This window comes from Porphyromonas sp. HMSC077F02 (assembly GCF_001815465.1).
In the GTDB taxonomy this organism is placed as follows: domain Bacteria; phylum Bacteroidota; class Bacteroidia; order Bacteroidales; family Porphyromonadaceae; genus Porphyromonas_A; species Porphyromonas_A somerae.
The window spans coordinates 1-41,089 of the sequence record NZ_KV820630.1; the positions used below are offsets into that span (position 1 = coordinate 1).

At 46.4% G+C, this 41,089-nt stretch carries 49 protein-coding genes, 4 tRNA genes and 1 riboswitch; of the genes, 2 read left to right on the plus strand and 51 right to left on the minus strand.

Annotated features, from left to right (window positions below):
- Positions 1–165: 165 nt before the first annotated feature.
- The 33 genes from rplQ to rpsL all read right to left on the minus strand — a co-directional run bounded on the left by rplQ (position 166) and on the right by rpsL (position 19,617).
- Positions 166–669: a 50S ribosomal protein L17 gene (gene rplQ, locus HMPREF3027_RS00700; protein ID WP_018028993.1), complete on the minus strand. Its 504-nt coding sequence runs from the start codon at positions 667–669 to the stop codon at positions 166–168.
- Between the two features lie 9 nt (positions 670–678).
- Positions 679–1,677, minus strand: a complete 999-nt coding sequence (locus tag HMPREF3027_RS00705; protein ID WP_018028992.1) for a DNA-directed RNA polymerase subunit alpha — start codon at positions 1,675–1,677, stop codon at positions 679–681.
- A gap of 38 nt (positions 1,678–1,715) precedes the next feature.
- Positions 1,716–2,315 (minus strand): 30S ribosomal protein S4, encoded by a 600-nt coding sequence (gene rpsD / locus HMPREF3027_RS00710; RefSeq protein WP_018028991.1) that lies wholly within the window; start codon positions 2,313–2,315, stop codon positions 1,716–1,718.
- Between the two features lie 176 nt (positions 2,316–2,491).
- On the minus strand, positions 2,492–2,878 hold the full coding sequence (rpsK, locus tag HMPREF3027_RS00715; protein WP_018028990.1) for a 30S ribosomal protein S11: 387 nt from the start codon (positions 2,876–2,878) through the stop codon (positions 2,492–2,494).
- 15 nt (positions 2,879–2,893) lie between these two features.
- Positions 2,894–3,274, minus strand: a complete 381-nt coding sequence (gene rpsM / locus HMPREF3027_RS00720; RefSeq protein ID WP_018028989.1) for a 30S ribosomal protein S13 — start codon at positions 3,272–3,274, stop codon at positions 2,894–2,896.
- 104 nt (positions 3,275–3,378) lie between these two features.
- On the minus strand, positions 3,379–3,495 hold the full coding sequence (gene rpmJ / locus HMPREF3027_RS00725; protein ID WP_018028988.1) for a 50S ribosomal protein L36: 117 nt from the start codon (positions 3,493–3,495) through the stop codon (positions 3,379–3,381).
- Between the two features lie 102 nt (positions 3,496–3,597).
- Positions 3,598–3,816 (minus strand): translation initiation factor IF-1, encoded by a 219-nt coding sequence (gene infA, locus HMPREF3027_RS00730; RefSeq protein ID WP_018028987.1) that lies wholly within the window; start codon positions 3,814–3,816, stop codon positions 3,598–3,600.
- Positions 3,817–3,867: 51 nt separating this feature from the next.
- Positions 3,868–4,668 (minus strand): type I methionyl aminopeptidase, encoded by an 801-nt coding sequence (gene map, locus HMPREF3027_RS00735; protein WP_018028986.1) that lies wholly within the window; start codon positions 4,666–4,668, stop codon positions 3,868–3,870.
- 29 nt (positions 4,669–4,697) lie between these two features.
- On the minus strand, positions 4,698–6,023 hold the full coding sequence (gene secY, locus HMPREF3027_RS00740) for a preprotein translocase subunit SecY (protein ID WP_018028985.1): 1,326 nt from the start codon (positions 6,021–6,023) through the stop codon (positions 4,698–4,700).
- A gap of 18 nt (positions 6,024–6,041) precedes the next feature.
- The gene (gene rplO, locus HMPREF3027_RS00745) at positions 6,042–6,485 is read right to left on the minus strand and encodes a 50S ribosomal protein L15 (protein WP_018028984.1); all 444 of its coding nucleotides are present in this window, start codon (positions 6,483–6,485) and stop codon (positions 6,042–6,044) included.
- A gap of 61 nt (positions 6,486–6,546) precedes the next feature.
- A complete protein-coding gene (gene rpmD, locus HMPREF3027_RS00750) occupies positions 6,547–6,726 on the minus strand; it encodes a 50S ribosomal protein L30 (protein WP_018028983.1) in 180 nt (59 codons plus the stop codon).
- Positions 6,727–6,748: 22 nt separating this feature from the next.
- Positions 6,749–7,255, minus strand: coding sequence for a 30S ribosomal protein S5 (gene rpsE, locus HMPREF3027_RS00755; protein ID WP_018028982.1), 507 nt, complete (start codon positions 7,253–7,255; stop codon positions 6,749–6,751).
- A 24-nt stretch (positions 7,256–7,279) separates the two neighbouring features.
- The gene (rplR, locus tag HMPREF3027_RS00760) at positions 7,280–7,624 is read right to left on the minus strand and encodes a 50S ribosomal protein L18 (RefSeq protein ID WP_021903028.1); all 345 of its coding nucleotides are present in this window, start codon (positions 7,622–7,624) and stop codon (positions 7,280–7,282) included.
- 25 nt (positions 7,625–7,649) lie between these two features.
- Entirely contained in the window at positions 7,650–8,204 is a 555-nt protein-coding gene (gene rplF / locus HMPREF3027_RS00765; RefSeq protein ID WP_018028980.1) for a 50S ribosomal protein L6, read from the minus strand.
- 24 nt (positions 8,205–8,228) lie between these two features.
- Positions 8,229–8,624, minus strand: coding sequence for a 30S ribosomal protein S8 (gene rpsH / locus HMPREF3027_RS00770; protein ID WP_021903027.1), 396 nt, complete (start codon positions 8,622–8,624; stop codon positions 8,229–8,231).
- A 455-nt stretch (positions 8,625–9,079) separates the two neighbouring features.
- Positions 9,080–9,349, minus strand: a complete 270-nt coding sequence (gene rpsN / locus HMPREF3027_RS00775; protein ID WP_021903026.1) for a 30S ribosomal protein S14 — start codon at positions 9,347–9,349, stop codon at positions 9,080–9,082.
- 18 nt (positions 9,350–9,367) lie between these two features.
- The gene (gene rplE / locus HMPREF3027_RS00780) at positions 9,368–9,919 is read right to left on the minus strand and encodes a 50S ribosomal protein L5 (RefSeq protein ID WP_021903025.1); all 552 of its coding nucleotides are present in this window, start codon (positions 9,917–9,919) and stop codon (positions 9,368–9,370) included.
- Positions 9,920–9,943: 24 nt separating this feature from the next.
- Positions 9,944–10,264 carry a 50S ribosomal protein L24 gene (gene rplX / locus HMPREF3027_RS00785; protein ID WP_018028976.1) on the minus strand — a complete coding sequence of 107 codons (321 nt, stop codon included), beginning with the start codon at positions 10,262–10,264 and terminating at the stop codon, positions 9,944–9,946.
- A gap of 17 nt (positions 10,265–10,281) precedes the next feature.
- Entirely contained in the window at positions 10,282–10,647 is a 366-nt protein-coding gene (rplN, locus tag HMPREF3027_RS00790) for a 50S ribosomal protein L14 (protein WP_018028975.1), read from the minus strand.
- A gap of 30 nt (positions 10,648–10,677) precedes the next feature.
- Positions 10,678–10,935, minus strand: a complete 258-nt coding sequence (rpsQ, locus tag HMPREF3027_RS00795; RefSeq protein WP_018358870.1) for a 30S ribosomal protein S17 — start codon at positions 10,933–10,935, stop codon at positions 10,678–10,680.
- Positions 10,936–10,950: 15 nt separating this feature from the next.
- Positions 10,951–11,160, minus strand: coding sequence for a 50S ribosomal protein L29 (gene rpmC, locus HMPREF3027_RS00800; protein WP_018028973.1), 210 nt, complete (start codon positions 11,158–11,160; stop codon positions 10,951–10,953).
- Positions 11,161–11,188: 28 nt separating this feature from the next.
- Positions 11,189–11,608, minus strand: a complete 420-nt coding sequence (gene rplP, locus HMPREF3027_RS00805) for a 50S ribosomal protein L16 (protein WP_018028972.1) — start codon at positions 11,606–11,608, stop codon at positions 11,189–11,191.
- A gap of 47 nt (positions 11,609–11,655) precedes the next feature.
- The gene (gene rpsC / locus HMPREF3027_RS00810) at positions 11,656–12,402 is read right to left on the minus strand and encodes a 30S ribosomal protein S3 (RefSeq protein WP_018028971.1); all 747 of its coding nucleotides are present in this window, start codon (positions 12,400–12,402) and stop codon (positions 11,656–11,658) included.
- A gap of 26 nt (positions 12,403–12,428) precedes the next feature.
- Complete coding sequence (gene rplV / locus HMPREF3027_RS00815; RefSeq protein WP_018028970.1) at positions 12,429–12,836, minus strand: 50S ribosomal protein L22; 408 nt, start codon at positions 12,834–12,836, stop codon at positions 12,429–12,431.
- Between the two features lie 41 nt (positions 12,837–12,877).
- Complete coding sequence (gene rpsS, locus HMPREF3027_RS00820; protein ID WP_018028969.1) at positions 12,878–13,144, minus strand: 30S ribosomal protein S19; 267 nt, start codon at positions 13,142–13,144, stop codon at positions 12,878–12,880.
- A 45-nt stretch (positions 13,145–13,189) separates the two neighbouring features.
- On the minus strand, positions 13,190–14,023 hold the full coding sequence (gene rplB / locus HMPREF3027_RS00825) for a 50S ribosomal protein L2 (protein ID WP_018028968.1): 834 nt from the start codon (positions 14,021–14,023) through the stop codon (positions 13,190–13,192).
- A 6-nt stretch (positions 14,024–14,029) separates the two neighbouring features.
- Positions 14,030–14,326 (minus strand): 50S ribosomal protein L23, encoded by a 297-nt coding sequence (gene rplW / locus HMPREF3027_RS00830; protein ID WP_018028967.1) that lies wholly within the window; start codon positions 14,324–14,326, stop codon positions 14,030–14,032.
- Between the two features lie 30 nt (positions 14,327–14,356).
- A complete protein-coding gene (gene rplD / locus HMPREF3027_RS00835) occupies positions 14,357–14,989 on the minus strand; it encodes a 50S ribosomal protein L4 (RefSeq protein ID WP_018028966.1) in 633 nt (210 codons plus the stop codon).
- 5 nt (positions 14,990–14,994) lie between these two features.
- A complete protein-coding gene (rplC, locus tag HMPREF3027_RS00840) occupies positions 14,995–15,612 on the minus strand; it encodes a 50S ribosomal protein L3 (protein WP_021903024.1) in 618 nt (205 codons plus the stop codon).
- Positions 15,613–15,681: 69 nt separating this feature from the next.
- Positions 15,682–15,993 (minus strand): 30S ribosomal protein S10, encoded by a 312-nt coding sequence (rpsJ, locus tag HMPREF3027_RS00845; RefSeq protein WP_018028964.1) that lies wholly within the window; start codon positions 15,991–15,993, stop codon positions 15,682–15,684.
- A 29-nt stretch (positions 15,994–16,022) separates the two neighbouring features.
- Complete coding sequence (gene fusA, locus HMPREF3027_RS00850; RefSeq protein ID WP_070706371.1) at positions 16,023–18,146, minus strand: elongation factor G; 2,124 nt, start codon at positions 18,144–18,146, stop codon at positions 16,023–16,025.
- 24 nt (positions 18,147–18,170) lie between these two features.
- Positions 18,171–18,647 (minus strand): 30S ribosomal protein S7, encoded by a 477-nt coding sequence (gene rpsG, locus HMPREF3027_RS00855; RefSeq protein ID WP_018028962.1) that lies wholly within the window; start codon positions 18,645–18,647, stop codon positions 18,171–18,173.
- A gap of 595 nt (positions 18,648–19,242) precedes the next feature.
- The gene (rpsL, locus tag HMPREF3027_RS00860; RefSeq protein ID WP_018028961.1) at positions 19,243–19,617 is read right to left on the minus strand and encodes a 30S ribosomal protein S12; all 375 of its coding nucleotides are present in this window, start codon (positions 19,615–19,617) and stop codon (positions 19,243–19,245) included.
- 708 nt (positions 19,618–20,325) lie between these two features.
- Here rpsL and HMPREF3027_RS09560 point away from each other — a divergent pair.
- Together HMPREF3027_RS09560 and ribB are read left to right on the plus strand one after the other, a co-directional pair.
- Positions 20,326–20,493 carry a hypothetical protein gene (locus tag HMPREF3027_RS09560; protein WP_021902506.1) on the plus strand — a complete coding sequence of 56 codons (168 nt, stop codon included), beginning with the start codon at positions 20,326–20,328 and terminating at the stop codon, positions 20,491–20,493.
- 665 nt (positions 20,494–21,158) lie between these two features.
- Positions 21,159–21,278, plus strand: a riboswitch (FMN riboswitch).
- A 105-nt stretch (positions 21,279–21,383) separates the two neighbouring features.
- A complete protein-coding gene (gene ribB / locus HMPREF3027_RS00870) occupies positions 21,384–22,025 on the plus strand; it encodes a 3,4-dihydroxy-2-butanone-4-phosphate synthase (RefSeq protein ID WP_070706373.1) in 642 nt (213 codons plus the stop codon).
- A 176-nt stretch (positions 22,026–22,201) separates the two neighbouring features.
- Here ribB and rpoC read toward each other — a convergent pair whose 3' ends face one another.
- The 18 genes from rpoC to lptB form a co-directional block, all read right to left on the minus strand.
- Complete coding sequence (gene rpoC / locus HMPREF3027_RS00875; protein ID WP_018028401.1) at positions 22,202–26,491, minus strand: DNA-directed RNA polymerase subunit beta'; 4,290 nt, start codon at positions 26,489–26,491, stop codon at positions 22,202–22,204.
- 29 nt (positions 26,492–26,520) lie between these two features.
- Positions 26,521–30,333 (minus strand): DNA-directed RNA polymerase subunit beta, encoded by a 3,813-nt coding sequence (gene rpoB, locus HMPREF3027_RS00880; RefSeq protein WP_070706374.1) that lies wholly within the window; start codon positions 30,331–30,333, stop codon positions 26,521–26,523.
- A 118-nt stretch (positions 30,334–30,451) separates the two neighbouring features.
- On the minus strand, positions 30,452–30,826 hold the full coding sequence (gene rplL / locus HMPREF3027_RS00885) for a 50S ribosomal protein L7/L12 (protein WP_018028403.1): 375 nt from the start codon (positions 30,824–30,826) through the stop codon (positions 30,452–30,454).
- A 101-nt stretch (positions 30,827–30,927) separates the two neighbouring features.
- Positions 30,928–31,473 (minus strand): 50S ribosomal protein L10, encoded by a 546-nt coding sequence (rplJ, locus tag HMPREF3027_RS00890; RefSeq protein WP_018028404.1) that lies wholly within the window; start codon positions 31,471–31,473, stop codon positions 30,928–30,930.
- A 27-nt stretch (positions 31,474–31,500) separates the two neighbouring features.
- A complete protein-coding gene (gene rplA, locus HMPREF3027_RS00895; RefSeq protein ID WP_070706375.1) occupies positions 31,501–32,202 on the minus strand; it encodes a 50S ribosomal protein L1 in 702 nt (233 codons plus the stop codon).
- A 20-nt stretch (positions 32,203–32,222) separates the two neighbouring features.
- Positions 32,223–32,669: a 50S ribosomal protein L11 gene (gene rplK, locus HMPREF3027_RS00900; RefSeq protein ID WP_018028406.1), complete on the minus strand. Its 447-nt coding sequence runs from the start codon at positions 32,667–32,669 to the stop codon at positions 32,223–32,225.
- A gap of 139 nt (positions 32,670–32,808) precedes the next feature.
- A complete protein-coding gene (locus tag HMPREF3027_RS00905; protein WP_021902510.1) occupies positions 32,809–33,360 on the minus strand; it encodes a transcription termination/antitermination protein NusG in 552 nt (183 codons plus the stop codon).
- Positions 33,361–33,430: 70 nt separating this feature from the next.
- The gene (secE, locus tag HMPREF3027_RS00910) at positions 33,431–33,652 is read right to left on the minus strand and encodes a preprotein translocase subunit SecE (protein WP_018028408.1); all 222 of its coding nucleotides are present in this window, start codon (positions 33,650–33,652) and stop codon (positions 33,431–33,433) included.
- A 30-nt stretch (positions 33,653–33,682) separates the two neighbouring features.
- Positions 33,683–33,755 (minus strand) — tRNA-Trp (locus HMPREF3027_RS00915).
- A gap of 85 nt (positions 33,756–33,840) precedes the next feature.
- Positions 33,841–35,028: an elongation factor Tu gene (tuf, locus tag HMPREF3027_RS00920; protein WP_021902511.1), complete on the minus strand. Its 1,188-nt coding sequence runs from the start codon at positions 35,026–35,028 to the stop codon at positions 33,841–33,843.
- 195 nt (positions 35,029–35,223) lie between these two features.
- Positions 35,224–35,295 (minus strand) — tRNA-Thr (locus HMPREF3027_RS00925).
- Between the two features lie 9 nt (positions 35,296–35,304).
- Positions 35,305–35,377: transfer RNA gene (locus HMPREF3027_RS00930), tRNA-Gly, on the minus strand.
- A gap of 28 nt (positions 35,378–35,405) precedes the next feature.
- Positions 35,406–35,488 (minus strand) — tRNA-Tyr (locus tag HMPREF3027_RS00935).
- Positions 35,489–35,658: 170 nt separating this feature from the next.
- On the minus strand, positions 35,659–36,873 hold the full coding sequence (locus tag HMPREF3027_RS00940; RefSeq protein WP_070706376.1) for a phospholipase D-like domain-containing protein: 1,215 nt from the start codon (positions 36,871–36,873) through the stop codon (positions 35,659–35,661).
- Positions 36,789–37,895 (minus strand): DNA cytosine methyltransferase, encoded by a 1,107-nt coding sequence (locus HMPREF3027_RS00945; protein WP_246830498.1) that lies wholly within the window; start codon positions 37,893–37,895, stop codon positions 36,789–36,791. Before HMPREF3027_RS00945 ends, HMPREF3027_RS00940 begins: the two co-directional genes overlap by 85 nt.
- 124 nt (positions 37,896–38,019) lie before the next feature.
- Complete coding sequence (locus HMPREF3027_RS00950) at positions 38,020–39,450, minus strand: MFS transporter (protein WP_070706377.1); 1,431 nt, start codon at positions 39,448–39,450, stop codon at positions 38,020–38,022.
- A gap of 91 nt (positions 39,451–39,541) precedes the next feature.
- Entirely contained in the window at positions 39,542–40,168 is a 627-nt protein-coding gene (gene recR / locus HMPREF3027_RS00955; protein WP_070706378.1) for a recombination mediator RecR, read from the minus strand.
- Positions 40,155–40,925, minus strand: coding sequence for an LPS export ABC transporter ATP-binding protein (lptB, locus tag HMPREF3027_RS00960; RefSeq protein ID WP_018028412.1), 771 nt, complete (start codon positions 40,923–40,925; stop codon positions 40,155–40,157). Before lptB ends, recR begins: the two co-directional genes overlap by 14 nt.
- Between the last annotated feature and the right edge of the window lie 164 nt (positions 40,926–41,089).

Genomic DNA, 41,089 nt, shown 5'->3' on the forward strand with positions numbered 1-41,089 from the left:
TTGGGGCTTACACACTTTTTTGGGACAGTATCGACTTGTCCGACCCGTCCGACTTGTCCGACTTGTCCGATAAGTCACCCCATCCGACAAGGCAAAAAAAGAGAGAGGTGAGTGTCGGTGGACACTTACCTCTCTCCTGTGAGTTACACTTAGCTTGTTGCTTGATTACTCTGCAGCCTCGCTCTTACTCTCTTCTGACTCCTGTGCTTGGGTCTCTGGAGCATCGGCACTCTTCTTGCGGCTACGACGGGTACGACGGGTCTTACCTGCAGTTGAAGACTTCTTATCCTGCTTAACGCGGTCTTCATTGAAGTCAACGAACTCGATCAAACACATCATAGCATCATCTCCCTGACGACGACCAATCTTGAGGATACGAAGGTAACCTCCTGGGCGATCGCCAACCTTCTCGCTGATAGGGCCAAATAGCTCTACTACGGAATTGCGATTCTGCAGCTTTTGGAATACTATACGACGTGCGTGCACACTCTCGCCATTCTTTATCGCGGTGGTGATGAGTGGCTCTGCATACACCTTGAGTGCCTTAGCTTTGGCTAGGGTCGTGATGATTCTCTTGTGCTCAATAAGGGAGTTAGCCATATTGGAGAGCATCGCCTGACGGTGAGAAGCTGTACGACCGAGCGGATTGAATTTCTTATTATGTCTCATTATATAATTTTACTCGTTGTCTAGTTTGTACTTCGAAAGGTCCATTCCAAAGGTGAGCCCAAGGTTATCGAGCAATTCATCTACCTCGTTGAGAGACTTCTTACCGAAGTTTCTGAACTTGAGGAGCTCGCTACGACTGTACTTGACGAGGTCACCAAGGGTGAGCACGCCTGCAGCACGTAGGCAATTGAATGCTCTCACTGATAGCTCTACATCCTCTAGCCTATTCTTGAGAAGCTGACGAGTCATTAGGGTATTCTCGTCAAAGTCTTCCTCCTCTTGCTCAGACTCAAGGTCTACTGAGAAATACTCATCGCTGAATAGCTCTAGGTGCTGAATCAGCAGATGAGCAGCATTCTTCAGTGCCTCTTTTGGATGAATGGAGCCATCGGTATCAATCTCAATCAAAAGCTTATCGTAATCGGTCTTCTGACCCACACGTGTATTCTCTACAGCAATCTTTACGTTGAGAATAGGTGTATAGATAGCATCAATAGCAATCTGTAATGGGTCGTCGAAGCTCTCTGCAATATCCGAAGCTGGGATCCAGCCACGACCTTGATCAATGGTCAATTGGATACTGAAGGAAGCTGACTTATCTAACCGACAAATAAGCTGATCCTTATTGAGGACCTCAAAGCTCTTAAGTCCCTCTGAAATCTCTTTCCCTGTAAAGGTATCGCTGCTCTTACCATTGACTTTGATAACAGCAGTCTCGCCAACTTCTCCTGGGGTCACCTGCTTGAGGCGAATCTTCTTGAGGTTCAGGATGATGTTGGTGACGTCCTCTATGACACCTGGTATGGTTGCAAACTCATGCTCTACCCCATCAATCTTGATGCTATTGATGGCAAAGCCCTCAGGGCTGGAGAGCAAAATACGTCGAAGAGCATTACCTATAGTCATGCCATAGCCTGGCTCAAGTGGCTTAAACTCGAACTTGCCATGTGTAGCAGTACCCTCGAGCATAAGCACGTTTTCTGGTTTTTGGAATGCGATTAAAGCCATATCTCTTCTCTAATATTAAAGGTGAAAATGGGACATCATTACTTGGAGTAGAGCTCGACGATGAGCTGCTCCTTGATGGTCTCAGGGATATCAGCACGCTCTGGAATGTGGAGGAAGCGACCAGTCATAGAAGCTCCATCCCACTCGAGCCATGGGTACTGATTGTGTGCAAGTACCTGAACTGCTTCAGATACAATAGCTAGCGACTTGGAGCGCTCGCGGATGCCAATAGTCTGACCCTCAGAAACAGTATATGAAGGGATATCAACTACCTGACCATCTACTACGATGTGTCCATGATTAACAAGCTGACGAGCAGCGTTGCGCGAACGAGCTAGACCTAGACGGAAAACGACATTGTCGAGACGACGCTCTAGAAGCTGAATCAACACCTCACCACGCACACCAGGCATACGAGAAGCACGCTCGTAGAGGTTGCGGAACTGGCGCTCTAGTACGCCATAGGTGTATTTAGCCTTCTGTTTTTCGCGCAGCTGCAACCCATACTCTGAAGTCTTGCTACGGCGAGAATTGCCGTGCTGACCAGCTGGGTAAGTTTTCTTCGATTTGGCATTGCCAAAGATTGGCTCTCCAAACTTGCGATTAATCCTGGCTTTTGGACCTGTATATCTTGCCATTATAAATAGTAATAAAAATAATTAGTAACCATGAAACTAGCTCTGCACAGCTGCGTCGGAAGGTGCAGAAGTGCAACCAATCCATTAGTATGAATGCAGAGAAGCCTCATTCTAATATATAATCTCTCTTGCGTACGACAAAGTGTCGTTGAAACAAGGGAAGTGAAGCAAGCCAATTAAGGCTTACGACGCTTTGGAGGGCGACATCCATTGTGTGGAAGTGGCGTCACATCTACAATCTCCATCACCTCAATACCTGCTCCGTGGATAGTGCGGATAGCACTCTCACGGCCATTACCTGGACCCTTTACATATACGGTCACTTTCCTCAAACCGGCATCATAGGCCACCTTAGCACAGTCTTCTGCTGCCATCTGTGCTGCGTAGGGAGTGTTCTTCTTCGAACTACGGAACCCCATCTTTCCAGCACTAGATTGGGAGATTGCTTGCCCTTGGTTATTGGTAAGGGTAATGATAATGTTATTGAAGGAAGAGTGGATATGTGCCTGTCCAATAGGATCCACCTGTACTTTTCTCTTCTTAGTAGCAGTTTTCTTAGCCATGTTTTCTTCCTAGTCTTACTTAGTAGCTTTCTTCTTATTCGCAACGGTCTTTCTACGTCCTTTGCGAGTACGAGCGTTGTTTTTAGTTGACTGTCCACGTAAGGGCAGACCAATACGGTGACGGATACCACGATAGCAGCCGACATCCATAAGGCGCTTGATATTAAGCTGTGTCTCACTACGGAGATCACCCTCTACCTTATAATTATTCGAGATGATCTCACGAATAGCGGCAGCTTGGTCGTCTGTCCAGTCTTGCACTTTAATGTTTGGGTCTACTCCTGCTTTATCAAGAATAGTAGCAGCAGCACTTCTCCCGATACCATAAATATAGGTAAGGGCGATAGCTCCACGCTTATTCTGGGGCAGGTCGACACCAACAATTCTTATTGCCATATAATACTATAGTTGTTAGTTAAGTGTAACTCTCTTAGTCAATTGACCCGATAAAGATCACACGCCTACACTATCCATCTACACCCTCGAAGGGGTGAGGGGGATTAGTTTTGACGCTGCTTCATCTTGGGGTTCTTCTTGTTAATGATATAAAGACGACCCTTGCGACGGACAATCTTATCATCGGGGGTACGCTTCTTCAAAGATGTTCTAACCTTCATAATCTCTATTTCTTTTGATACCCACTAGTGGCTCACATGCCTCGCACGGGTAGTGTTGTGTGTATAAACTTGAAATAATATGGTCTTCAACCTTGCACAGTTTTACTTGTAGCGGTAAGAGATACGCCCTTTGGATAGATCGTAAGGCGACATTTCTACCTTTACACGGTCTCCAGGAAGAATACGAATATAGTGCATCCGCATCTTACCAGATATATGAGCGGTAATCTGGTGGCCATTGTCGAGCTCCACCTTAAACATAGCGTTGGACAATGCCTCTAGAATTACTCCATCTTGCTCTATTGCTGGTTGTTTAGCCATAAATAAATACCTTTCTTTTAGTGATTAATCAATATCAATATCTTACAGTGCTTAGAATGGAAGGCCACCAAGAGCTTCTTTGATAAATTCGAAGCTACTCATAATCTTGGCCTTGCCATCTACAATAGCGATGCAATGCTCAAAGTGAGCAGAGGGTTTACGGTCCTTGGTGCGGGTAGTCCAACCATCGTCATAAATGACTACGTTTTTACTCCCTAGATTGATCATCGGCTCTATGCAAATGCAAAGCCCTTCTTCAATCTTAGCTCCTGTACCACGCCGGCCATAATTAGGGACATTAGGAGCCTCGTGCATTGAGTGACCAATGCCATGACCAGTGAACTCCCTAACTACAGAGTAGCCACGCTTCTCGCAGTAGGTCTGGACTGCATTGCCGATATCACCGATACGCTTTCCCACTACAGCGGCTTCGATGCCTACATAGAGAGAATCATGGGTAGTACGCAAAAGGCCCTTGACCTCGTCTGAGACTTCTCCTACGGGAAAGGTGAAAGCACTATCCCCTACAAATCCATCTAAGATTGTACCACAATCCACACTGATGATATCCCCCTCTTTGAGCACCGCTGTCTCGGAGGGAATACCATGTACCACATATTCATTGATAGAGGTACAGAGAGAAGCAGGGAAACCAGAATATCCTAAGAAAGCTGGTTTCGCACCATGGTCGCAGATAAATTCGTAAGCTATCTTATCCAACTCCTTAGTGGTCACCCCTGGCTTAATATGCTTTGCTAGCTCGCCATGTGTCATACCTACCAATTGATTGGCACGATAGAGTTTTTCGATCTCCTCTGCTGTCTTTAGGTAAATCTTTCTTCTCTCAAACATATCAGTCCTTATCGCAATTGTTTAAGATATTAATACAGATTTCCCGAGCGACCCTTGATACGTCCTGTCTCAAGTAGTCCATCATAGTGATGCTGTAGTAGGTGACTCTCCACTTGCTGGAGCGTATCCAATACCACACCTACAAGAATGATCAGTGAGGTACCGCCAAAGAATGAACTAAACTGCGCTGAGACGCCAAAGAGACGTGCAAAAGCAGGCAGGATAGCCACAATAGCTAGGAACAACGCGCCTGGAAGAGTAATCTTACTCATCACACTATCCAAGAACTCCTTGGTTGGTTTACCTGGTTTCACACCTGGAATAAATCCATTGGAGCGCTTCAACTCATCAGCCATCTGTGATGGATTGATGGTAACCGCAGTGTAGAAATAGGTAAAGAGGATGATCAGAATAGCGAAAGTGAAATTGTACCAGAAGCTCTGACCCGTAGCAAAGCCTTGCCAAAAAGTAGACTTAGAGGTCATTGCTGGGAACAACGTCACAGGGATAAACATGATAGCCTGAGCAAAGATGATCGGCATCACATTCGCAGCATTCACTTTGAGAGGGATATACTGGCGTGCTCCACCATACATACGGTTACCTACCGTACGCTTGGCATACTGTACTGGCACACGGCGAGTACCCTGAACGAGCATAATCGCACCTGCAATCACCACTAGTAGGATTAAGATCTCGAGGAGGAATAGGAAGATACCACCTGGATTATTAAACCTTAGCACGAACTCCTGAGTAATTGCCATTGGGAAACGAGCTAAAATACCTACAAGGATGATAAAAGAAACTCCATTACCAATACCCTTATCAGTAATACGCTCACCTAGCCAAAGTGCAAACATAGAGCCGGCTGCCATGAAGATGGTGCTTGAAAAGCTAAACCAGAAGCCAGTAGGCATTGAACTACCTGCAGCCATCAGCTGGTGGTTGAGGTTGATCAGATAAACTGGACCCTGAACCAATAGAATGGCGATGGTGAGATAGCGTGTCCACTGATTGATCTTACGGCGACCACTTTCACCTTCTCTCTGCATTTTTTGGATACTAGGCACTACGATAGCCATCAGCTGCATCACAATGGAAGCAGAGATATATGGCATAATACCAAGTGCCATCACCGAAGCGTTACTGAAGGCACCACCTGAAAACATATCAAGAAGTGCCATCACACCACCTCGGGTCTGATCCTTGAGTGCTACTAGGCCAGATGGATCAATCCCTGGCAATACGATATGGGTACCTAGACGATAGATGATAATCAGCCACACCGTAGTGATAATACGCTGTTTGAGATCTTCTATCTTCCAGATATTCCGGAGTGTCTGAACAAATTTCATCGGTACTCTTCTCTATATTTACAGTAACACCAGTTCTGCACCTGCCTTCTCCATTGCCTCTTTGGCACTCTTGGAGGCAGCGTGAACTGTCACTTTCACCTTAGTGGTAAGCTCGCCCATACCGAGTAGCTTAACCTTGTCGTCTTTGTGCACAAGACCTGCAGCTACTAGCTCTGCTTGTCCGATCTCAGTAATACCCTTCTGGGCAAGTACCTCGATAGCACCAAGATTGACAGGAGTATACTCTACTCTATTGGGATTGCGGAATCCAAACTTTGGCAAACGACGCTGAAGTGGCATCTGACCACCCTCAAAGCCAAACTTTGCCTTGTAGCCTGAGCGGCTCTTTGCTCCCTTGTGACCTCTTGTAGAAGTGCCACCCATGCCGCTACCGGGACCGCGACCAATCCTTCTGCGACTTTTTGTAGCCCCATTTGCGGGCTTCAAATTTGATAGGTTCATATCTAATATATATCTTTAATTAGTTGGGTGCTTCTCCCTAAAAGGAGAATCACGCACTAGATTAATCCTTAATTTCCTCAACTAGGTGGTGTACCTTCTTGATATTTCCGAGTACAGCCTCATTTCTAGGAAGCTCAACCACCCTATTAAGTTTCTTAAGTCCAAGAGCATCAAGAGCTGCCTTTTGATCCTTTGGACAACGAATGCGACTTCGCACTTGCTTAATCTTTATAGTCTCCATATTACTATATGTGTACTCTTACTTATCCCTTAAATACTTTCTCTACCGAGATACCACGTATCTTAGCCACCTCGAGTGGATCACGCATCTCACTTAGTGCTTCAATGGTAGCCTTAACAAGGTTATGAGGGTTACTCGACCCCTTGCTCTTTGCTAGCACATCGGTCACTCCAACGCTCTCCAATACGGCACGCATTGCACCACCAGCTACTACTCCAGTACCCTCTGATGCAGGCTTTAGCATCACACGTGCACCGCCAAACTTAGCTGACTGCTCGTGAGGTATAGTCCCTTTGTGTACAGGCACCTTGATAAGGTTTTTCTTGGCGGCCTCTGTAGCCTTCTGAATAGCCACACTCACTTCGCCTGCCTTACCTAGGCCATAGCCGATAATTCCATTTTCATCACCTACCACTACCATAGCAGCAAGTGTAAAGGTACGACCACCCTTTGTCACCTTGGTCACACGGTTAATCGCCACCAATCTCTCCTTTAGTTCGAGACCACTTACAGAGTTAATTCTCTTCATATCTTTACTGTACTTATGGTTGTGTTAGAACTTCAATCCTGCTTTCCTAGCACCCTCTGCCAGCTCCTTGACACGTCCGTGGTAGAGGTAGCCATTACGATCAAAAACGACCGTCTCGATACCTGCTTCTACAGCCTTCTTACCCAAAGCCTCGCCCACCTTCTCGGCCAGCTCCTTCTTTGGTAGCTTATCCTCTAGCATCTTAGAGTCGAATGCTACGAGAGTCTTTCCCTCCACATCGTCAATTACCTGTGCATAGATCTGCTTATTACTTCTAAATACAGTCAGCCTAGGTCTCTCAGCAGTACCGTGTAGGTTTTTACGCACACGTGCCTTGATCTTTAATCTTCTTTCCTTCTTAGTTATCATAGATTACGAATATCCAAAAGTGTGATTACTTAGCTGCTGCAGTCTTACCAGACTTCCTACGGATGTACTCACCGACAAACTTGATACCCTTACCCTTATATGGCTCTGGCTTACGGAATGTACGGATCTTAGCACAAACTTGACCAAGCAGTTGCTTATCGGCCGAAGAAAGTGTTACGAGTGGAGCCTTATTACGCTCCATCTTGGTCTCCACCTTGATCTCTGGTGGCAGTAGCAGGAAGATAGGGTGAGAGTAGCCTACTGATAGCTCAAGTAGCTGTCCCTCATTAGAAGCTCTAAATCCTACACCAATCAACTCAAGTGTCTTAGTATATCCCTCGGATACACCCACCACCATGTTGTGTACTAGCGAGCGATAAAGTCCGTGCAACGCACTCTCCTCCTTAGTACCATTGGTAGTTGAGAAGTGTAGCACATTCTCCTCTTCCTTGATTTTGATACGTGGATCAACTTTCTGAGAAAGCTCTCCCTTAGGGCCCTTTACTACCACTACATTATCCTTAATAGTGACAGTGACACCGTTAGGGATAGAAATGGGCAAATTTCCAATTCTTGACATAACTTTGTTCCTTTCCTATTAAGATTAATAAATATAGCAGAGCACTTCACCACCGATCTTACGGTCTGCAGCCTCCTTATTGGTCATCACACCTTGGCTAGTAGATAGGATAGCGATACCAAGCCCATTAAGGACTCTAGGCATATCCTGATAGCCTACATAACGACGAAGTCCTGGACGCGATACACGCTCCAGTTTCTTGATTGCATTTTTCTTAGATACTACATCGTACTTAAGAGCAATCTTGATAGTTCCTTGAGGGCCACTCTCATCAAACATGTAATTGAGAATATACCCCTTCTCAAAAAGGATCTTTGTCATCTCCTTTTTGATGTTACTCGCTGGGATTTCCACCACTCTATGCTTTGCCATAATAGCATTGCGCAAGCGAGTTAAATAGTCAGATATTGGATCTGTCATAAAAATAAGTTGTTGAAATTAATCTGAAAATAGAGTGAACCAACACAGCTACCTCAGACAATATTTACATACACTTTTTCACTCTCTTGTGGTATTGCTGTACGTCATAAACTTTTAAGCACCACCACATACCATCAAATTGATGCGAAATAACGCATCAGCTCTGCTCAATCAGAACCGATAGCGATACATCTCTCAACTCTTTGATAGGCACAAAGGTACAAATATCTAGCGATATCTCCAAATAACACTCAATCGCCAGCTCTTCACCCGCTCGTTACGGGAAGATGGCAATCAGTATTAGTGTTGCTAAAATAAGTAGAAGACCCTGCACTGTGATGTTCAAAAATAACTACGCCCGAGTACTTATCAAGACTCAGCGTAGTTATTTTGCACAGCACTTACCCTCCAACACTTGGCAGGTAATCTATGGGTCTCTCTATACTCATTGATAGTTACCAGCTGGCCTTCTTCACCCCTGGGATAAGCCCCTTTGATGCCATCTCGCGAAACTGAATTCTTGAGATTCCAAAAAGTCTCATATATCCCTTTGGTCTACCAGTGATATTGCAGCGGTTGTGAAGTCGCACAGGGCTAGCATTTTTAGGTAGCTTCTGGAGACCTTCGTAGTCGCCCTCAGCCTTTAGCTTAGCACGCTTCTCAGCATACTTCTCCACTAGCTTAGCTCTTTTGCGCTCACGCGCCTTCATTGATTCTTTTGCCATATTGCTCTCTATCCTTCCTTAGTTTTCTTTCTTCTTGAAAGGGATTCCAAACTCCTTTAGGAGTGCAAATCCCTCCTCGTCCGTCTTGGCAGAAGTGACAAAGGTGATATTCATACCCATAATCTTGGTAACACTATCAAGATTAATCTCAGGGAAAATAATTTGCTCTGTCACACCTAGGGTATAGTTACCTCTACCATCTAGGCGGCTCTCTACACCCTTGAAGTCACGAATACGAGGTAGTGCGATACGGATCAGCCTCTCCAGGAACTCATACATCTTCTCTCTCCTCAGCGTTACCATCACACCGATAGGCATACCCTTACGGAGCTTAAAATTAGAGATATCCTTTTTGGAGTAGGTCACTACTGGTTTTTGACCAGTGATCAAGGCTAGCTCACCTTGAGCTATCTCGATCAGCTTCTTATCGCCCGTTGCAGCACCTAGACCTTGATTTACCACGATTTTGGTAAGGGAAGGCACCTGCATCACACTACTGTAGCCAAATTGCTTCATCAGCAGTGGCACAATACGCTCATTATAGTCCTTTTTCAAATTATCTGTAGCCATCTCTCTTTCAGCTATTAGCATTTATTACTTCAGTAGCTCACCAGACTTTTTGGCATAGCGCTCAAGCTTACCATCGTCATTTCTACGACGTCCCACACGAGTAGGAGCCCCAGTCTTAGGATCTACGGGGTTGAGGTTGGAGATATGAATAGATGCCTCTTTGTGCACCATACCACCTTGAGGGTGCTGAGCACTTGGCTTAGTCCTCTTAGTGATCATATTTCGTCCCTCTACGATAGCTCGGTTCTTCTTGGTATCCACCTTCAAAACTCGGCCAGTCTTACCCTTGTCATCACCCGCATTAATAAATACGGTATCGCCCTTCTTTATATGAAATTTTGCCATTGTCTTTCCTTTCTATATTAAAGCACCTCAGGTGCAAGTGAGACAACCTTCATATTCACGGCACGTATCTCACGTGCTACAGGACCAAAGATACGGGTAGCACGGATATCACCAGCAGCATTTAGGAGTACACACGCATTCTCATCGAAACGGATGTACGATCCATCTGGACGTCGGATCTCCTTTTTGGTCCTTACGATCAATGCCTTCGATACTGCCCCCTTCTTCACATCACTACCAGGGATTGCACTCTTTACAGACACCACGATCACATCACCGATCGAAGCATATCTGCGACGAGTACCACCTAGCACGCGAATACAGAGCACCTCTTTAGCACCGCTATTATCAGCTACAGCTAGTCTAGACTCTTGTTGTATCATAATAGATTACTCTACAAATCTGCAATATTATTACTTCGCTCTCTCTACGATCTGGATCACTCTCCAGCGCTTGGTACGGCTTAGTGGTCGAGTCTCCATAATCCTAACGGTGTCCCCTTCGTTGCACTCGTTATTCTCGTCGTGTGCGTGGAATTTCTTGGTCTTATTCACAAACTTTCCGTAGATAGGGTGTTTCTCCTTCCACTTCACAGCTACTGTGACAGACTTATCCATCTTATTACTAGAGACGACGCCTTGTCTTACCTTCCTTAAACTTCTCTTTTCCATCTCTTAGAGCGACTCTTAATCGTTAATACTTCCTTGCTCAACGCTCTTCTCGTTGAGGACGGTACGGAGACGTGCTACCAACTTTCGCTGGTCATTGAGCGATGAAGGCTTATCGAGAGGGGTTACTCTATGCTGGAGCTGCATCCTCTGATACCTTACAGTCTCTGTCTCGATTCTCTCTTTTAGCTCCTGTACCGTGAGGTCTCTTAGTTCATTACTCTTCATACCTAATTACTTATATACAGTACAGAAATTAAAATTCATAGTCACGGCGAACCACAAACTTTGTGGTCACTGGGAGCTTTTGAGCAGCGAGGCGAAGTGCCTCTTTTGCTACCTCATAGCTCACACCCTCTACCTCAAATAGCATACGTCCAGGAGTTACAGGAGCTACGAAGCCCTCAGGGTTACCTTTACCCTTACCCATACGCACCTCTGCTGGCTTAGCAGTGATAGGCTTATCAGGGAAAATACGTACCCACACCTGACCTTGACGTTGCATATATCTAGTCACAGCGATACGTGCCGCCTCTATTTGGCGACCAGTAATCCAGCAAGTCTGTAGCGACTTGATGCCGAAAGAGCCAAACGCAAGCTGATTACCACGCTGGGCATCACCCTTCATACGACCCTTTTGCTGCCTTCTGAACTTGGTCTTTTTTGGTTGTAACATATCTTATGTCTTATCTTCAATTTTATACTTCCTTAGCGTGCAGTAGCTTAGCGCTCATTACGTCCGCCACGATTGCCTCTACGGCGACCACCACGGCCACCACGACCACCATCGCGACGTGGGCGATTGTCACGCTGCTGTGTGAAGTCAGGAGCAAGGTCACGCTTACCGTATACCTCACCGTGGCAGATCCACACTTTTACACCGATGGCACCCACCTTGGTACGTGCCTCCTCAAGAGCATAGTCGATATCTGCACGGAGTGTGTGGAGTGGAGTACGTCCCTCCTTAAACATCTCGCTACGTGCCATCTCAGCTCCATTGAGCCTACCGCTTAGCTGAATCTTAATTCCCTCAGCACCTGAGCGCATAGCATTACCAATGGCCTGCTTTACTGCTCTACGATAGTTCATACGGCCTTCTAGCTGGCGTGCGATATTCTCAGCCACGATCTTGGCGTCTACGTCAGGCCTACGGATCTCAAAAATATTGATCTGCACCTCCTTGTCAGTAAAGCGCTTGAGCTCCTCACGTAGCTTATCCACCTCAGAGCCACCACGGCCGATGATATGGCCTGGGCGTGCTGAGCAGATAGTGATTGTGACTAGTTTGAGTGTACGCTCAATGACTACCCTAGATACACTTGCACGAGAGAGGCGAGCCTCGATATAGGTGCGAAGCTTATAATCCTCTAGGAGAGTGTCGGCGAGATCACTTTTCTTGCCGAACCAATTAGAGTCCCAGCCCCTAATGATTCCTAAGCGATTGCTTATTGGATTTGTCTTTTGTCCCATCTACAAATTATTTGCTTAGAATGTGCTTAAATCTCTTCCGCATTGGGAAGTGTATCTACATAAATCGTCAAGTGGTTGCTTCTCTTACGGATTCTACAACCTCTACCTTGAGCTCTTGGACGGAGGCGCTTTAGCGTCATGCTCTCATCCACATAAATCTTGGAGATATATAGTTCTCCTTCGTCTGCCTGACGGCCATTCTTTTGTTCCCAATTAGAGATGGCGCTACGTAGTAGCTTCTCCATTGGTGTAGCCGCCTGCTTGCTTGAAAATCTAAGTACGCCAAGAGCTTTATTCACCTCCATACCACGTACCATATCCGCTACCAAACGCATCTTACGTGGAGAGGAAGGGATATTGACAAGCCTAGCAAAGTACTGAGTACTGCGTGCCTCTTTGCGTTGCTCAGCGGCTAGCTTCTTCCTTTTACCCATATTAGTTACTATCTAATTTTATTTAATGTCCCGTGGTGGGGTTACTTTCTATTACCACTGTGTCCACGGAAGGTACGAGTAGGTGCAAATTCACCTAGCTTGTGTCCTACCATATTCTCAGTTATAAACACTGGGATAAACTTATTCCCATTGTGTACAGCTATTGTATGCCCTACGAAGTCGGGTGAAATCATTGATGCACGGCTCCATGTCTTGATGACACTTTTCTTGCCACTCTCATTCATCTCAAGTACTCGCTTCTCTAGCTTAAGCTCGATGTAGGGTCCTTTTTTTAGTGAACGACTCATATCTTTATTAGTACATTAAGTTGGTTCAATACTTACCTAAAGCGATTACTTACGCTTCTTCTTACGACCCTCAATGATATACTTAGAGGAGTGCTTCTTAGGTGCACGAGTCTTCAGACCCTTAGCATACAGACCAGTACGGCTACGTGGGTGACCACCCGACGCACGACCTTCACCACCACCCATTGGGTGATCTACTGGGTTCATCGCTACACCACGAACGCGTGGACGGCGACCCATCCAGCGAGTACGTCCAGCCTTACCACTTCTCTCTAGGGCGTGGTCAGAGTTGCCCACACTACCTACAGTAGCTTTACAAGCTGCGAGGATACGGCGTACCTCACCACTAGGCATCTTGATCACCACATAGGTCCCCTCACGAGAGGTGAGCTGAGCAAATGAGCCTGCACTACGCACCATCTTAGCACCTTGGCCAGGACGAAGCTCAATATTGTGGATCACAGTACCTACAGGGATCTTGCCTAGAGGAAGGGCATTACCCACCTCTGGAGCTGCATCCTCTCCGGACAGTACAGTCCTTCCTACCTCTAGCCCATCAGGAGCTAGGATATAAGCCTTCTCACCATCAGCGTAGTAAAGAAGTGCGATACGAGCTGATCTATTTGGATCGTACTCGATAGCTTTTACTGTCGCAGGAATACCATCTTTCCTTCTCTTGAAATCGATGATACGGTACTGCTTCTTGTGACCGCCACCGATATAGCGCATCGTCATCTTACCGGTATTGTTACGCCCACCGGTTTTTTTCTTCGATGCGATTAGAGACTTCTCCGGTGTACTTTTAGTGACTTTATCAAATGCACCGATAATCTTATGTCTTTGCCCAGGCGTAGTGGGCTTTAATTTACGTATTCCCATTTCTTATCAAATGTTACTAAAGAAGTCTATCACTTGACCCTCTTTAAGTGTTACGATTGCCTTTTTGAACGCAGGCTTTTTCCCTACGATAAGACCACCCTTGGTATATCGCTGCATGCGCTTTCCATCATAGTTGATGGTGTTGACGCTTACCACGTCTACGTCGTACATCTTCTCTACAGCCTCCTTGATAGCGGTCTTATTTGCATTACGAGCCACTTTGAAGCCATAGCGATTGGGCATCTGTTCGGTGATGTCCGTCAACTTTTCAGTAATAATAGGTTGTAATAAAATACCTCTCATACTATTTATTTATCTCTCTAAAGTGTCCCGTTACTTCTTTGCTAGTAGGTCAGTCAGCATGGTGAGTGCACTCTCAGTCAATACGAGTTGCTTAGCATCAAGTAGATTGTAAGTGCTCACGTCCTCTGCTTGCATCACATTTACAGTAGGGATATTACGTGCTGATAGTAGGAGGGTATTATCGATCCCACCTAGTAGCACTAGGCTCTTTTGTCCATCAATCTTGAGTGCTTTAAGTACCGATGCAAATTGCTTGGTCTTAGGAGCATCAAAAGAGAAATCCTCTACCACTGTAATCTCATTGGCACTTGCCTTGCGGCTTAGTGCAGAGATACGAGCCAGTTGCTTTACCTTTTTATTTACCTTTTGTTCATAGTCACGTGGACGTGGGCCAAATACTGTACCACCGCCTCTTAGTAGAGGGCTCTTAATACTACCTCTACGTGCTCCACCTGTACCTTTTTGGCGGAAGAGCTTGCGGGTACTGAAGGCCACTTCAGCACGCTCCTTAGTCTTGTGAGTACCTTGTCTCTTATTAGCTAAGTAGCGCTTCACGTCTAGATAAATGACATGATCATTAGGCTCAACTCCAAATACAGAAGCATCTAGAGTTACCTTACGTCCGGTCTCCTGACCGTTGATGTTCAATACATTTAATTCCATATCGCTTAGATATTTACTAATAAGATGGTACCTTTTGCTCCTGGCACACTACCCTTTACCACAAGGGCATTTTGCTCTGGGAGCACTTTAATCACACGTAGGTTCTCAATGGTCACACGGCGGTTACCATCTTGACCTGCCATCCTCATACCCTTCACTACCTTAGAGGGTGTAGCACACGCTCCGATAGATCCAGGTGCTCTGAGCCTATTCTTTTGACCGTGGGTTGTCTGGCCCACACCGCCAAAGTTGTGGCGCTTAACAACACCCTGAAATCCTTTACCCTTAGAGGTACCGATAACATCGACATAAGCGACGTCATTGAAGATTTCGGCATTGATTACATCACCCAACTTGTACTCCTTGTCAAAATTATTGAACTCGGCCAAGTGTCTCTTGGGGGTTACTCCAGCCTTAGCGAAGTGGCCTTGCTCAGCCTTATTGGTGTGCTTCTCCTTTTTATCCTCGAAGCCCAATTGGATTGCCTCATAGCCATCCACCTCACTAGTCTTTACCTGAGTTACCACACAAGGACCTACTTCGATAACAGTGCATGGGATATTCTTCCCCTCGGCACTGAATACGGATGTCATTCCGACTTTTTTTCCTATTAATCCTGGCATTTCAGTCTCAACTTATTGGTTTGGTTTACAATATAACTTTTATCTCTTGTAAGACAGACCTCTCTATAATTAGATATCTGTCTTGATCTCAATCTCCACACCACTTGGGAGTACCAAGCGAGCCAAAGCATCTACTGTATTGGTACCTGCATTGACAATGTCGATGAGGCGCTTGTAGGTAGAAAGCTGGAATTGCTCACGGCTCTTCTTATTCACGAAAGTAGAGCGGTTTACGGTGAAGATACGCTTACGAGTAGGCAATGGAATAGGTCCACGCACAGTCACTCCCGTAGGCTCTACTGCCTTGACAATCTGCTCGGCCGACTTATCAACCAATGTATGGTCGTAAGACTTAATCTTGATTCTAATGACTTGATTCATATGCTTGCAATGATTCTCTTTATTATCTATTACTTAAGGAGCTCTACGTGTCCATCTACCTCCTCTAGTACGGCCTTGGCATTAGAGGTCGACATCTCCTCAAAGTGGCTAAAGGTCATAGTACTTGTCGCACGACCACTCGTAATGGTACGGAGGGCAGTCACATAGCCAAACATCTCAGCAAGTGGGGTCTTGGCCTTTACGATACGGGCACCATTGCGGTGAGTCTCCATACCCTCTACCTGACCACGACGCTTATTGAGGTCACCAATCACATCACCCATGCTCTCCTCAGGGGTTACCACCTCTACCTTCATAATAGGCTCGAGAAGCACTGGATGTGCCTTGGCGCAACCATTCTTAAAGGCTTGGATAGCACACACCTCAAACGAAAGCTGGTCAGAGTCCACTGGGTGGAAAGAGCCGTCAAGCAAGGTCACCTTTAGTCCATCCATAGGATAGCCTGCAAGCACACCATTCTTCATAGCACGCTCAAAACCCTTCTGCACGCTTGGAATATACTCACGTGGAATATTACCACCCTTCACCTCGTCGATAAACTGTAGGTCACCCTCAAAGTCCTTATCCTTAGGCTCTAGGCGTACGATGATATCGGCGAACTTACCGCGACCACCAGTCTGGCGCTTGTACACCTCACGAAGCTCAACAGCCTCAGAGATCGCCTCCTTGTAGCTAACTTGTGGACGGCCTTGATTACACTCTACCTTGAACTCACGCTTCAGACGGTCGATAATAATCTCAAGGTGTAGCTCACCCATACCGCTAATCACGGTTTGGCCAGTCTCCTCATTAGTCTTCACGGTAAAGGTTGGATCCTCCTCAGCCAGCTTAGCCAGCCCGATTCCGAGCTTATCCATATCCTTCTGAGTCTTAGGCTCCACTGCGATACCAATCACTGGATCTGGGAAGTCCATACTCTCAAGTGTAATAGGGTGCTCCTCATCACAAAGGGTATCACCTGTGCGGATATCCTTAAAGCCGACACCGGCTCCGATATCACCCACATTAATAAGCTCCATAGGATTTTGCTTATTTGAGTGCATCTGGAATAGTCGGCTGATACGCTCCTTCTTCTCGCTACGGCTATTATATACGTAGCTACCTGCCTCTAGCTTACCAGAGTAAACACGGAAGAAGCAGAGACGACCTACATAAGGGTCGGTAGCGATCTTAAAGGCAAGCGCACAAAGTGGCTCATCCTCATCTACCTGACGCACAATCACCTTCTCAGGATCACGTGGGTCGGTACCCTCTATTGTAGGAGTATCTAGTGGGCTAGGAAGGTAAGCGCACACACAGTCAAGCAATGGCTGTACACCCTTATTCTTAAATGAAGTACCACAGATCACTGGATTGATCTCCATAGAAATGGTACCCTTACGGATTGCCGCACGAATCTCATCCTCAGTGATAGTGGATGGATCGTCAAAGTACTTCTCCATAAGTGCCTCATCTACCTCAGCAAGGCTCTCCAGCATCTTCTCACGCCACTCCTCGGCATCTGCCTTTACATCCTCAGGGATTTCCATGGTATCATAGTGTGACCCCATTTCCTCATCGTGCCATACAAGAGCCTTCATCGTTACGAGATCCACAACTCCCTTGAAAGTCTCCTCAGCACCGATTGGCACCTGAATTGGCACAGCATGTGCACCAAGCATATCTTTGAGCTGACGTACTACCTCATAGAAGTTAGCACCGCTACGGTCCATCTTATTGACATAAGCGATTCTAGGCACCTTGTACTTATCTGCCTGACGCCATACGGTCTCACTCTGTGGCTGTACACCACTCACTGCACAGAAAGCAGCTACAGTACCATCGAGTACACGTAGTGAGCGCTCCACCTCCACGGTAAAGTCCACGTGTCCGGGAGTGTCAATAAGGTTGATCTTATATTTTTCGTTATGATAGTTCCAGAAAGCAGTGGTTGCAGCACTGGTAATAGTAATACCACGCTCCTGCTCCTGTGCCATCCAGTCCATAGTTGCTGCACCGTCGTGTACCTCACCGATCTTGTGAGTAAGACCAGTATAGAATAGGATACGCTCCGATGTAGTAGTTTTACCGGCATCAATATGCGCCATGATACCGATATTTCTTGTACGCTCTAAATGTGTCTTATTAGCCATCTCTTGTTGTTTCCTTTCTATTCTTTAGAATCTAAAGTGAGCAAATGCACGGTTAGCCTCAGCCATACGGTGCATATCCTCCTTACGCTTAAAGGCACCACCCTGCTGGTTGTAAGCGTCCATGATCTCAGCGGATAGCTTATCAGCCATCGTCTTACCGCCACGCTTGCGAGCGAATAGGATCATATTTTTCATTGAGATAGACTCCTTGCGCTCAGGTCTGATCTCAGTAGGCACCTGGAAGTTGGCACCACCAATTCTACGAGTCTTCACCTCCACCTGTGGAGTGATGTTCTCGAGAGCGGTCTTCCAGATCTCTAGAGGAGTCTTCTCCTCATTAGCCATTTTATTCTTTACGATCTCTAGTGCACCGTAAAAGATCTCAAAGGATAGATTCTTCTTACCATCATACATCATGTGGTTGACGAATCTAGTCACAGCGACATCATTGTACACTGGATCTGGCAATAGTTGCCTCTTCTTTGGCTTCGCTTTTCTCATATTATGCTACAAAAAAAGTATCATTGTCTTGCAGTCCTTACCGTAGTACCAGCCACAGCCATTCCTCTGCTTACTTACTAGTACCGCCTTTGTAAGGCGCCAAGACCAAATCAGTATTTGTTTTGATTGCACTTACGGTCTTCACCGTAAGCTTGAAAATAGACAACCCACACTTCGTTATCTTTCCCCCTTAGTCTTTATCTTAAGACCACTTCTAGGGAGCATCCACCTCACTTGTGAGCTCTCCTCTCTTACGCATCTTCTCCTTTGCCTAGCTAGTCTTCCGACCCACTCCGCCTAGCCATCTTGGCTTGTCTTACCTACACTGTATATAATGTGTAAGCTCAACCTTGGCGACACCCAACCAAAATATTGATCATTGGGCTAGCTCCGGATACTATAGTGACACCCTGCTACACTTAGGTAGCCCTGGCTCTCAGCAGAGATTCCACCGTTTCAGACCGATGGACACCTCGTCACCATCTCATAAAGTCAATGTCTTTTTGTATTCCCTCTTCTTCTCATTTGGCGGTAACACCACTGTGCTACTACGAGGGCTCTCTTTGCACCCAGCTAAAACTAGCTATCGCTTGAATTACTTCTTAGGGCGCTTTACACCATACTTACTACGGCGTTGTGTACGACCATTCACCCCTGCTGTATCTAGTGCACCACGCACGATGTGATAACGCACACCTGGAAGGTCTTTCACACGACCACCACGCACTAGTACGATAGAGTGCTCCTGAAGGTTATGACCCTCACCTGGGATGTAGGAGTTCACCTCCTTACCATTGGTGAGACGCACACGAGCCACCTTACGCATAGCTGAATTAGGCTTCTTAGGCGTAGTAGTGTACACACGTACACACACGCCCCGACGCTGTGGACAGCTATCCAAAGCTGGGCTCTTCCCTTTCTCCTCAATTGTCGCACGTCCCTTACGGACCAATTGTTGAATCGTTGGCATCTTATCCTATCTTATTAAACAAATTATCTACCTCTATAGCAGACTCTCACCCACTATGAGCGAGGTATACCATATCGGTGGGCAAAGGTACGATAAAATTTGATAACTACCAAGTAAATAGCCGATTAAATCTATCCACAGATTGAATTACTAGTGCAATTTACTGATTATTTTCCAATCAATTACCATTCGTCTCCTTCGGGTCGGGCATCTCATCTAGGATAAATATGTACCTCTTAGCAACACCAAAAAACTTCTATGCTAGTAGGGTGAAAGTGGAGATGCAACTAAGCAATCGGCGAGATGCAACTAACCATTTGCCGAGTTGCATCTCGCCGATTGCTTAGTTGCATCTCGGTTAAGGCATTTATATAGCATTGTATTTCAGAAGGTTGCGAAGGGCACTTTTTCAACCCTCTATTAACCAAGTTTTCGGCTCACTTCCAAGAAGGGGATTGAAAATCTTTGTACCTTTGAGATTGACACAAGAGGAGAGGTGTAATTCCTTACTGGTGGTATAGTCCACAACTCCCCGAGTGGGACTGATATGGCGAAATTCCATAACCGACGGTGATAGTCCGGATCGTATTCGAATCAAGATGCCACTGACCTATTTGAGGCTTAGGCTCTATAGTATTGGCCCATCTGCTTTTGTGTACCATAGATCCTCGCAAATTTACAATCTAATATAGTAACACAAAAAAAGAAATGGAACAACCCAACACAATTTCTCCAGCAATTGAGGCACGCATCCATGCGGTTGTAAAAGCTCATAATTGGAGCCTTTGCAGAGGAAAAAAATCAAATAGCAAGGCGATTTTCCAAGCTAGACAAGACGAAAATCAGCAAAAAGTCAATCTAAAACGTCTAAACTAAAATGTGCAACAGTCGCAAAAATTATTTCATACTAATTAAGGTTGTTATAACCTTGATTCTAACATATTCTGCATTTATGATACTGTTCATGTCGATTTTTGACTTACTCTCTATGTCGACATCTGTGAGTTTAATAACCTTCATTATCGAACAGATTATTCCTAATATTTCAGCTGTAATTGCACTTATTTTTCTTGTTAGGTATCTTTGGATTACAGATAAGAACTCTAATCTTTCTGAAAAAAATTCTATTGAAAGGAACAATCACTAATGATGACCACAGACATAAAGACAGCACAGTCGGAGAGCGCAAGCTAATATGGAACGAGGAAAACCGACTGCTGGCAGAGGAGGACAACGTTTTCGTCTCTAGAGACTGTTGCACGAAGGCGATCAAAACCCACGACCTCTTGTGGGTCGGACAACCCTATCTCTAGGTCTGACCCCTCAGCCGGGGTCAAGGGGGTGGTGAATATGCTCTTGCACACAGGTCGTTCGGGGCTAACGCCCCTCCGACCTGTGCCTATTTAAGAGGGACCTCTGCCGAGGTTCTTACTCCATTATCCTCAACAACTTGTATATGATCATTCGCACAACAGTAATGCGTGATCACTGATTTTCGGCTTACGTCCAAACAGGATATTGAAAATCTTTGTACCTTTGAGATTGATTCAAGAGGAGAGGTGTAATTCCTTACCGGTGGTATAGTCCACAACTCCCTAGCGGGACTGATATGGTGAAATTCCATAACCGACGGTGATAGTCCGGATGGTATTCGAATCAAGATGCCGCTGACCTATTTGAGGCTTCGGCTCTACAGTGTTGGCCCATCTGCTTTTGTGTACCATAGATCCTCGTCAATTTATAATCTAATAGTAACACAAAAAGAAATGGAACAAACCAACACAATTTCTCCAGCAATTGAGGCACGCATCCAAGCGGCCGTAAAAGCTCTTAGGGATGGCCGGGGCATCCTCCTCGTAGATGATGAAAATAGGGAGAATGAGGGCGACATCATCTTTTCCACTGAGCGGCTTACGCCACAAAGCATTGCACTGATGATCCGCGAGTGCAGCGGTATCATCTGCCTATGCCTAAAGCCTAAGAAGTGCCAAGAGCTCAACCTGCCTCAGATGGTACAGCACAACACATGCGTCAATAACACCGCTTTCACCATCTCAATAGAGGCGAAGGAGGGGGTGACGACAGGGGTATCGGCAAAAGACCGCTACGTGACGATCACAACGGCAGCTCGAAAAGGGGCAAAGCCTGAAGACTTGGTACACCCAGGGCATGTATTCCCACTTCGTGCAAGGGAGGGTGGCGTACTAGAGCGCCGAGGACACACGGAGGGGAGTATAGATATCGTCTCTATCGCCGGCCTAGGCGAGACAGCGGTGCTCTGTGAACTAACTAATGAGGATGGTACTATGGCACGCCTACCAGAGATCAAGAAGTTTGGCGCAGCGCACAATATGCCGGTACTCACAATCGAAGATATCGTAGCCTACCGCCAGCACCACCAACGCTAAACCAAACGTTTCGTACCAAGTGGAGAATGCTGCACAAAGGATGAGATGCAACAGTCTCAAGGTAGTCTGAGGCTACTTTGGCACGTCGGTCCAGATGTCTATCTGGCGTTATAGCTGAAAAAATACCCTGCGATAGCATAAGCCATCACAGAGTATTCTATCTATTTATTATTGGATTAGTCTGGGATCACAACTCCTGACTTAGGACCTTTGGTGGTCTCGAGTAGGCGCTGGGATTCGATATCGGCTTTGGAAGCTACCACGATCTTCTCGTACTCACGCAACCCAGTACCTGCAGGGATCAGGTGACCGCAGATTACGTTCTCCTTTAGAGCCTCAAGCTTATCAATCTTACCCTCAATAGCAGCGTTATTCAACACCTTAGGTGTCTCCTGGAAGGAGGCGGCAGACATAAAGCTCTTGGTCTGAAGAGCAGCACGAGTAATACCCTGAAGTACCTGCTTAGTAGTTGCAGGAAGGGCATCGCGTACCTCCATCACCTTCTTATCGTTACGGCGTAGCAAGCTATTCTCCTCACGTAAGTGACGAGCGGTGATGATCTGACCTTCGAAGTAGGTGGTAGACTCACCTGGATCGGTGATCACCTTCTTACCCCAAAGACGATTATTCTCGTCCTGAACGTCGATCTTATCCACCAACTGCTGCTCGAGAAACTTGGTATCTCCAGCATCAATGATCTCTACCTTACGCATCATCTGACGTACAATCACCTCAAAGTGCTTGTCGTTGATCGACACACCTTGCTTACGGTAGACGTCTTGTACTCCATTCACGATGTAGTTTTGCACCGCATTTGGTCCTAATATCTCTAGGATATCGGTTGGAGAAACAGCTCCATCTGATAGTGGTTCGCCAGCACGTACGAAGTCATTCTCCTGCACCAGCAATTGGCGGGTCTGACTCACTAGATACTTGCGCTCCTCGCCAGTACTACTCGTCACTATCACTTCGCGATTACCACGACGCACCTTTCCAAGTGTGATCTCACCATCGATCTCTGCAACCACAGCTGGGTTAGATGGGTTACGTGCCTCGAAGAGCTCTGTTACACGTGGTAGACCACCTGTGATATCGCCCGACTTCACTACGGTACGTGGGATCTTAACCAGTACATCACCGGCCTTTACCTTCTGACCCTGTTGGTTATTGAGGTGGGCACCCACTGGGAGGTTATAAGTCTTGATCACCTCGCCATCCTTGCCAATAATCGACATCGCTGGCGATAGCTTCTTATCCTTACTCTCAATGATGATCCTATCGGTATGACCAGCAGCGATATTGGTATCCGACTGTACACGGAAGGTACTACCCTCTACCACATCCTCATACTGTAGCTTACCGCTCACCTCAGCAACAATCACCGCGTTGAATGGGTCGGTCTCAAAGATGATATCATCTGCCTTCACCTCGGCACCTGGCTCTATAAAGAGTTTTGCACCATAAGGTATATTCTCATTGATAAGCGTCATATGAGTGTGAGGGTCTACAATATGCATCTCGGCCTGACGTCCGACCACCACTTTGAATGGCTTACCCTCTTCATCCTTGGCATCTACCGTACGAAGCTCCTCGATCTCAAGGATACCATCGTACTTAGCCTTGATGAGTCGCTCAATAGTATCGGTACTTGCCACACCACCGGCGTGGAAGGTACGAAGTGTAAGCTGTGTACCTGGCTCTCCGATAGACTGAGCAGCTACCACACCAACTACCTCACCCTTGTGTACCAAGTGGTTGTGGGCTAAGTTGCGTCCATAGCACTTTGCACAAACCCCTTGCTTTGCTTCACAAGTGAGCACAGAGCGGATCTCCACCTCTGTAATTGGCGACTCTTGTATCTTAGAAGCCTTGGCCTCATCAATCTCTTCACCAGCAGCAACAATCAGCTCGCCTGAAATTGGGTGTACTACATCGTGTACTGACACACGACCAAGGATACGCTCATAGAGCGATGCTACTACACTAGAACCCTCCTTGATCTCACGACGCACAATACCACGTAGGGTACCGCAATCCTCTTCGGTGATAATCACATCTTGAGAAACGTCGACGAGACGACGAGTGAGGTATCCAGCATCGGCCGTCTTAAGTGCCGTATCCGAAAGACCCTTACGAGCACCGTGGGTAGAGATAAAGTACTCTAGCACCGAAAGTCCCTCCTTAAAGTTGGAGAGGATAGGGTTCTCCATCGTCTGAGCACCCTCACCACTTCTCTGTGGCTTAGCCATCAGACCACGGATACCACTCAGCTGCTGAATCTGGTTGGCCGAACCACGGGCTCCGGAGTCCATCATCATAAAGATAGAGTTGAAGCCTTGGTCGTCCTCCTTCAGCTCCTTCATCAGGATAGCAGAGAGGTTATTATTCACATTGGTCCAAACGTCGATGATCTGGTTATAACGCTCATTATTGGTAATATTACCCATATTGAAGTCGTCCATAATCTCGGCCACCTCGTCATAACCCTCTTGGATGAGCTCTTCCTTTTGCTCAGGAATGATTACATCAGAAAGGTTGAATGAAAGACCACCCTTAAAGGCCATATAGTACCCGAGGTCTTTGATATCATCGAGGAATTGTGAAGTACGTGAGATACCACAATACTTGATCACCTCACCGATCAGCGTACGAAGACTCTTCTTGCCAATCAGGTCATTGATATACCCAATCTCTTCAGGCACTTTAGAGTTGAAGAGCAGACGACCATACGAGGTCTCAATCATATGCTTAAATGGCTTGCGCTCCTCATCAAGGTCATCCACCACCACTTGAATCTTGGCATGGATGTCGATTTTGCCATTATTGTAGGCAATTCGTGCCTCCTCAGGGGAGTAGAACTTATAGCCCTCACCCTTTACTCCGTCACGAAGCTTGGTGATATAATATAGTCCCAATACCATATCTTGCGAAGGCACGGTAATAGGAGTACCATTGGCAGGGTTCAATATATTGTGTGAGGCAAGCATCAAGAACTGTGCCTCTAGGATCGCATCATTAGAGAGTGGCAAGTGAACGGCCATCTGGTCACCATCGAAGTCGGCGTTAAATGCGGTACAAGCTAGTGGGTGCAGACGAATGGCTTTACCCTCGATTAGCTTTGGCTGGAAAGCCTGAATACCTAGACGGTGAAGTGTAGGAGCACGGTTGAGTAGCACTGGGTGCCCCTTCACTACATTCTCCAAGATATCCCAGATCACTGGCTCACGACGGTCTACAATACGGCGTGCACTCTTCACGGTCTTCACGATACCACGCTCAATCAGCTTGCGGATCACAAATGGCTTGTAAAGCTCTGCCGCCATATCTTGTGGTAATCCACACTCATGCATCTTGAGGCTAGGACCCACCACAATCACCGAACGAGCAGAGTAGTCGACACGCTTACCAAGTAGGTTCTGACGGAAACGACCCTGCTTACCCTTAAGGCTATCGGTAAGTGACTTGAGCGGACGATTGGAGTCGCTCTTCACTGCACCCGACTTACCAGAATTGTCGAATAGGCTATCTACCGCCTCCTGAAGCATACGCTTCTCATTGCGGAGGATCACCTGAGGTGCCCTTGTCTCAATCAGACGACGCAGACGGTTGTTGCGAATAATCACTCTACGATAGAGCTCATTGAGGTCGGAGGTAGCAAAACGACCACCATCCAATGGCACCAACGGACGTAGATCTGGTGGGATAACAGGGATCACCCTCATCACCATCCACTCAGGGCGAGTGTAGCCGTGGCTAGCACGGAAACTCTCTACCACCTGCAGGCGCTTAAGAGCCTCCTTTTTGCGCTGCTGAGAAGTCTCCTTAGCGGCTCTAGCACGAAGGTTGTATGACAGCTCATCTAGATTAACTCTAGAGAGCAGTGCCTCTACAGCCACCGCACCAATTTCTGCGAAAAACTTATTGTGGTCCTCATCAGACAACTCTTTATTCTCCTGAGGGAGGCTAGCCATACGGTCTAGGTACTCCTCCTCAGTTAGTAGGTCGCCCACCTCCAAGTCTTCGTAAGGACCTGGCTGAACCACTACATAGCTCTCGTAGTATATAATCTTCTCCAGTTTCTTTGCTGGGATTCCTAAAAGATAAGCGATCTTATTGGGCACGGAGCGGAAAAACCAGATGTGTACTACTGGCACCTCCAGCTTGATATGCCCCATTCGCTCACGGCGCACCTTCTTCTCCGTTACCTCTACCTGGCAACGGTCACAAACTACACCCTTGTAACGGACACGCTTGTACTTACCACAGTGACACTCGTAATCCTTAACCGGTCCGAAAATACGCTCGCAAAATAGACCATCCCGCTCTGGTTTGTAAGTACGATAGTTGATGGTCTCGGGCTTAGTAACTTCACCGTGTGAATTCTCGAATATCTCCTCAGGAGAGGCGATACCGATACGGATTTGATTGAAGTTGGACTTTATCTTTGTATCTCTTATGAAAGCCATATTTATATATCAAAAGGGCTGTGATGTAATCATTGGAGTTCGAAGCTTAGGCCTAGACCCTTAAGCTCGTTGAGCAGTACATTGAGCGACTCAGGAATACCTGGAGTAGGCATTGGCGAGCCTTTGACGATTGCTTCGTAAGCCTTTGAGCGGCCTACCACATCGTCACTCTTGATCGTGAGCATCTCCTGTAGCACATGAGCGGCACCATAGGCCTCCAGTGCCCACACCTCCATCTCTCCGAAGCGCTGGCCACCGAATTGAGCCTTACCACCAAGAGGTTGTTGGGTGATCAGAGAGTAAGGGCCGATAGAGCGGGCGTGCATCTTATCATCAACCATGTGACCTAGCTTCAAGAAGTAGGTAACTCCCACAGTAGCTGGTTGGTCGAAGCGCTCGCCAGTCTCTCCATCATAGAGATAGGTACGTCCATTGCGTGGAATTCTAGCCTTATCTGTCCACTTATTGAGATCGTCGAGGGTAGCGCCATCGAAGATAGGAGTAGCAAACTTAACCCCTAGCTTTCTACCAGCATACCCAAGTACCGCCTCAAAGATCTGACCAAGGTTCATACGCGAAGGCACACCTAGTGGGTTGAGACAAAGGTCTACAGGAGTACCATCCTCCAAGAATGGCATATCCTCTACACGTACCACCTTAGAGACAATACCCTTATTACCGTGGCGTCCTGCCATCTTATCACCGACCTGAATCTTACGCTTCTTAGCGATAAGCACCTTGGCATTCTGCATGATACCGTTAGGCAATTCGTCACCTAGGGTAGCATCAAACTGCTTACGGCGATAGTCACTCTCTATCTTCTTCACCTTCTTGATATAATTACCAAGAAGCTGACTGATCAGGTTATTAGTGTGCTCATCATCGGTCCATCCAGAGAATACGATCTCTTCATAATTGAGCTGGTCGAGGATCGTATTATTGTACTTAACTCCCTCTGCGACCACTGTAGCACCCATATAGTCAACGATGCCCTTAGAGAGTTTTCGAGAGGTGAGCTTAGAGAGCTTAGCCAGCATATTCTTGCGTAGCTCCTCCTTCTCTTGTGCTTCACTCTCCTCCAACTGCTGTTTCATCTCGCGCGTTGCCTTACGACTATTCTGTCCCTTAGGCACCTTAGAGAAAAGATAGGTCTTGTACACCACGCCACTCAGTGATGGATTGGCCTTTAGTGAAGCATCCTTCACATCGCCAGCCTTCTCACCGAAGATGGCATGCAATAGCTTCTCCTCTGGCGTTGGATCACTCTCTCCCTTAGGAGTAATCTTACCCACAAGGATATCTCCTGGATGTACCTTTGCACCTACACGTATGATTCCACGCTCATCAAGATCCTTGGTAGCATCTTCGCTCACGTTAGGAATATCACTAGTGAGCTCCTCCATACCACGCTTCGTCTCACGTACTTCAAGATTGTACTCATCCACATGAACAGAGGTAAAGAAGTCTTCACGCACCATACGCTCACTAAGCACGATAGCGTCCTCATAGTTGTACCCCTTCCAAGGCATGTAAGCTACCGTCACATTACGACCAAGTGCCAGCTCCCCATCCTGGGTAGAATATCCCTCGGTAAGGATCTGATCCTTCTTCACCCTATCGCCCTTCAATACAATTGGGCGCAGGTCTATAGTCGTGCTCTGGTTGGTTTTACGGAACTTAGGTAGCTCATACGTCACTAGGCTATCTTCGAAGCTGACGAACTCCTCATCCTCTGTGCGATCGTAGCGCACCTTGATCTGTGTAGCATCCACATACTCTACCGTACCTTCTCCTTCCGACATAATTTGGCAGCGGGAGTCTCTAATCACTACGCCCTCCAAACCAGTTCCAACGATAGGAGCATCGGTCTGAATCAAAGGCACAGCCTGACGCATCATGTTAGATCCCATCAACGCACGGTTAGCATCGTCGTGCTCCAAGAAAGGAATCAAAGAGGCAGCAATCGAAGCAATCTGCATAGGAGAGACATCCATCAGATCCACCTCACTTGGTGGTACCACTGGGAAGTCCGATCCATAACGAGCCTTTACGGTGTCGCGGATAAATTCACCATTTTCATTCAGTGGCGCATTACCCTGACCTACCGTCTTATCCTCCTCTGCTTCAGCTGTGTAGTATTCCACCCCCTTGTCCGAGAAGTCCACCTTGCCATTAACTACCTTACGGTATGGAGTAGCAATAAAGCCTAGCTCATTGATTTTAGCATAGACACAGAGTGAGTTGATCAGTCCAATATTTGGACCCTCAGGAGTCTCAATTGGACAAAGACGGCCATAGTGAGTGTAGTGCACATCTCGCACCTCAAATCCAGCTCTATCACGGCTAATACCACCAGGTCCAAGGGCCGAAAGCCTACGCTTGTGCGTGATCTCTGCCAGGGGATTGGTTTGGTCCATAAATTGTGATAGAGGGTTGGTGCCGAAGAAAGAATTGACCACACTCGAAATCGTCTTGGCATTGATCAAGTCAACTGGCGTAAAGACCTCATTGTCACGAACGTTCATTCGCTCTCTTACCGTACGCGCCATACGAGAGAGACCGATACTAAACTGCTGTGAGAGCTGCTCACCTACCGTGCGGACACGACGGTTACTTAGGTGGTCAATATCATCCACCGTCTCCTTGCCATTGCGTAGCACCACTAGGTACTTAATAATGGCTGCAATATCCTCATTGGTAAGTACCTTCACACTCTCATCAATGTCGAGATTGAGCTTCTTATTGATACGATAACGACCAACATCGCCAAGGTCGTACCTCTTATCCGAGAAGAAAAGGTTATTGATCACCTCCATTGCCGAAGCCTCATCCACAGGATCCTGACTTCTCAGCTGCTTATAGATATGGTAAACAGCCTCCTTTTGAGAGTTAGAAGGGTCCTTTTGCAAGGTGTTAGTGATCACGCTGTAGTCAAGCCCCGACTCACCATCAGTCAAGAGAAGAATCGTCTTAGCGCCTGACTCTAATATCTGTGGGATATTCTCCTCCGTGATCTCCTCGTCACGGTCCAGAATAATCTCGTATCGGTCAAGCGAAACCACCTCCCCAGTCTCCTCATCCACCAAGTCCTCAACCCAGCTATTAAGGATACGTGCAGCGATCTTGCGACCGACATATTTCTTCAACCCAGTCTTAGTCACCTTCACCTCCTCAGCGATGCCAAACAGATTAAGGATATCCTTATCTGTTTCATAGCCGATAGCTCGCAGGAGAGTGGTTACTGGAAGCTTTTTCTTTCTGTCGATATAAGCATACATCACGTTGCTAATATCGGTTGCGAACTCAATCCACGAGCCCTTGAATGGGATCACTCTAGCAGAGTAGAGCTTGGTACCATTATTGTGGATGCTTTCGCTAAAAAAGACACCTGGCGAGCGGTGCATCTGAGAGACTACCACACGCTCAGCACCATTGATCACAAAAGTGCCTTGAGGTGTCATATAAGGGATTTGACCCAAGTACACATCCATCACAGAGGTGTCAAAGTCCTCATGCTCAGGATCAGTACAATAAAGTTTCATTTTAGCTTTTAGAGGTACATTGTAGGTTAGTCCTCTCGTAAAGCACTCCTCAATGGTATATCTTGGGGGGTCTATAAAATAGTCCAAGAACTCCAACACAAAATTATTGCGTGTGTCGTGGATGGGGAAGTTCTCCATAAATACCTTATAGAGACCCTCATTTTTTCGCTTATCAGATGGAGTATCCAACTGCATAAAGTCACGGAACGACTGCAACTGAATATCCAAGAAGTCTGGGAAGTCCAGAGGGTTTTGAATAGAAGCGAAATTTACTCTTTCTGTATTATTTCTTGGGGACATAAAAAAACCTTAAAAGCCTAAAACGAACAAAGACACGAAAAGGTTAAGAACCCACTACACTCGTATTCGTGGGTTCTTAACCATCACCTGTAATATCTACAGGGGAGACAAAGCGAGATTACTGGATCTCTACCTCGGCACCAGCCTCCTCAAGAGCAGCCTTGAGATGGTCAGCCTCAGCCTTGTCTACACCCTCCTTAAGCTTAGATGGAGCACCGTCAACTAGGTCCTTAGCGTCCTTAAGACCTACGCCCATAGCTTCCTTAACAGCCTTCACTACCTGTAGCTTAGCAGCACCTGCAGACTTAAGGATTACATCAAATGCAGTCTTCTCCTCTGCAGCAGCCTCACCACCAGCAGGACCAGCAGCAACAGCCACAGCAGCAGCTGCAGGCTCGATGCCATACTCCTCCTTAAGGATATTCTTTAGCTCAGTTACCTCAATAACGGTTAGGTTCACTAGTTGTTCCGCAATAGCTTTGATATCTGCCATATTCTTATATACTTATTATGGTATTATACAATCTTGTTATTTATCAATTCGTAGTAGCTTAATGCTCTACGCCACCTTTATTGTGTCCGATGGTCTCTTAATCAACCACGCTCCTCGAGCGTTTGGAGTAGACCATGGATAGTACCACCAGCAGAGTCGAGTGCCGAAAGGACACCTTGGATAGAGCCCTCGAGTAGAGATACTACATCTCCAATCAGCTCCTCCTTGCTCTTGACATTGACCAGCTCCTCGAGCTTGTCTGCACCAAGATATAGACTCTCTTGTACGTAAGCTGCCTTTAGCTCTGGCTTAGCTGCTTTATCTGCATCAGCAGGCTTATTCTCCTTTGCAAAGTCCTTAATCAGGCGTGCAGGAGCATTAGCTGTCTCAGCAAACATCACAGCAGTATTACCCTTCAGATAAGGGAATAGAGGAGCAAAAGTCTCCTCATCCTTCTGAGAGAGAGCGATACGAAGCAGAGTATTCTTCACCATCATCAGCTTTACATCCTTTTCGAAGCAAAGACGACGAAGGCTACTTGTTTTGTCAGCAGTCAGCGCCTCAATATCTACTAGATAGAAGTTAGGATACTTTTCTACTAGCTCTACCAAGTCACCAACGACTGATACTTTCTTTTCCTTTTTCATATACTATGGATCTCTTTTCTCTAGTTGTTACTCTTTCGACTCTAAGGAGCGAGGATCCACCTTGATACCAGGGCTCATAGTACTTGAGAGGTAAATACTCTTAATGTACGTACCCTTTGCAGCACTAGGCTTAAGCTTAACTATAGTATTGATAAACTCGCGTGCATTGTCAGCAATCTTGTCAGCAGTGAAAGAGACCTTACCAATAGAGGTATGTACAATACCAGCCTTATCTACCTTAAAGTCAATCTTACCTTGCTTCACCTCGCGGACAGCATTTCCAATCTCATTGGTTACTGTACCACTCTTAGGGTTAGGCATCAAGCCACGTGGACCTAGGACACGTCCCAAGGCACCAATCTTACCCATAACAGATGGCATTGTGATGATTACATCCACATCAGTCCATCCGCTTTTGATTTTGTCAATGTACTCGTCAAGACCTACATAGTCTGCACCAGCTTCGGTAGCTTCAGCCTCTTTATCTGCGGTACAAAGCACCAGCACCCTAGTCTCCTTACCAGTTCCGTGGGGTAGAGATACCACACCACGCACCATCTGGTTGGCCTTACGTGGGTCGACACCTAGGCGTATATCTACATCTACAGATGCATCAAACTTAGTAGTTGTAATCTCTTTTACAAGAGCAGATGCTTCCGTAAGTGTATACTCTTTTCCAGGTTCGATCTTGCTCAGGGCCAACTTCTGATTCTTCGTTAGTTTACTCATAATTCATCAATGGTCCTTGATTATTCAACATCCTCTGGAAAAGTGCCCTTAATGGCTATACCCATACTTCTTGCTGTCCCTGCTACTAGACGCATAGCACTCGCTACGGTAAAGCAGTTAAGGTCAGGCATCTTATCTTGAGCAATAGCCTTCACGTCGTCCCAAGTAATGGTAGCCACCCTTGTACGGTTTGGCTCAGCACTACCACTCTTCTTCTTAGCCTTCTCCAATAGCTGTACAGCCACAGGAGGAGTCTTTACGATAAAGTCAAAAGACTTATCAGAGTAGTATGTGATGATCACCGGAAGGACCTTACCAGCACTATCTTGGGTCCTGGCGTTGAATTGCTTACAGAAGTCCATAATATTGATCCCCTTGGAACCAAGAGCAGGACCAACAGGAGGAGAAGGATTAGCAGCTCCACCCTTAATTTGCAGCTTTAGCTGACCAGCAATTTCTTTTGCCATGATTAAACACTTTTTCTCATTAATAACTCACTCGTAGAAAAGTACATCCGAGCACCTAGACTATCGCCTTTCGCCATCGACGACACCTCACACACCCATAATTCGTAACAGCAGAGTCGCGTGAGGCCTCTTCACTAGGTTATGACAAACTCTCCTTTTCCACTTGCACGAAATCCACCTCCATTGAGGTCTCGCGCCCAAACACCTTCACAAGTATCTTCAGCTTCTTGCGATCGTCAAGCACTTCAGTCACCTCACCAAAGAAGCCTGCAAATGGTCCGAAGACCACTTTTACACGCTCGCCCACCATAAAGGTAAGGCTATCGGCATCTGGTGTCTCACTCAATTCATCTGCAAGATGCTTCATCTGATCCACATCCTGCTGGCTCAAGATCTCTGGATGGTCATCATCAGAGCCCAAAAAGCCAAGGACATTAGGGATACGACGAAGTGTAAACTTTGTCTCACCCACCAACCTAGCCTCAACGAATACATAGCCAGAGTAATACGGACGTGTGCGCTCTACGCGCCCTCCCTTAGCACTCTTATTGAGCTGATAATAGGTCTCCATAGGCACAAGGACCTCACCTACATGCTCTTTGAATACTGGGACAGCATCCCGCATACTTTCTATATAATCAGCTACATCCTTCTCCTTACCAGTGATGGTACGAAGAACGTAGTAATTCATTGGTTGGTTATCCATTAGATACAGTACAGAAAAGCTTTACCACTCACTCACCATTCCCTTAAGAAAAGGGTTAAGCAAGCCAGCCGTAAACGTTACTCATGATAAATTCAAACGCCTTGTCCACCAAGAAAATGAATACTGACATCACTATGGAAGCAGATAGTACCAGTACTGCACTGCTCGAAAGCTCCTTCTTGGTCGGCCAAGTAACCTTGTAGCGAAGCTCCTTAAAGCAATCGCTCACGTAAGCACCTACTCTTACGAAGAAATTGGATTTCTTTTGGTCAGTCATATAACCGATATATTTCTATTACAAAAATCGCACGGGCAGAAAGACTCGAACTCTCGACACCTGGTTTTGGAGACCAGTGCTCTACCAACTGAGCTATGCCCGTATATAATCGGAGAGGGATAGAGGGGAGGGATTACCTACCCTCTACACCACTCCGATAAGATATTTATATTTAGCTACTGCTAGTATTAGTTAAGTAGCTCAGTGATCTGACCAGCACCTACTGTACGACCACCCTCGCGGATTGCGAAGCGAAGTCCTAGGTTACATGCTACTGGGTAGATAAGGTCTACAGTGATGGTTACGTTATCACCTGGCATCACGATCTCCTGACCCTCAGGAAGAGTGATCTCACCAGTTACGTCAAGCGTACGGATGAAGAACTGTGGACGATACTTGTTCTTGAATGGAGTGTGACGACCACCCTCCTCTTTCTTAAGCACGTACACCTCAGCCTTGAAGCGAGAGTGTGGCTTCACACTACCTGGCTTACAAAGCACCATACCACGCTTGATCTGATCCTTATCGATACCACGGAGAAGTAGACCAACGTTATCACCAGCCTCACCCTCATCTAGGATCTTACGGAACATCTCCACACCAGTCACCACAGACTTCAGCTTCTCTGCACCAAGACCGATGATCTCAACCTCATCACCAGTGTGTACCACACCAGTCTCGATACGACCAGTAGCTACAGTACCACGACCAGTAATAGAGAAGATATCCTCTACAGGCATCAAGAAGTCCTTATCAATATCACGTGGAGGAAGTGGAATCCACTCGTCAACAGCATCCATTAGCTCACGGATAGAATCTTCCCACTTAGCCTCACCATTCAGTGCACCAAGAGCAGATCCACGGATTACTGGAGTGTTGTCGCCATCAAACTCGTAGAAGCTAAGGAGCTCACGAATCTCCATCTCTACAAGCTCTAGCATCTCCTCATCGTCCACCATATCACACTTGTTCATGAACACTACCAGACGTGGTACATTCACCTGACGTGCTAGTAGGATGTGCTCACGAGTCTGAGGCATAGGACCATCAGTAGCAGCAACCACGATGATAGCACCATCCATCTGAGCAGCACCAGTAACCATGTTCTTTACATAGTCGGCGTGACCAGGACAGTCTACGTGGGCATAGTGACGGTTAGCAGTCTCATACTCTACGTGTGAGGTGTTAATAGTAATACCCCTCTCCTTCTCCTCAGGAGCGTTATCGATAGAGTCGTATGAGCGGAGCTCAGTGTGACCATCCTTTGCCAATACGGTAGTGATAGCAGCAGTAAGAGTAGTCTTACCGTGGTCCACGTGACCGATCGTACCGATATTTACGTGGGGCTTCGACCTGTTAAAATGTTCTTTTGCCATAGTTCAATAACAATAAAATATATTTGAGTTTATATTATTCTCTCTTCTCATCCCTTCCAAGACGCTTCGAAGCAGACGTAATAACCTAAGGCATACTCCTCCCAATTCATTACTTCGAGCTGAGATTCCCGACACATCGCGAATACTCTCACCCTATCACTCCACGCACCTTGCTGAAGTCGTAAAATACGCTTGAGCCGATGCCGGGATTTGAACCCGGGACCTCTTCCTTACCAAGGAAGTGCTCTACCACTGAGCTACATAGGCAAATAATTGAGCGGAAGACGGGGCTCAAACCCGCGACCCTTAGCTTGGAAGGCTAATGCTCTATCAACTGAGCTACTTCCGCATACACCCTTAAATGTAAAGGTAGAAAGTGGGCAGTGATGGATTCGAACCACCGAAGGCGTAAGCCAGCTGAGTTACAGTCAGCCCCATTTGGCCACTCTGGTAACTGCCCATTCCTTTTAGACTACACTCTCCACGACCCTCGCTAGAGCGTTGTATAGACTAAACCGTTCGCAAAGATACATAACTTATTTCTTTTCGCCAAATATTCTCAAGAAAAAGTTTCAGCGCCCCATAATTTAATAGACACACAGCCTCATTACTTCCACCATTCAATCCGATTCACTCTTCAGCACCACCTATAAAAGCCTCATAACTTTCATAGTCTCCAGACTGGAAGTTTAGGGAATACATTGGAATATTATCTCCATTAGAACCTTCTTTATTCTCTGTGGACAGACGACTAATCATTACACTATCCACCCCATACTTATTGAGGACCTCCATAGTTACCAACTGCCCCTCATCAAGTCTTAGCATATCACGAAGTAACCATTTCCCAAGTGCCTGATTAGGATTAGACATAAGTGCTTTGCTATTGTCCTGACAAACTTTAGCACTAAGCACTTCACCAGTCGGAAGCAGAAGCATAAATGGAGTATCCCTATCAGGAAAAAAGCCAAGATATGCGTGGTGAATAGCTCGTGGGATTGGGATATACACTTCATCGGGATTCCTTGGTCGCCCCTTGGCATTCCACTGATTCAAACCACTCCTCGGTGGCACCTGCTTCACACCACCTCGCTCCGAATAAAGAGGAAGAATTATATAGTCCTCCTTTTCACCAATCAATTTAGAGTGACTACTTGTGACAAAACTATCTGGCTCATCTTGAAGTAACTGCTCAAGCAAAGCAAAGGGGTCATCAAGGATCTCAATGGGTAGCAATATTCTGTCCTCTGGTGGAATAAACTTCATCATTAACACAGACTTACTACTATTGAAAGAGTAGTCGTGACGCCCATCCGAGAAGGTCAACCCACTTCGGGTTCTTCTAATGGCCCCTATTTCATCTATAAGGATAGGGTCATATGGATAGTTAAAAAGCTCTAGTTGTCCATCACATCGCCCTACTATATGATATATGCTATGTGTAATATTGTAGCTACGCCTAGAGAAGTCCAACCTATCATTTCTAAACTCTGCTAACTTTCTTGCCAAATGCTCCTTACTATCACATTTATCAAGCTCTTTTCTTAACTTATTAAATTCTGCTATCTTTTCGATCTTATGTTGCCCAGTAAGAATAAAAGTCTTGATGCCGATACCGATAGATCCTATTCTAGCATCGTACGCAGTACAAAGGCGTGCATCATTGATTGCCTGATAATACTTGCAGAATAGATTCTCGACAAGCCGATAATCAATATATGGAGTTGAACTAAGAGAAAAAAGCTTTGACAACTTGCTTACTACGGCAAGCATTTGCAGGTATTTAGTATTTTTTCCCCACTGCTCAAGGAATTGCTCGTTATTAGAGTAGAAATTGTTTGGCATATCTTAGTGACTAAAGGAACAACAACAGAGTTTCCTGCTTGCTTGTATTTAGCAGCCATTGAGATATCATTTGGAAACTGATACTCTTGTGGAAAACCCTGAAAATTAAGGCACTCTTTAGGTGACAGTTTTCGAATACCCATATCGGTAAGTATAAGAGGTACATTATGTCCACCCGTACCCATATTAGCAGTAAGGGTAGGACATACATTGCTTTTATTCTCCCTCACATACCTCCGTCGCCATTGATACAAAGTGTCTCTAGAGGTAATTTCACTCGCTAGAGTATGATAGTGCATCATTTTCTCTGCTGTATAGTATAGATTTGGGGTAGACGTCTCCTCATCAATACAATCATGAATTGTCGCTACTAACTTTTCTTTATCAGGAAAGGAAAACTCACTGTGATTAGGAAGCTGTTTAGGATCTATGGCAACAATAAACACGCGCTCCCTATTCTGAGGCACATTGGCGTATTCCATTGCATTAAGCACCTTAGTATATACCACATAACCAAGGTCCTTAAGCGTTCTTAAGATCACTGCAAAGGTTCTACCCTTATCATGTGTTTGCAGATTCTTTACATTCTCCAAAAGCAACACTTTAGGTCGATGATCCTTAGCAATCTCTGCGACATCAAAAAATAAGGTGCCACGGGTGTCGTCAAACCCTTTTTGGTAACCTGCTACCGAGAAAGCCTGGCAAGGGAATCCTCCGCATAAAACATCAAACTGCTCTGGAATGCATGCTTTTGTGGCCTCCAATGTAATATCTCCATATGGCATATCACCAAAATTATGGAAGTAAGTCTTTTTCGCATCCTTATCCCATTCACTAGAGAATACACATCGCCCCCCCGCAGCCTGCATAGCAAGTCTAAACCCTCCTATACCTGCGAATAAGTCAATAAAAGAAAAGTGGGCATCAACCCTTGGCAAAAAAAGCTTATTCTCTCTAAACAACGACATATCAAGCACTCCTATTTTCTCTACAAACTTAGAAATAAATAATGACTTCCACACGTTTCACAATTGATTACTCATTTTTATTTACTGTCAGAAATAGTGCAAGGGACACTATTATCAATTAAAAAAGCACCGTGGGCGATAGTTCCACGGTGCTTTTAATATATTAATAGGGTAACTATTACTTGATATTGGGGAGCTCTAGGCCATAGCCACGCTTCTTATCGACACTCTTGAGGTAGAGACTAAGGATAAGGGCGAAGACTCCAAAGCTAGTGAAGATCAGCATAGAGGGGGTGAAGTTCATTGGTTCGCCAGCGACAACCCCCACGTTGGTCTTATCGAGCACTGATCCAATAATCATTGGCACCGACATCAAACCGATATTCTGTACCCAGAAGATAGCGGAGTAGGCAGAGCCGAGCACCTTATTGTCGATCAGCTTTGGCACACTTGGCCAAAGGGCAGCAGGCACCAAGCTAAAGGAGATACCCAGCAACACAATGGCCGAGATAGCTATCACAAAGGAGGTGGTACTATTATCAAATGGATAGAGCGCAAAGGTACCGTGGCAAAGAATCATCAGCACCGAACCGATAATGAGCATAGTAGCTCCCTTACCCTTCTTATCAAGGAAGAAGCCGAGGAAAGGAGTGATCACCATTGCCCCGATAGGGAATAGGCTAAAGATACTTGAAGCGGTGGTATTCTCAATGCCAAGGTTGCTCTCTAGCATACTGGTGGCAAACTTCTGGAATGGGAAAATAGCAGAGTAGTAAAGTACACAAAGCAGAGCTACAATCCAGAAAGCACTACTACCAAAGACCTTACCAAGGTCGCGGAAGTGGAATGGCTCCTCCTCTTCTTCTACCAGTGAGCCAGCAGCCTCTTTCTCTAGCTTGCGGTCGAGCACACCATAGATAAGGTATAGGAAGAGTCCGATGCAGAGGAGGATAAAGACGAAGAGCACTGGTGCCTGTACCGTCTGCAGTGCATCCAATCCTTCAGAAACGCCAAGTTTATTCACCATCCATTGGTTGATACGAGGAGAGGTCTGGAATACAGCAAAAACACCAAGGCGGGCAATCGCCATCTCAATACCCATCGCCATCGCTAGCTCATAACCAGTAAACCACTTTACAATAGCACGGGAAACGGTCACGCCACCCATCTCGGTACCCATACCGAAGATAGCAAAACCTGCACATGCTAGGGCTGCAGAAGGTGGAAAGTTGGGGAACCAACCGGCTAGTAGATCGTAAGGGAAGGCACCGGCATTGAAAGCAGAACTCAGGGCATATACCTTGATACCGGCACCGATCACCATCAGAGAGCCTGAGAGGATAGCGGTGAAGCGAACCCCCATCTTATCCAGGATAATACCTGCAAAGATAAGGAAGAGCAGGAATACATTGACGAAGAATTCACTCCCCGCATAGGTACCAAAGACGGTACTATTCCAGCCCAATACCTGATCGAGCTGTGTCTTGAGAGGTGAAAGGACGTCTACAAACATGTAGGCGAAAAGCATCGTGAGGGCGATCATTATCAAAACGGTCCACCTCACTGCGGCTTTGTCACGTAACGTGTGGCCTTTAGTAGAAGTTGTCATAATAGTTGTGTTATAAGTTTGAAATTTTCAGATGGGACAAATGTAAGGTTTTTTGGGCAGACTGCCACAAGATGGTCTCAGAAAAGTAGGGTTACCGCTTAAGGCTCTCTTGGAAGTCAATTCGCTGTAAGATGCTACGGCCGAGGGTGAGATCATCGGCATACTCCAGTTCATCACCTATCGCAATGCCTTGTGCAATGGTGGTGATCTGCACCTCTATATCCTTGAGCAGGCGGTAGATGTAGAAGTTGGTCGTCTCTCCCTCCATAGTGGTACTGAGGGCAAGGATCACCTCCTTTATCCCCTCTTCTTGAATACGTGTAGGGAGGTCGTGGAGGAAAAGGTCTTGAGGCCCCACCCCATCCATAGGGGAAATCACCCCGCCCAATATGTGATAAAGCCCTTGATACTGCCCAGTTCGCTCGATTGCCATCACATCACGCACACTCTCCACCACACAGAGGATATGGGAGTCGCGTGTCTCATCACTACAAATGCTACAGATCGATTCATCGGAGATATTGTGGCACTTCTCGCAGTATTGTATACCATCCACGAGGTCGCGTAGAGCATCGGAAATACGATAGGTAAAAGTCTTCTCCTGCTTTAAGAGAGAAAGAGCCAAGCGCATCGCACTCTTATGCCCCACCCCTGGAAGAGAGGCAAAAGCATCAATCGCCCTTTGTAGTAATTGCGAGTAATCCTCAACGCCCGACATCTTCGCCCCTCATGGTCACGTGGTCAAACTTACGGCGGCGGAGCACGAAGTCCTTACCAAGGTACTTCTCCCGCACAGTCGGATTCTCTGCCAGCTCCTCAGCACTCCCTTGGAAAAGCACCTGCCCCTCAAATAGTAGGTAGGCACGGTCGGTAATGGACAGGGTCTCGTGGACATTGTGGTCGGTGATCAAGATACCGATATTCTGTTCCCTCAGTTTAGAGACAATCAACTGAATATCCTGCACCGCAATAGGGTCGACACCCGCGAAAGGCTCATCAAGCATAATAAACTTCGGGTCAATAGCGAGGCAACGAGCAATCTCCACACGTCGTCGCTCTCCACCAGAGAGGCGGTCGCCATTATTGGTCCGCACCTTCTCCAGACCAAATTCATCAATCAACTTCTCCAGCTTTTCGATCTGCTCCTGATGATTCAGCCCCGTCATCTCCAGCACTGCTAGGATATTATCCTCCACACTCATCTTACGAAAGACAGACTCCTCCTGAGCGAGGTAGCTAATGCCCATCCTTGCACGCTGATATATAGGTCGCTTGGTGATATCCTCATCATCAAGGAATATCCGTCCGTTATTGGGGGTCACCAGCCCTACCGTCATATAGAAGGTAGTGGTCTTGCCCGCCCCATTAGGGCCTAGCAATCCCACGATCTCCCCCTGCTCCACCTCAATGGAGACATGGTTGACCACGGTACGGCTCTTGTATTTCTTTACTAAATCCTCTGTCCTTAGCTTCATAAGTATCGCATATTATTTCCCACAAAGATACCAATTTAAGTGGTTTATAAGGTAAAAAGCAAAGGCAACGCACAGGGGTAATACATTAGGAAGTTCTTACCTTAAGGTTTTTAGCGGGGTGTCTATGAGGAAGGACCTCGGCAGAGGTCCGTGCTAAATAGGCA

Coding starts and splice junctions, on each gene's coding strand:
- rplQ (WP_018028993.1), bottom strand. CDS start 669: ATGAGACATAATAAGAAATTCAATCCGCTCGGTCGTACAGCTTCTCAC.
- HMPREF3027_RS00705 (WP_018028992.1), bottom strand. CDS start 1,677: ATGGCTTTAATCGCATTCCAAAAACCAGAAAACGTGCTTATGCTCGAG.
- rpsD (WP_018028991.1), bottom strand. CDS start 2,315: ATGGCAAGATATACAGGTCCAAAAGCCAGGATTAATCGCAAGTTTGGA.
- rpsK (WP_018028990.1), bottom strand. CDS start 2,878: ATGGCTAAGAAAACTGCTACTAAGAAGAGAAAAGTACAGGTGGATCCT.
- rpsM (WP_018028989.1), bottom strand. CDS start 3,274: ATGGCAATAAGAATTGTTGGTGTCGACCTGCCCCAGAATAAGCGTGGA.
- rpmJ (WP_018028988.1), bottom strand. CDS start 3,495: ATGAAGGTTAGAACATCTTTGAAGAAGCGTACCCCCGATGATAAGATT.
- infA (WP_018028987.1), bottom strand. CDS start 3,816: ATGGCTAAACAACCAGCAATAGAGCAAGATGGAGTAATTCTAGAGGCA.
- map (WP_018028986.1), bottom strand. CDS start 4,668: ATGTTTGAGAGAAGAAAGATTTACCTAAAGACAGCAGAGGAGATCGAA.
- secY (WP_018028985.1), bottom strand. CDS start 6,023: ATGAAATTTGTTCAGACACTCCGGAATATCTGGAAGATAGAAGATCTC.
- rplO (WP_018028984.1), bottom strand. CDS start 6,485: ATGAACCTATCAAATTTGAAGCCCGCAAATGGGGCTACAAAAAGTCGC.
- rpmD (WP_018028983.1), bottom strand. CDS start 6,726: ATGGAGACTATAAAGATTAAGCAAGTGCGAAGTCGCATTCGTTGTCCA.
- rpsE (WP_018028982.1), bottom strand. CDS start 7,255: ATGAAGAGAATTAACTCTGTAAGTGGTCTCGAACTAAAGGAGAGATTG.
- rplR (WP_021903028.1), bottom strand. CDS start 7,624: ATGATAACTAAGAAGGAAAGAAGATTAAAGATCAAGGCACGTGTGCGT.
- rplF (WP_018028980.1), bottom strand. CDS start 8,204: ATGTCAAGAATTGGAAATTTGCCCATTTCTATCCCTAACGGTGTCACT.
- rpsH (WP_021903027.1), bottom strand. CDS start 8,624: ATGACAGATCCAATATCTGACTATTTAACTCGCTTGCGCAATGCTATT.
- rpsN (WP_021903026.1), bottom strand. CDS start 9,349: ATGGCAAAAGAATCAATGAAGGCGCGTGAGCGCAAAAGAGCTAAGCTA.
- rplE (WP_021903025.1), bottom strand. CDS start 9,919: ATGGCTACAGATAATTTGAAAAAGGACTATAATGAGCGTATTGTGCCA.
- rplX (WP_018028976.1), bottom strand. CDS start 10,264: ATGGCAAAATTTCATATAAAGAAGGGCGATACCGTATTTATTAATGCG.
- rplN (WP_018028975.1), bottom strand. CDS start 10,647: ATGATACAACAAGAGTCTAGACTAGCTGTAGCTGATAATAGCGGTGCT.
- rpsQ (WP_018358870.1), bottom strand. CDS start 10,935: ATGGAAAAGAGAAGTTTAAGGAAGGTAAGACAAGGCGTCGTCTCTAGT.
- rpmC (WP_018028973.1), bottom strand. CDS start 11,160: ATGAAGAGTAATGAACTAAGAGACCTCACGGTACAGGAGCTAAAAGAG.
- rplP (WP_018028972.1), bottom strand. CDS start 11,608: ATGTTACAACCAAAAAAGACCAAGTTCAGAAGGCAGCAAAAGGGTCGT.
- rpsC (WP_018028971.1), bottom strand. CDS start 12,402: ATGGGACAAAAGACAAATCCAATAAGCAATCGCTTAGGAATCATTAGG.
- rplV (WP_018028970.1), bottom strand. CDS start 12,836: ATGGGTAAAAGGAAGAAGCTAGCCGCTGAGCAACGCAAAGAGGCACGC.
- rpsS (WP_018028969.1), bottom strand. CDS start 13,144: ATGAGTCGTTCACTAAAAAAAGGACCCTACATCGAGCTTAAGCTAGAG.
- rplB (WP_018028968.1), bottom strand. CDS start 14,023: ATGGGAATACGTAAATTAAAGCCCACTACGCCTGGGCAAAGACATAAG.
- rplW (WP_018028967.1), bottom strand. CDS start 14,326: ATGAGAGGTATTTTATTACAACCTATTATTACTGAAAAGTTGACGGAC.
- rplD (WP_018028966.1), bottom strand. CDS start 14,989: ATGGAATTAAATGTATTGAACATCAACGGTCAGGAGACCGGACGTAAG.
- rplC (WP_021903024.1), bottom strand. CDS start 15,612: ATGCCAGGATTAATAGGAAAAAAAGTCGGAATGACATCCGTATTCAGT.
- rpsJ (WP_018028964.1), bottom strand. CDS start 15,993: ATGAATCAAGTCATTAGAATCAAGATTAAGTCTTACGACCATACATTG.
- fusA (WP_070706371.1), bottom strand. CDS start 18,146: ATGGCTAATAAGACACATTTAGAGCGTACAAGAAATATCGGTATCATG.
- rpsG (WP_018028962.1), bottom strand. CDS start 18,647: ATGAGAAAAGCGAAGCCAAAGAAGAGGCAACTATTGCCAGATCCAGTG.
- rpsL (WP_018028961.1), bottom strand. CDS start 19,617: ATGCCAACGATTCAACAATTGGTCCGTAAGGGACGTGCGACAATTGAG.
- HMPREF3027_RS09560 (WP_021902506.1), top strand. CDS start 20,326: ATGGAACAACCCAACACAATTTCTCCAGCAATTGAGGCACGCATCCAT.
- ribB (WP_070706373.1), top strand. CDS start 21,384: ATGGAACAAACCAACACAATTTCTCCAGCAATTGAGGCACGCATCCAA.
- rpoC (WP_018028401.1), bottom strand. CDS start 26,491: ATGGCTTTCATAAGAGATACAAAGATAAAGTCCAACTTCAATCAAATC.
- rpoB (WP_070706374.1), bottom strand. CDS start 30,333: ATGTCCCCAAGAAATAATACAGAAAGAGTAAATTTCGCTTCTATTCAA.
- rplL (WP_018028403.1), bottom strand. CDS start 30,826: ATGGCAGATATCAAAGCTATTGCGGAACAACTAGTGAACCTAACCGTT.
- rplJ (WP_018028404.1), bottom strand. CDS start 31,473: ATGAAAAAGGAAAAGAAAGTATCAGTCGTTGGTGACTTGGTAGAGCTA.
- rplA (WP_070706375.1), bottom strand. CDS start 32,202: ATGAGTAAACTAACGAAGAATCAGAAGTTGGCCCTGAGCAAGATCGAA.
- rplK (WP_018028406.1), bottom strand. CDS start 32,669: ATGGCAAAAGAAATTGCTGGTCAGCTAAAGCTGCAAATTAAGGGTGGA.
- HMPREF3027_RS00905 (WP_021902510.1), bottom strand. CDS start 33,360: ATGAATTACTACGTTCTTCGTACCATCACTGGTAAGGAGAAGGATGTA.
- secE (WP_018028408.1), bottom strand. CDS start 33,652: ATGACTGACCAAAAGAAATCCAATTTCTTCGTAAGAGTAGGTGCTTAC.
- tuf (WP_021902511.1), bottom strand. CDS start 35,028: ATGGCAAAAGAACATTTTAACAGGTCGAAGCCCCACGTAAATATCGGT.
- HMPREF3027_RS00940 (WP_070706376.1), bottom strand. CDS start 36,873: ATGCCAAACAATTTCTACTCTAATAACGAGCAATTCCTTGAGCAGTGG.
- HMPREF3027_RS00950 (WP_070706377.1), bottom strand. CDS start 39,450: ATGACAACTTCTACTAAAGGCCACACGTTACGTGACAAAGCCGCAGTG.
- recR (WP_070706378.1), bottom strand. CDS start 40,168: ATGTCGGGCGTTGAGGATTACTCGCAATTACTACAAAGGGCGATTGAT.
- lptB (WP_018028412.1), bottom strand. CDS start 40,925: ATGAAGCTAAGGACAGAGGATTTAGTAAAGAAATACAAGAGCCGTACC.